This window comes from Paenibacillus sp. YSY-4.3 (assembly GCF_054767475.1).
This window is the reverse complement of record NZ_BAABMC010000001.1, coordinates 806,731-862,429: the sequence shown is the minus strand read 5'-3', so window position 1 is coordinate 862,429 and position 55,699 is coordinate 806,731. Positions and strand designations below refer to the sequence as shown.

At 40.9% G+C, this 55,699-nt stretch carries 72 protein-coding genes and 2 pseudogenes (2 of these 74 running past the window's edge); 14 read left to right on the top strand and 60 right to left on the bottom strand.

Translation table 11 applies throughout. From position 1 onward, the window contains the following. On the bottom strand, positions 1-547 hold the 5' portion of the coding sequence (locus ACYUJT_RS04095) for a MerR family DNA-binding transcriptional regulator (RefSeq protein ID WP_460318996.1). Its footprint begins 161 nt before the window's first position; only the first 547 of its 708 coding nucleotides appear in the window; it begins with the start codon at positions 545-547; the stop codon falls past the left edge of the window. A 152-nt stretch (positions 548-699) separates the two neighbouring features. Here ACYUJT_RS04095 and ACYUJT_RS04090 point away from each other — a divergent pair, with 152 nt between their 5' ends. Continuing rightward, complete coding sequence (locus ACYUJT_RS04090; protein ID WP_460318994.1) at positions 700-1,596, top strand: RCC1 domain-containing protein; 897 nt, start codon at positions 700-702, stop codon at positions 1,594-1,596. 95 nt (positions 1,597-1,691) lie between these two features. Here the strand turns inward: ACYUJT_RS04090 and ACYUJT_RS04085 are convergent, their stop codons facing one another. The 24 genes and pseudogenes from ACYUJT_RS04085 to ACYUJT_RS03970 all read right to left on the bottom strand — a co-directional run bounded on the left by ACYUJT_RS04085 (position 1,692) and on the right by ACYUJT_RS03970 (position 17,047). Beyond that, positions 1,692-2,564, bottom strand: a complete 873-nt coding sequence (locus ACYUJT_RS04085; protein ID WP_460318993.1) for an SDR family oxidoreductase — start codon at positions 2,562-2,564, stop codon at positions 1,692-1,694. A gap of 36 nt (positions 2,565-2,600) precedes the next feature. Then, positions 2,601-3,143, bottom strand: a complete 543-nt coding sequence (locus ACYUJT_RS04080) for an NADPH-dependent FMN reductase (RefSeq protein ID WP_460318991.1) — start codon at positions 3,141-3,143, stop codon at positions 2,601-2,603. Positions 3,144-3,301: 158 nt separating this feature from the next. Continuing rightward, positions 3,302-4,111, bottom strand: coding sequence for a GNAT family N-acetyltransferase (locus tag ACYUJT_RS04075; RefSeq protein ID WP_460318990.1), 810 nt, complete (start codon positions 4,109-4,111; stop codon positions 3,302-3,304). Positions 4,112-4,150: 39 nt separating this feature from the next. Then, positions 4,151-5,023: a phosphotransferase gene (locus ACYUJT_RS04070; RefSeq protein ID WP_460318988.1), complete on the bottom strand. Its 873-nt coding sequence runs from the start codon at positions 5,021-5,023 to the stop codon at positions 4,151-4,153. A gap of 478 nt (positions 5,024-5,501) precedes the next feature. Further along, the gene (locus ACYUJT_RS04065; protein ID WP_460318987.1) at positions 5,502-5,807 is read right to left on the bottom strand and encodes a hypothetical protein; all 306 of its coding nucleotides are present in this window, start codon (positions 5,805-5,807) and stop codon (positions 5,502-5,504) included. 20 nt (positions 5,808-5,827) lie between these two features. Then, entirely contained in the window at positions 5,828-6,328 is a 501-nt protein-coding gene (locus tag ACYUJT_RS04060) for a hypothetical protein (RefSeq protein WP_460318986.1), read from the bottom strand. A 39-nt stretch (positions 6,329-6,367) separates the two neighbouring features. Further along, positions 6,368-6,787, bottom strand: coding sequence for a GNAT family N-acetyltransferase (locus ACYUJT_RS04055; protein WP_460318984.1), 420 nt, complete (start codon positions 6,785-6,787; stop codon positions 6,368-6,370). 246 nt (positions 6,788-7,033) lie between these two features. Then, complete coding sequence (locus ACYUJT_RS04050; RefSeq protein WP_460318983.1) at positions 7,034-7,582, bottom strand: GNAT family N-acetyltransferase; 549 nt, start codon at positions 7,580-7,582, stop codon at positions 7,034-7,036. A 35-nt stretch (positions 7,583-7,617) separates the two neighbouring features. Then, positions 7,618-8,016: an RDD family protein gene (locus ACYUJT_RS04045; protein ID WP_460318982.1), complete on the bottom strand. Its 399-nt coding sequence runs from the start codon at positions 8,014-8,016 to the stop codon at positions 7,618-7,620. Positions 8,017-8,056: 40 nt separating this feature from the next. Beyond that, entirely contained in the window at positions 8,057-8,995 is a 939-nt protein-coding gene (locus ACYUJT_RS04040; protein WP_460318980.1) for a P-loop NTPase family protein, read from the bottom strand. Positions 8,996-9,016: 21 nt separating this feature from the next. Continuing rightward, a complete protein-coding gene (locus ACYUJT_RS04035; protein ID WP_460318979.1) occupies positions 9,017-9,481 on the bottom strand; it encodes a GNAT family N-acetyltransferase in 465 nt (154 codons plus the stop codon). A 15-nt stretch (positions 9,482-9,496) separates the two neighbouring features. Next, positions 9,497-9,727 carry a hypothetical protein gene (locus tag ACYUJT_RS04030; RefSeq protein ID WP_460318978.1) on the bottom strand — a complete coding sequence of 77 codons (231 nt, stop codon included), beginning with the start codon at positions 9,725-9,727 and terminating at the stop codon, positions 9,497-9,499. Positions 9,728-9,949: 222 nt separating this feature from the next. Continuing rightward, on the bottom strand, positions 9,950-11,026 hold the full coding sequence (locus ACYUJT_RS04025) for a glycoside hydrolase family 11 protein (protein ID WP_460318977.1): 1,077 nt from the start codon (positions 11,024-11,026) through the stop codon (positions 9,950-9,952). Positions 11,027-11,340: 314 nt separating this feature from the next. Beyond that, complete coding sequence (locus ACYUJT_RS04020; protein WP_460318975.1) at positions 11,341-12,408, bottom strand: polysaccharide deacetylase family protein; 1,068 nt, start codon at positions 12,406-12,408, stop codon at positions 11,341-11,343. Positions 12,409-12,695: 287 nt separating this feature from the next. Continuing rightward, positions 12,696-12,993 (bottom strand): annotated as a pseudogene (locus tag ACYUJT_RS04015) (VOC family protein). Positions 12,994-13,003: 10 nt separating this feature from the next. Continuing rightward, a complete protein-coding gene (locus ACYUJT_RS04010; protein ID WP_460318974.1) occupies positions 13,004-13,450 on the bottom strand; it encodes a GNAT family N-acetyltransferase in 447 nt (148 codons plus the stop codon). 28 nt (positions 13,451-13,478) lie between these two features. Then, positions 13,479-13,817, bottom strand: coding sequence for an NIPSNAP family protein (locus ACYUJT_RS04005; protein WP_460318973.1), 339 nt, complete (start codon positions 13,815-13,817; stop codon positions 13,479-13,481). 84 nt (positions 13,818-13,901) lie between these two features. Further along, complete coding sequence (locus tag ACYUJT_RS04000; RefSeq protein ID WP_460318972.1) at positions 13,902-14,507, bottom strand: class I SAM-dependent methyltransferase; 606 nt, start codon at positions 14,505-14,507, stop codon at positions 13,902-13,904. A gap of 73 nt (positions 14,508-14,580) precedes the next feature. Then, positions 14,581-15,018: a DUF1801 domain-containing protein gene (locus ACYUJT_RS03995; RefSeq protein WP_460318970.1), complete on the bottom strand. Its 438-nt coding sequence runs from the start codon at positions 15,016-15,018 to the stop codon at positions 14,581-14,583. A gap of 33 nt (positions 15,019-15,051) precedes the next feature. Further along, a complete protein-coding gene (locus ACYUJT_RS03990; RefSeq protein WP_460318968.1) occupies positions 15,052-15,735 on the bottom strand; it encodes a hypothetical protein in 684 nt (227 codons plus the stop codon). A gap of 65 nt (positions 15,736-15,800) precedes the next feature. Continuing rightward, positions 15,801-16,196, bottom strand: coding sequence for a hypothetical protein (locus ACYUJT_RS03985; protein ID WP_460318967.1), 396 nt, complete (start codon positions 16,194-16,196; stop codon positions 15,801-15,803). A gap of 98 nt (positions 16,197-16,294) precedes the next feature. Further along, positions 16,295-16,420: pseudogene (locus ACYUJT_RS03980) on the bottom strand (GNAT family N-acetyltransferase); the annotation flags it as partial. Between the two features lie 116 nt (positions 16,421-16,536). Continuing rightward, positions 16,537-16,833, bottom strand: coding sequence for a histidine phosphatase family protein (locus ACYUJT_RS03975; protein ID WP_460318965.1), 297 nt, complete (start codon positions 16,831-16,833; stop codon positions 16,537-16,539). Next, complete coding sequence (locus ACYUJT_RS03970) at positions 16,814-17,047, bottom strand: hypothetical protein (RefSeq protein WP_460319764.1); 234 nt, start codon at positions 17,045-17,047, stop codon at positions 16,814-16,816. The genes ACYUJT_RS03975 and ACYUJT_RS03970 overlap by 20 nt, the downstream gene beginning before the upstream one ends. A gap of 207 nt (positions 17,048-17,254) precedes the next feature. Here ACYUJT_RS03970 and ACYUJT_RS03965 point away from each other — a divergent pair, with 207 nt between their 5' ends. Both ACYUJT_RS03965 and ACYUJT_RS03960 read left to right on the top strand, forming a co-directional pair. Next, entirely contained in the window at positions 17,255-17,836 is a 582-nt protein-coding gene (locus tag ACYUJT_RS03965; RefSeq protein WP_460318963.1) for a TetR/AcrR family transcriptional regulator, read from the top strand. Positions 17,837-17,889: 53 nt separating this feature from the next. After that, positions 17,890-18,546, top strand: coding sequence for an MBL fold metallo-hydrolase (locus ACYUJT_RS03960; RefSeq protein ID WP_460318962.1), 657 nt, complete (start codon positions 17,890-17,892; stop codon positions 18,544-18,546). A 45-nt stretch (positions 18,547-18,591) separates the two neighbouring features. Here the strand turns inward: ACYUJT_RS03960 and ACYUJT_RS03955 are convergent, their stop codons facing one another. From ACYUJT_RS03955 to ACYUJT_RS03940, 4 genes are read right to left on the bottom strand one after another with little or no spacing between them, the layout of a single operon-like run. Continuing rightward, positions 18,592-19,314, bottom strand: coding sequence for a class I SAM-dependent methyltransferase (locus ACYUJT_RS03955; protein ID WP_460319763.1), 723 nt, complete (start codon positions 19,312-19,314; stop codon positions 18,592-18,594). 57 nt (positions 19,315-19,371) lie between these two features. Then, positions 19,372-19,818 (bottom strand): hypothetical protein, encoded by a 447-nt coding sequence (locus ACYUJT_RS03950; protein ID WP_460318960.1) that lies wholly within the window; start codon positions 19,816-19,818, stop codon positions 19,372-19,374. Between the two features lie 54 nt (positions 19,819-19,872). Further along, complete coding sequence (locus ACYUJT_RS03945) at positions 19,873-20,328, bottom strand: NUDIX hydrolase (protein WP_460318959.1); 456 nt, start codon at positions 20,326-20,328, stop codon at positions 19,873-19,875. Positions 20,329-20,388: 60 nt separating this feature from the next. Next, on the bottom strand, positions 20,389-20,931 hold the full coding sequence (locus ACYUJT_RS03940; protein ID WP_460318957.1) for a histidine phosphatase family protein: 543 nt from the start codon (positions 20,929-20,931) through the stop codon (positions 20,389-20,391). Positions 20,932-21,220: 289 nt separating this feature from the next. Between ACYUJT_RS03940 and ACYUJT_RS03935 the strand changes: the two genes are divergently transcribed. Further along, positions 21,221-22,279, top strand: a complete 1,059-nt coding sequence (locus ACYUJT_RS03935; protein ID WP_460319761.1) for a type I restriction endonuclease — start codon at positions 21,221-21,223, stop codon at positions 22,277-22,279. A gap of 264 nt (positions 22,280-22,543) precedes the next feature. Here ACYUJT_RS03935 and ACYUJT_RS03930 read toward each other — a convergent pair whose 3' ends face one another. Continuing rightward, positions 22,544-23,026: a nucleoside deaminase gene (locus ACYUJT_RS03930; protein WP_460318954.1), complete on the bottom strand. Its 483-nt coding sequence runs from the start codon at positions 23,024-23,026 to the stop codon at positions 22,544-22,546. A gap of 47 nt (positions 23,027-23,073) precedes the next feature. Then, the gene (locus tag ACYUJT_RS03925) at positions 23,074-23,781 is read right to left on the bottom strand and encodes an ankyrin repeat domain-containing protein (protein WP_460318953.1); all 708 of its coding nucleotides are present in this window, start codon (positions 23,779-23,781) and stop codon (positions 23,074-23,076) included. A 120-nt stretch (positions 23,782-23,901) separates the two neighbouring features. Between ACYUJT_RS03925 and ACYUJT_RS03920 the strand changes: the two genes are divergently transcribed. Continuing rightward, positions 23,902-24,822 carry a LysR family transcriptional regulator gene (locus tag ACYUJT_RS03920; protein WP_460319760.1) on the top strand — a complete coding sequence of 307 codons (921 nt, stop codon included), beginning with the start codon at positions 23,902-23,904 and terminating at the stop codon, positions 24,820-24,822. Between the two features lie 108 nt (positions 24,823-24,930). Here ACYUJT_RS03920 and ACYUJT_RS03915 read toward each other — a convergent pair whose 3' ends face one another. The 18 genes from ACYUJT_RS03915 to ACYUJT_RS03830 all read right to left on the bottom strand — a co-directional run bounded on the left by ACYUJT_RS03915 (position 24,931) and on the right by ACYUJT_RS03830 (position 38,760). After that, entirely contained in the window at positions 24,931-25,401 is a 471-nt protein-coding gene (locus ACYUJT_RS03915) for a GNAT family N-acetyltransferase (protein WP_460318952.1), read from the bottom strand. 15 nt (positions 25,402-25,416) lie between these two features. After that, a complete protein-coding gene (locus ACYUJT_RS03910; protein ID WP_460318951.1) occupies positions 25,417-26,466 on the bottom strand; it encodes a leucine-rich repeat domain-containing protein in 1,050 nt (349 codons plus the stop codon). 211 nt (positions 26,467-26,677) lie between these two features. Next, positions 26,678-26,983 (bottom strand): hypothetical protein, encoded by a 306-nt coding sequence (locus tag ACYUJT_RS03905; protein WP_460318949.1) that lies wholly within the window; start codon positions 26,981-26,983, stop codon positions 26,678-26,680. A 150-nt stretch (positions 26,984-27,133) separates the two neighbouring features. Further along, a complete protein-coding gene (locus ACYUJT_RS03900) occupies positions 27,134-27,418 on the bottom strand; it encodes a metallophosphoesterase (RefSeq protein ID WP_460318948.1) in 285 nt (94 codons plus the stop codon). Between the two features lie 169 nt (positions 27,419-27,587). Further along, positions 27,588-28,238: a hypothetical protein gene (locus tag ACYUJT_RS03895; protein WP_460318947.1), complete on the bottom strand. Its 651-nt coding sequence runs from the start codon at positions 28,236-28,238 to the stop codon at positions 27,588-27,590. Positions 28,239-28,619: 381 nt separating this feature from the next. Further along, complete coding sequence (locus ACYUJT_RS03890) at positions 28,620-29,414, bottom strand: aminoglycoside phosphotransferase family protein (RefSeq protein ID WP_460318946.1); 795 nt, start codon at positions 29,412-29,414, stop codon at positions 28,620-28,622. A 120-nt stretch (positions 29,415-29,534) separates the two neighbouring features. Next, positions 29,535-30,356: a DNA alkylation repair protein gene (locus ACYUJT_RS03885; protein ID WP_460318945.1), complete on the bottom strand. Its 822-nt coding sequence runs from the start codon at positions 30,354-30,356 to the stop codon at positions 29,535-29,537. Between the two features lie 150 nt (positions 30,357-30,506). Beyond that, positions 30,507-31,592, bottom strand: a complete 1,086-nt coding sequence (locus tag ACYUJT_RS03880) for a DUF3626 domain-containing protein (protein WP_460318944.1) — start codon at positions 31,590-31,592, stop codon at positions 30,507-30,509. A 32-nt stretch (positions 31,593-31,624) separates the two neighbouring features. Next, positions 31,625-32,431, bottom strand: a complete 807-nt coding sequence (locus ACYUJT_RS03875; RefSeq protein WP_460318943.1) for an inositol monophosphatase family protein — start codon at positions 32,429-32,431, stop codon at positions 31,625-31,627. 3 nt (positions 32,432-32,434) lie between these two features. Next, the gene (locus ACYUJT_RS03870; protein WP_460318940.1) at positions 32,435-33,316 is read right to left on the bottom strand and encodes an HAD-IIB family hydrolase; all 882 of its coding nucleotides are present in this window, start codon (positions 33,314-33,316) and stop codon (positions 32,435-32,437) included. Positions 33,317-33,343: 27 nt separating this feature from the next. Next, complete coding sequence (locus ACYUJT_RS03865; protein WP_460318939.1) at positions 33,344-33,868, bottom strand: DinB family protein; 525 nt, start codon at positions 33,866-33,868, stop codon at positions 33,344-33,346. A gap of 61 nt (positions 33,869-33,929) precedes the next feature. Beyond that, positions 33,930-34,205 carry a hypothetical protein gene (locus ACYUJT_RS03860; protein ID WP_460318938.1) on the bottom strand — a complete coding sequence of 92 codons (276 nt, stop codon included), beginning with the start codon at positions 34,203-34,205 and terminating at the stop codon, positions 33,930-33,932. Between the two features lie 58 nt (positions 34,206-34,263). Beyond that, complete coding sequence (locus ACYUJT_RS03855) at positions 34,264-35,325, bottom strand: phosphotransferase enzyme family protein (RefSeq protein WP_460318936.1); 1,062 nt, start codon at positions 35,323-35,325, stop codon at positions 34,264-34,266. A 254-nt stretch (positions 35,326-35,579) separates the two neighbouring features. Then, a complete protein-coding gene (locus tag ACYUJT_RS03850) occupies positions 35,580-35,984 on the bottom strand; it encodes a DUF1259 domain-containing protein (RefSeq protein WP_460318935.1) in 405 nt (134 codons plus the stop codon). 130 nt (positions 35,985-36,114) lie between these two features. Further along, positions 36,115-36,672 (bottom strand): GNAT family N-acetyltransferase, encoded by a 558-nt coding sequence (locus ACYUJT_RS03845; protein WP_460318933.1) that lies wholly within the window; start codon positions 36,670-36,672, stop codon positions 36,115-36,117. Between the two features lie 250 nt (positions 36,673-36,922). Next, positions 36,923-37,072, bottom strand: coding sequence for a hypothetical protein (locus tag ACYUJT_RS03840; RefSeq protein WP_460318931.1), 150 nt, complete (start codon positions 37,070-37,072; stop codon positions 36,923-36,925). Positions 37,073-37,122: 50 nt separating this feature from the next. Beyond that, positions 37,123-37,512 carry a nuclear transport factor 2 family protein gene (locus ACYUJT_RS03835; RefSeq protein ID WP_460318929.1) on the bottom strand — a complete coding sequence of 130 codons (390 nt, stop codon included), beginning with the start codon at positions 37,510-37,512 and terminating at the stop codon, positions 37,123-37,125. A gap of 186 nt (positions 37,513-37,698) precedes the next feature. Further along, on the bottom strand, positions 37,699-38,760 hold the full coding sequence (locus tag ACYUJT_RS03830) for a suppressor of fused domain protein (RefSeq protein WP_460318928.1): 1,062 nt from the start codon (positions 38,758-38,760) through the stop codon (positions 37,699-37,701). A 158-nt stretch (positions 38,761-38,918) separates the two neighbouring features. Between ACYUJT_RS03830 and ytxJ the strand changes: the two genes are divergently transcribed. From ytxJ to ACYUJT_RS03785, 9 genes are all read left to right on the top strand, one after another. Then, positions 38,919-39,257: a bacillithiol system redox-active protein YtxJ gene (ytxJ, locus tag ACYUJT_RS03825; protein ID WP_155609065.1), complete on the top strand. Its 339-nt coding sequence runs from the start codon at positions 38,919-38,921 to the stop codon at positions 39,255-39,257. Between the two features lie 245 nt (positions 39,258-39,502). Next, complete coding sequence (locus ACYUJT_RS03820; RefSeq protein WP_460318927.1) at positions 39,503-39,805, top strand: urease subunit gamma; 303 nt, start codon at positions 39,503-39,505, stop codon at positions 39,803-39,805. A 17-nt stretch (positions 39,806-39,822) separates the two neighbouring features. Next, complete coding sequence (locus ACYUJT_RS03815) at positions 39,823-40,146, top strand: urease subunit beta (protein WP_460318926.1); 324 nt, start codon at positions 39,823-39,825, stop codon at positions 40,144-40,146. Then, positions 40,143-41,855: an urease subunit alpha gene (ureC, locus tag ACYUJT_RS03810; RefSeq protein ID WP_460318925.1), complete on the top strand. Its 1,713-nt coding sequence runs from the start codon at positions 40,143-40,145 to the stop codon at positions 41,853-41,855. The genes ACYUJT_RS03815 and ureC overlap by 4 nt, the downstream gene beginning before the upstream one ends. 12 nt (positions 41,856-41,867) lie before the next feature. Next, positions 41,868-42,323 carry an urease accessory protein UreE gene (gene ureE / locus ACYUJT_RS03805; RefSeq protein WP_460318923.1) on the top strand — a complete coding sequence of 152 codons (456 nt, stop codon included), beginning with the start codon at positions 41,868-41,870 and terminating at the stop codon, positions 42,321-42,323. Continuing rightward, the gene (locus tag ACYUJT_RS03800; RefSeq protein ID WP_460318922.1) at positions 42,316-43,002 is read left to right on the top strand and encodes an urease accessory protein UreF; all 687 of its coding nucleotides are present in this window, start codon (positions 42,316-42,318) and stop codon (positions 43,000-43,002) included. The genes ureE and ACYUJT_RS03800 overlap by 8 nt, the downstream gene beginning before the upstream one ends. Positions 43,003-43,033: 31 nt before the next feature. Then, on the top strand, positions 43,034-43,645 hold the full coding sequence (gene ureG, locus ACYUJT_RS03795) for an urease accessory protein UreG (protein WP_460318921.1): 612 nt from the start codon (positions 43,034-43,036) through the stop codon (positions 43,643-43,645). Position 43,646: 1 nt separating this feature from the next. Then, positions 43,647-44,471, top strand: a complete 825-nt coding sequence (locus ACYUJT_RS03790; RefSeq protein WP_460318919.1) for an urease accessory protein UreD — start codon at positions 43,647-43,649, stop codon at positions 44,469-44,471. Between the two features lie 27 nt (positions 44,472-44,498). Then, positions 44,499-44,978: a hypothetical protein gene (locus ACYUJT_RS03785; RefSeq protein WP_460318917.1), complete on the top strand. Its 480-nt coding sequence runs from the start codon at positions 44,499-44,501 to the stop codon at positions 44,976-44,978. 52 nt (positions 44,979-45,030) lie between these two features. On the opposite strand, the gene ACYUJT_RS03780 is transcribed toward ACYUJT_RS03785, so the two are convergent. The 11 genes from ACYUJT_RS03780 to ACYUJT_RS03730 all read right to left on the bottom strand — a co-directional run. Then, positions 45,031-45,624 carry an ABC transporter ATP-binding protein gene (locus tag ACYUJT_RS03780; RefSeq protein WP_460318916.1) on the bottom strand — a complete coding sequence of 198 codons (594 nt, stop codon included), beginning with the start codon at positions 45,622-45,624 and terminating at the stop codon, positions 45,031-45,033. Then, positions 45,614-46,537: an ABC transporter ATP-binding protein gene (locus ACYUJT_RS03775; protein WP_460318914.1), complete on the bottom strand. Its 924-nt coding sequence runs from the start codon at positions 46,535-46,537 to the stop codon at positions 45,614-45,616. The genes ACYUJT_RS03780 and ACYUJT_RS03775 overlap by 11 nt, the downstream gene beginning before the upstream one ends. Positions 46,538-46,575: 38 nt before the next feature. Further along, positions 46,576-47,418 (bottom strand): ABC transporter permease, encoded by an 843-nt coding sequence (locus ACYUJT_RS03770; protein WP_460318913.1) that lies wholly within the window; start codon positions 47,416-47,418, stop codon positions 46,576-46,578. Next, the gene (locus tag ACYUJT_RS03765) at positions 47,415-48,416 is read right to left on the bottom strand and encodes an ABC transporter permease (RefSeq protein WP_460318911.1); all 1,002 of its coding nucleotides are present in this window, start codon (positions 48,414-48,416) and stop codon (positions 47,415-47,417) included. Before ACYUJT_RS03765 ends, ACYUJT_RS03770 begins: the two co-directional genes overlap by 4 nt. Continuing rightward, entirely contained in the window at positions 48,404-50,026 is a 1,623-nt protein-coding gene (locus ACYUJT_RS03760) for an ABC transporter substrate-binding protein (RefSeq protein WP_460318910.1), read from the bottom strand. Before ACYUJT_RS03760 ends, ACYUJT_RS03765 begins: the two co-directional genes overlap by 13 nt. A gap of 417 nt (positions 50,027-50,443) precedes the next feature. Beyond that, positions 50,444-51,451, bottom strand: coding sequence for a hypothetical protein (locus ACYUJT_RS03755; protein ID WP_460318909.1), 1,008 nt, complete (start codon positions 51,449-51,451; stop codon positions 50,444-50,446). Between the two features lie 45 nt (positions 51,452-51,496). Continuing rightward, entirely contained in the window at positions 51,497-52,723 is a 1,227-nt protein-coding gene (locus tag ACYUJT_RS03750) for a type III PLP-dependent enzyme domain-containing protein (protein ID WP_460318908.1), read from the bottom strand. A gap of 34 nt (positions 52,724-52,757) precedes the next feature. After that, on the bottom strand, positions 52,758-54,239 hold the full coding sequence (locus ACYUJT_RS03745) for a class I adenylate-forming enzyme family protein (protein ID WP_460318906.1): 1,482 nt from the start codon (positions 54,237-54,239) through the stop codon (positions 52,758-52,760). A gap of 37 nt (positions 54,240-54,276) precedes the next feature. After that, on the bottom strand, positions 54,277-54,546 hold the full coding sequence (locus ACYUJT_RS03740) for an acyl carrier protein (protein WP_460318905.1): 270 nt from the start codon (positions 54,544-54,546) through the stop codon (positions 54,277-54,279). Between the two features lie 2 nt (positions 54,547-54,548). Further along, positions 54,549-55,385, bottom strand: a complete 837-nt coding sequence (hisJ, locus tag ACYUJT_RS03735; protein ID WP_460318904.1) for a histidinol-phosphatase HisJ — start codon at positions 55,383-55,385, stop codon at positions 54,549-54,551. Then, on the bottom strand, positions 55,382-55,699 hold the end of the coding sequence (locus ACYUJT_RS03730) for an LLM class flavin-dependent oxidoreductase (RefSeq protein WP_460318903.1). Its footprint extends 699 nt past the window's final position; the window shows 318 of its 1,017 coding nt (coding positions 700-1,017); its start codon lies off the right edge, out of view; the stop codon is at positions 55,382-55,384. Before ACYUJT_RS03730 ends, hisJ begins: the two co-directional genes overlap by 4 nt.

The following is a 55,699-nucleotide window of genomic DNA, read 5'->3' as shown; positions in this document are numbered from 1 at the left end:
CAATGAAAAAGACAGTTTTCCTTAAACTGCTAAGCACAATAATCTTTTTTAATTCCCGCGATGTAAAGATTCTATATCCGTTTTCCGGATTCCGATGAGCGCGAATAAGGCCCTCCTTTTCCCAATGTCGAATAGCGGATGGGTTTACACCAGCGATAACAGCGACCTCCCCGATTTTCATTTCATCCGTGACCTGAATATTCCTATACATGGAGAAATCAGTTTGATGAATGAGGCTCATAACCTCCTCAACTCGTTGCTTCTCTACCTGAATGTTGTACTGTTGTAAATTGATCATCCAAAGTGCTTGTTCAACGTGACCTTTTTTTATTAAATTCATGACATCGTAGGCGATAGGCAGATCGAATCCTTTGATCAAGAATCGTAAAGTAAGGAAAGCTTGAACATGGAGCGTTGTATAATATCTTCTATTACTGGCTGTCCGAGGTACGTCAGGCACCAAATCAAGACTTTCATATCTTCGCAAGGTTGTGGTGCTGACATGAAGCTTCTTGGCCATCTGTTTCGGAGTAAAGGTTTTGGCCACTGCGACACCTTCCTTAAAGTTAAACTCTAAAGTACGGCAACAATATTATAAGAAACAATGTTCATCCACACAAGGGTTCTTGGTATGTCAAACGAGATCTTGCATGAATGTTATATGATCGAAGTTGGAATGAAAAATCGAGGAGGAAAGACATGGATTACATTTCGCCGAATGAAGCGGCGCTAAAGGTGAAACGGTGGCCCAGAGATCCCATAGCGGCGGGTCGTCGTCATACCGTTGGGCTTAAATCTGACGGCACGGTGACGGCTGTGGGTGATAATAAATATGGCCAATGCGATGTAAGTAGCTGGTGCGATATGGTGGCGGTTGCGGCTGGTAATGTTCATATGGCTATGAACACGGGTAATGCTCATACCATCGGTCTTAAATCGGACGGTACGGTGGAGGCTAAGGGCTGGAATAAGCATGACCAATGCAATGTAAACGACTGGCGCAATATTGTAGCCGTTGCGGCAGGTTGGTGTCGCACCATTGGGCTTAAATCGGATGGCACGGTGACGGCTGTAGGCCGAAATAATGAAGGTGAATGCAATGTAAGCAGCTGGCATGATATTATGGCGGTCGCGGCGGGTGACTGGCATACCATCGGGCTTAAATTAGACGGCACGGTAACAGCTGTGGGTAATAATCGGTATAGCCAATGCAATGTAAGCAGTTGGTGCGAGATTGTGGTGGTCGCGGCGGGTTATCTTCATACCGTCGGGCTTAAATTAGACGGCACGGTAACAGCTGTGGGTTTGAATAAGCATCACCAATGCGATGTAAGTGGCTGGCACGGTATTTTGGCGATAGCCGCGGGCAGTTATCATACTGTCGGCCTTAAATCGGACGGTACTGTGGCCGCTGTGGGTTTGAATGAACATGGTCAATGCAATGTAAGTGGCTGGCGCGATATTGTAGCGGTAGCAGCAGGTTGTGCTCATACACTCGGCCTTAAATCGGACGGCACGATGGTGGCTGTGGGTAATAATGAACATGGTCAATGTGAGGTAAGCGACTGGCGCGGCATCCAACTGCCCGGCAATTAATTATCAATAGCTATATCGACAACCTAGCGTGAATACGAAGTTAACAAAAACACCGACCATTCTAGAATGGCCGGTGTTTAAATTCGGGTTCTGTGTTATTTGTCGCTCGATATGCCGCTAACGATTTGAGTCAATGCTTCACGGACTGGCGTAGCCGGGCGACCGAGCAACTTCTCGAAATCATTGCTTTCGACCTCTAACCCGCCTTCTCGAATGCCTTGTTGAATGCCTACGAGAAACGGAATAAGGAAATCTGGAACGCCTGCATTTTTCATGATGTCAGCGTATGCTTCGTCGTCAACCAGGTGTACAGGTATTTCCTTGCCTAATACGTCGCCAAGAGCGGAGGCAAATTGCTCCTGCGTCAAGAGCTTGCCTGAAAGTTCGTAGATCGTATTCTCGTGACCGTCTCCAGCTAGTACGGCTGCCGCCGCCTCCGCGTATTCCTGCTGCAGAGCCCAGCCGACTTTGCCGGATCCGGCGGACGTTACCCAAGGTGCTTCAGCCATGACGCCTTGAATGCTTGAAATTTCATTTTCCAAGTACCAGTTGTTGCGCAAGAAGGAGTATGGAATTCCTGTACTCAAAATCGCTTCTTCTGTTGCCTTATGTGGCGGAGACAGGAACATATTGCTATCTTTCGCGTTAACCAAGCTAGTATATGCAATAAATTTAACTCCAGCGCGTTCAGCTGCTGCAACCGCATCAGTGTGCTGCCGAATCCGTGTTTCATTGTCTCCGTCCGCAGATATGATTAATAAGCGATCGATTCCTGCAAAAGCAGTATCCAATGTTTCCGGGCGGTCAAAATCACCTTGGCGCACTTCCACACCGCGAGCCCGGTATCCTTCTGCTTTCTCCGGATTGCGGACACTTACAGCCAATTGATCCGCAGGCACCGATTTCAATAAGGTCTCAACAATTTTTGTCCCTAATTTTCCTGTCGCACCTGTAACCAATAACTTCATAGTTCGTGTCCTCTCAGGATAAATATTTTAAAGTTCTTATCTTAATACTTTTAACGCACCGCTCCATGCTACAACTTGATCCAGCATGGCATTCACGTTATCAAGATGCAAATCCTGTGGTTTGAAAACAGAGAAGTTTTCGAAATCTGTAAACAAAGACAATGTCGGATGTACGCGAACGTCTGCAACCAATAATTCGCCCAAGATTCCCCGCAGATGTTCAGCCGCACGAGCACCGCCTGTTGAACCGTAGCTTACGATTCCTGCCGCCTTGTTGTTCCATGCTTCGCGCGCGAAATCAATGGCGTTTTTCAATGCACCTGTGATGCTGTGATTGTATTCTTGAACGATGAACACGAACCCGTCTAGGTTCGCAAGCTTTTCATTCCAAGCTGCAATCCCTGGCTCTGTACCATCGGTTGTGCCCAAAAACGGCAATTTGAAATCAGCAATATCTACGATTTCGTAATTCGCATCCCCGCGTTTGTCAGCTATTCCTTTTACCCATTCTCCAACTTGCGGGCTAACGCGCCCTTCGCGTGTGCTTCCTAAAATAATACCGATGTTTAGTTTTTCCATTGTTTTTTCCTCCTAATTTGTACTTTCAAGTATTTTGCCCAAAAACCCAAACGAATAATTCAACCAACCAGATAATAGTTAATTACTTTATGTAAGTAATTATATTTATTTTATTTATATACGTCAAGTATGTATTTGTATCTAGGCATCATTCGACGTTATGGTTGCTCTGTCCAAGTTGTTCTCACATAGCCAATTTTCAGGCCAACGCTCTCCATATTTCTATGGCTTTGGGTTAAGTAGCCAGCCTGACCTACTACCATGCTGCAATTATTCATACTTGCTTCATAGATTCGTCTTCGTATTAATGCATGGTGAAGTCCAGAATTACGAAATTCGGGCAGTGTTCCAGCAAAAGTTAATGACGCAACTTTATGATAAATATGCATGACACCTGCGGCGGACGGGATGTCATCCTTCATGGCTAAGAAAAACTTCCAGCCTGGCCTGCCATGTAATATTTGATTATTTCGCGCAACATGGGGAATACCATCATCTGAAAGGCCAGTACTTCGGCAATGAATAGCCGCATATATTTGAAATTCTTCTTCTGTAATTTCCTTAATGCAAATATTACTTAACTCAATTTTGGAATTATCCTCTATAGGGTAATATAGCGAAGTATGAAACCCGGACTGATACAATCCTCTTTGGGCAAGTCCTTGCAGCAGACCTTGATTGACCCGTGATGGCACAATTTCAAACTGCATCTTTCGCTTTCTTGATCTATAGAAATCAATAATATCATCGAGCAATTCCATGTCATCAGCACTTATGCTTTTAACTGTATTAAATGCTGGCCAAGGCATCGTCTCGCTATACAGCGCAATTGCGCTGCCAAAATGTTTGATCTCTACACCTTCAGGATTGCCAGGTCTTTCTTTAATCGCTTTCATTCTATCTAACATGTAATCTGATTCGGACTTTTCGATTAATTCAACTTTGTCTTGAGTTAGTGTATGTTGCATAAATGAAATACCTCCTGTTCTAAACATATACAAATTGGATCAATTCAATTCACATTTCTGTTTCCAATAGGCCCAAGCTTTTTTGTATTCAGTCAAATCATTTGGATGATGCTTGATGCTTAACCCTAAGCGACAATATAGTTGTATTAGCGTTTCCTCTATCAACCTTGATTTTTCGATTGATCCTTGCTCAAGAAAATGATAGGCCGTAAATAATGTATCCAAATTAATATCATCCGGCGAAGAACAAAATGCATACAGAAAATCATATACTATAGGACCAATCATAGGCGATGGATCAATTACACCAATTAGAGTTGAATCATGATATACAAAGTTGTGCACCCCAGTATCCCCATGCAAATAAAATTTTTCTCCTTGTTCCAAGTCATTAGCATATAATTTATCTGCTATGGATCTAACAAGACTGTAGTCATCGATGGATAATTCACTTCCAATATTTATTTTAGCTTCTTCAATGCTAATTTCATTAAATTCCTTCCACGTTTGCCGCGGGTATCCTATTCTTCCCCACATGTCTTCACCCTGCAAGCTAACATATTTATTGAATAAATTTTGAGTTAGTATTCTTAGCCAGTTCTGCTTTATTCCTCGATTAATATGAGTCGTACCTTCTATAAAGTTATAAACAAGGTATGTGCTGTCTGGCGAAGCAATTAAAATTCTCGGCAATAATAGAGAGTCTCTATAAGTATTCAAAAATTGGGCTGCCAGCTGATTTTGATCCGGGTCATCGTATTTGAGAATATACTTTTCTCCTTGCATGGAGTCCAGTCTTAGAACAAGGCCCGAAGTCGTGCCCGACAATCTTAGAACCCGAGTAATTTCATCATTGATATCGTTTAATTGAAATAATTTGTTAATATCCTTTATCGCAGACTCAAGTATCATTAAATCTTCTCCTTATACTGTTCGGCATTAACCTTACATACTGCTTATATTAAGCCGATTTCCATCCGGATCTTTATTACCTAACGTCTACTCCATTTCTTAATAATAAAGTTCAATAATAATCCGATAAAAAACCAAATCGAAATCCCTAAAATTGCAGTATTCAATCTAAAGTTATAATTCACAATGTCATCGTATTTAAATAATTGTTTGATAATAAACTCAATATTAGATAATAGATTTGCGATGATTTGATTGTTCCCTTCGCCATGTCCTTTATCAATACTTTGATCAATTAATATGGATGTAATCACAAGACATAATTGAAAAATCGGAAATAGGATGTAATATCTGTACTTCATTGTTTACCCCTCGTCCTTAATGTTAGTCTCTAACTATATTATTTGCGTTTATGGGTAACAATGAGTTCAGTATTAGTATAAAAGCTTCACGCTTACAATTATAAGTTTCTACGATCTCATTTAAATTCATGATAGAGTCCTCCATATTGAAGCAGCTTTTCATTCAGCCGATGTCTGAGCTTGCCCAAAGCAACCGGATATTCATCGATATAAAGCCAGAATATCGTTTGAGGAACACGGCCTTCCTCTATTCCACTCCCTTTTGCTTCCTCAACATAATGCAATAAACTCTTAGAAAATGTCTTGTAGTTTTCTAACGGAAAGGAATTTGTAAAGCCATTTTCTCCAAGACCGATTTCCTTGAGCATGTTGTAGACATCATAAGCGTCATTAACAGTAAGCTCTTTTAGTTCAACCTTCATTGGACCACTTCCTACCTATCTCAATCTATTTCTAAAAAATCTTCCTGGTGATCTATAATCCATTCATTCATCCGATTTATTGTTTTTCCAGATAATTCGTTATACGTAGCAAGATATGCTTGTACAGCATTGAATAACCCCTTATCTGTTTCTAAATCCTTCGGGCTCACCTGTTGCCCTTTGTTCATGTCTTTACTTCGCTTTATAATTAGCTCTTCCATTTGTTCTAACAAATCAACCATTTCAATATCCTTAAAATACTGAACTCCGCTTATTATTCCGCCCCAAGATTGAACTTCCAATATGTAGTAGCTTGAAAACCAGTAAAACTCTTCGATGGTCTTAGCATGATTATGAAACGAATAAAACAAATATAGACCTTTCTGCCCTTCATTTAACTGCTGATACATTTCTGTTTTTGTGGTGAGATCCTTTCCACGGACAGCTAGCAGCATAGGTTGGATACATAACCAGCTTAATTGCGTGTTCTGAAAATCTTGTTTAGTTAACTTTACTTTCATTGATTTCTCCATTCTCATGATTTTGAATTGTAGCCAAATTTAAATTAAGTCCTTCTTGAGATAGTAATGTCTATTTCCCCATGGAGCATCCTCGATAATGGTCATTTCTTTATACCCATACTTCTTATAGAATTCAGGCGCTTGAAAACTAAAGGTATTTAATTTAATAAATGCACAATGCTTAGCTCTTGCAATTTGTTCAGCTTCTTCCAACAATCCTTGTCCGAGACCCTGCCCCCGATAAAACTCGTCTACCCATAAAATCTCTATCTCCATCCAATTCCAACAGATTGCACCATTGAGCCCAGCTATAATTTCGCCCCTATCATCCTGTGAACATAAGATAATTTCTTCGTAGATACCGTTTGGTACATGTTTGGAGTTATATTCAATTAGTTTGTTTCTAACATAATTTGCTTCTTCACTTGTCCCTATTAGGATCTTTGGGGTTCTAGACATATAATCCTCCTTCGCCGCAACAGTCAGCCTGAACTAAATAAAACGCCCCAGCCTTAGATAGCTCAGATCTTAGGCTGGGGCGTTTTGTTATGCGTGAGCTTCTTCCATGATTATACATCCGACATTAGAGTAGCGGTAGCGTTATTTTACGTTTTGACCCTCATAAGATAATTATCCGGCGAGGCCCTCATGGGGAAACCGTCTTCTGCAAGCCATGATGTCTTTTCGTTACTTCACTGTATCAACCTACTGCTCGGCGACGTCATCGATGTTAACTTTCCAAATCATGTGGTCATTTGCCTTGCCCCAATAATCTTTTAATAAATATTGAGATTCTCCAAACTTTTTTGCCCAGATTTGTTGCGCAGTCTTATATCCGCTATCTAACATAAATTCCTTTATCCCTTTTTGACGCATTGCGGAATACATTGCTTTCAAAAGTACATTGCCAACCCCGTTCCTTTGGTAATGAGGGTGTACAAAAACCGTACCTAATTCAATACTGTCTTGAGATGCCATATTCGTAGCGTTTCGGATAATTTCGTTTGCTGGCCCGATTTCAATCGAACCGATTATTTCCCTCTTGTGTACCGCAATTAGAAAGTAATGCTGCGTTCCGCCGCTTTCGAAGTCATTTTCTAAGTGAATTATTTTCGAATTGATTTCGTCTTCAATATCATCCAGCAGCTCTTCAATGCCTTCCTTCATAAATGTATCTGTAATGACGATTCTAAAAAACTCACATAGTTCTTCAGTATCTCTACTGCTTGGTCTTCTTATCTCCAGGTGCAACAATGGATTACCACTCCTATTAATGTAGAGAATACGATTCAATCATTATATACGACTTCTGTTCCCGCGATGAAATCATGAATCGCTCTTTTATCTTCTCTAAGCCCAACCATTAATGCACTGATTAATGCACCGATCCCAAAGGTCAAACCATAAACAATTCCCGCAACTAAGTTACGTAATAACATCGTTCCAATTCCCGGTGGTGAATGATCACTTACTTTTCTAATTTTGATCCCGCAAATACGCTTTCCACAAGTATATCCGCCCCAAAACACTGGCAGTAATAATGAATACAGGAAGGACAGTGAATTAGTTACGTATTCTTTATTTATTTCGCTACCACTAATGATGAGAGTGATTATTGCTAATGAAATACTGACAATGATCGCATCTAATAGTAATGCTCCTAATCTAGCCCAAAAGCTCGCAGCCATACTTCGCCCCCTACTTTCTCCTTTGAGGTTACTCTTTGCTTCAAGAAGTTCTCTTGAATATCGTTCCTTCATCTTTCTGATTTCCAAATATGTCTTTCTCAGTAATGATGAATGAGGAGAAGCCTCCAGCATCATCCGATTTGAATTCCAATGACATGCTTATATTGTCCAAATAAAATTTATGAACGTCTCTTGATTTTAACCGCTGATTTCCAAAAATAATTAACTGATCTTCTTTTAATTCAACGTGAACGCTCAGCCCTAATTCATCATTCTGAAAAATCCCCGTATATTGCACTAATTCTTGCGAACTCAGAATTGGATCAGGCACGTAAGTCAGGTTTAGAAAACCCAATAAGTCATTGTAATAACGAGGCCATTCCCACGCCGTATTATCAATAGCTAAAGTATTCAGCTTACACTTTGCATATGCATCATGAGCTAATGCAGAATATTCGTGCAAAAAATCCAGGTGCAAACCCTCGTTTTGTTGGCCGCGATTCACGTAATAAGGCTCCTGTTTATATTTCTCGTAAGTATGCTTAAGCCAACTTTCGCCGCCCCGTGCTGCCATCATTCTATGAATTCCAACAGCGGGATCTTCTTGATAAAGATAAATCAAGGTGCAATTTATTTCTGCCAATCGTAAGTATATTTCTTCTATAAAACGGATGATATCGTCTCTATCTGTATCCAAATGAAGTTGTTCAATAATTGGATTCTGGAACAAGACTGACTCCATGACAATGACGGAATGATCCTCAGGTAGAGCAGCCAGAAAGCGGTCCAAGTTAGTAAGATAAATCTTTCTCCAATGTATAGGATCAGTAACTTCATGATCAAGAAAGATGGGATGCTGAAAAGCAGATTCATGAAAAAGCTTTGTTTCTATTCCATTCCTTTCAGCTTGTAAAGATATGAATCTTGCCGTTGTTGACTTGCCTGATCCAGGTATCCCTTCGACAATGATTAGGTGCAATATAGTTCCCCCTCTTGTTAATTATTCTTTAGTACTTAAAAAATAATGATAAAAATCCTGGTCTTTCATATATCCGTTTCGTTCATATAGTCGCTGAGCTTGTAAGTTATTAATCGCTGTCGACAGTTCTATTCCTTTAGCTTTTATTTGTACGGCGTACCTTCTTGCTTCTTCTAACAGCTGTTGCCCTAATCCCTGCTTCCTATATTCTCTGAGCACAAATAAGTCGTTTAATATTAGAGATCTTTCCAATGAAATAGACGAAAAAACAGGATATAATTGTGCAAATCCACTTATCATATCTTTGCTTATATCTTTTACTACAAAAATGATAGATTCCCGATGTTCAAAACGTTCGAATAAAAATTTATGTGCGCACTCCAAATTGGACTGCTGTCCGTAAAATATGCGATATTCATTAAACAGATTTGATAATTCATCTAAATCTATGATCGTTGCTTGATAGACATCGTACTTTGAACTCATAGTTCCCATCCTCACTTACTTTTTATCATCATTAAATAATTTCACACCAGAAATAATGCATAAGAGAAACAATAATAATAATCTTAGCCAATCCATTAAAAGCCAAAAGTCGCCGCCATTCACAATACTAAAACTCAACCCGTACTCATCCACAAAAATGCCCATATTCCAAAATAACTTTAATGAAATAATTAGCGAAAGAAAACTTAAGGAAAATAATGCAATGGATAGTACTTTTCTTTTCATTAAAATGATCTCCTTGCTATTAGCCATAATTTTTCATATACGCTCCAACTGCCAACTTTGAATTGATAGTTTTAGCAACACTGGAATTATTTTCACTATATTTACTTTACCAGACGATTTGATATTTTTCTATGTAAAAGAAATTAGGGAAACCCCAAAAATCCCGGCAGGGAAAACCCACCGGGATTTTATTGAGAGTCGGTCATTTACAGCTTCCCATATTTAATTGATTTCCAAATAATCGAGGAAAGCATCCCATGTTCCGTTATCGGCTGTAACTACAAGCTCAACCTCTTGATTTCCGGTTCCATGGCTGACATTATTCAAGGTATATACCGCAGGACTGCTTCCGCCGAAGTAGAAGGTTCCCTTCGTTTGTCCGCCGATTTTCAAATCAACTCTAGCCATGTTGGAATTGTTCGAAGCACCGCGGAGTGAGAAATTATGCGTGCCAGTCGTGAAATTGTGATTAAATTTCACCGAATCACCATTGGCGTATAGAGCCACTCCGTTGAACGGTGAGCTGATATTCCCGGCGTACGGACCGCTTTTGGTCATACTCTCGGCTTCTACTTTCGTACCTGTACCTGGCTGAGGCGTTGGCGTTGTTCCCCCGCCGCCAATGTTCAATGTGTGGCTGTACACATTAGCGCTTCCACTACTTTGATAGCCCTCTACTGTAAGAGCAACTTCATACATCTTACCCATTGTCATGCCTAATCTTTCCCAAGCTTTAAAGTGCTCGCTTACCGAGATGGTCCCGCTTGTGCGCTTAGACGTCCGTACACTCCAATACTGCTTGAAAGTAGCCGTGCCTTTAATGGATGGTTGGTTAACTCGAGTCGTCTCATATATGTCATAAGTTCCCCCGTCAACAGTAACGGTGCCCTTTGGCGAAGCTCCAGGCGGACGCCAGCTGCCCCAGCTATCAACGATATAATATTCTACCAGCGGATCAACCGTCCAGCCATAGACCGTTAAATATGAGTTACCGTTTGGCTGATAAGTTGCCCCATAGGTTATCGAGATATTTCCAATCTGCTGATGCGTTTGCGTTTCATTAAACCTCTTGCCTTTTCGGAATAAAATATTATTGATATTGCTCCACTCAGCACTGAACGTACCTCCACTACCGAGAACCATCGTTCCGTTTCCGCTATCCTTCCAGTATTCATAGTCGTAACCGTCATGAGTTCCAACCGAATTGCTGGTGACCGTTTGCGCACTTACTGCCCCAGGTAATATAAGCGTAAAACAGAGTAAAAAAGCGGTAATTAACTTCGTCCGTTGTGATTTCATCGAATATTCCTCCCTTTTGGTTTAAACTGCATCTCGTCATACTATGATGCTGTGCAGCCTTTGGCAGGCCTGTTCCATCACTTCCTTCCAATAGTGTATTGAAAGCGCCTGCAATTATTATTCTATCAGAGAATTCCTTCCTATTTCTTGTAATAAAATAAAGCTCCTACCGTCAAAAGTTTAGTTTTTGCCCATAATTTACCTTTTTTGGATGCACATAAAATCCCGGCGGGAAGAATCCCACCAGGATTTTACTTGCGGAACAGTCAGTATTCAACACATCCACTACACAGGATCAGTTGCCCATCCGAGTTTTATTGGATCTCCAGGTAATCAAGGAAAGCATCCCATGTTCCGTTATCGGCGGTTACCACAAGCTCAACCACTTGATTTCCCGTTCCATGGCTGACATTGTTTAAGGTATAGACCGCAGGGCTGCTACCGCCGAAATAAAAGGTCCCCTTCGTTTGCCCGCCGATTTTCAAATCGACCCTGGCCATGTTGGAGTTATTCGAAGCACCACGGAGTGAAAAATTATGAGTACCAGTCGTGAAATTCTGCGTGAATTTCACCGAATCGTTGTTGGCATATAAAGCTACTCCATTGAATGGTGAGCTGATATTCCCCGTGTACTGACCGCTCTTGGTCATACTCTCGGCTTCTATCTTCGTACCTGTAACAGGAGGAGTTGTGCCCCCGCCGTCAGGCGCAACTGCCCGGCCGGTGCTTGGCGAGATCATCCCGGAGCAAAGGCCACGGTTCTTGAGATTTTGCGCAATCTGCGGGATCGCCTGGAGCGTTGCTTGGTACTGGTCATGCATCAGAATCACATCACCGTTTTGCAGTCTGCCTGCTGCGGCTACGATTTGGGCGGTGCTGGCGCCGTTCCAATCCTGGGAGTCAACATTCCAGAGCACTTCAGTAAGACCGTTCTGGGACAAGATAGACTTCAAAGTGGCATTCGTCTCGCCGTACGGCGGACGGAACAGCTTCGGTGCAGACCCGGTAGCCGACTGGATCGCCTGCTGTGTTCGTGTAATTTCCGAAGACATCTGCGAACTGCTCAGAGTAGTCATATGCGGATGTGTATAAGAGTGGTTGCCAACCCACATGCCTGCGCTCACCTGGTCCCGCACCAAAGACGGGTAATTCTGTGCATTTTGTCCCGTATTGAACATCGTTGCACGCAGGCCAGACTGCTTCAGTGCATTAAGCAGGTTTGTCGTGTTACCGGGATTAGGACCATCGTCGAACGTCAGGCCAACGTAGCCATTCGGGCAGTTGGCATCGGCAGCACTGGCGGCGGGCATCATCGGAAGAGAGAACAATGAACCGAAGAGCGCAAGAGCCAGCGCTCCTTTAGCTAGTTTTGCTTTGAACATAATAGTACCTCCTCGTCATTAAATACGAGTATAGTTACTCCCTTCACTCCTGGTCGCTGCAACTCTCTCTATGAAATTAGAGATTTGGCCTCATCTCCTTGTGATTTCAGTATCCCAACAAAAAAGCGCTTTCAAATAAAAAGATTGCTGCTGCTACCTTTTCATAATGAAAGCCGCTTTTTGCCAGGTGTCTCTAGTATAAATGATCAGAATGCCAAATAATATATTACAATTAAACCATTTTACCCCAATTATCTTAGGAATATTTGTGCTCCAGCTGAAATTTTCTATTTTACTGGCTTTATACATTCTACTCTGTTTCCAAATGGATCTCTAAATTCAAATCTTTCAAACCCTGGAATAGGTATAGGCGAGATGAGCTTTTGTTAATAAACGATCAACTCCAGCTTCAGTTCCAATATGCAACTGTTGATCGCCAACTTCAACCCAAAATCCACCTCTGCCAAGTAAACTTTCAGGCTTTTGTATTTCTTTCAGTTGTAATACCCCACAATAGAACTTCCTTGCCTCTTCTTCTTGGCCCTTTGGAATTGTAATTTGTGCATGATGAAATCTGAGTATCATAATTTGCCTCCTATTCATGAACCATTTCCAACCTCTTAACGAATCTATATCCATTGATATCAAAACCATGTTTCTTATAAAATTCATGTGCTTTTATTCGTTCTGGTTTTATACCGCTTGTTAAATAAAGACTATTTGCACCCTTCTCCTTAGCCCAATTCTCTATAAATCCAAGTAGCTCCTTTCCTATTCCTTTACCCTGAAAATCCTCTCTAACAACTACGATTGAAATTTGTACTGTAACTCCATCGCCTTCGTAATAGTGTACTAAGCGAGTACCAATCATTCCAACTACTTCATGATCTTGAGTTGCCACGAATGTAAAATAATCCGGGTTATTCTCTATCAGCTTCATTCTCTGCTTCATGCTATGCACTTCCGTTGGATACCCTAAATCAGTCATTAAATCAGTTACAGCTTCTAGATCACTTGAATTATATTTACGTATTAAAACCAACGAACAATCACCTACTCTCTTAAAATGGTTAAAATATCGGCTTTAAAATAGTTTTGTCTCTATCTACGGTTGAGGTGATAAATTCCTGTTTGATCTCTTGTTTTAGTACTTCTTTAAAACGCTCTCTGCCAATCTGATCAAATCGCTCTTGGACTCTTGTTACATGTTCTTCATCTGCTTTTATCTTAGTTTCAATCTCCTCGTACTGTTCAAATGTATCATATTCCCAGAGGGCAAAAATCTCACTCGTGTTCTGATCCACTTCAAGATGCCATCTGCCGATTAGTCTAGCTCCATACTTCAATTGAGATGGTAAGAGAATGTCGTTAAATAAAGCATTAAACTCCTCCACAAATGAAGATTCCACGATATATGTCTTTCTCCGATAGATCATTTTTTCACCAACCTTATTAAAATTTCCGATGATAATATTACTGGTAACGTACTTGCATTATTTTCGTACGGTAGCTCGAATAAGAAACACTGAATTTACCATCATTCGTTCCAAGTGTTCAATTTCAATTCCAACATCATATACCATCTTCAGAATGTCCCTATTCTGATGGCAGCCGACTAATTTTACAGATAATCCATCAAATCGATTCTGGAACCATGCGTAGGTCGGATTCGTACTGATACCGTGTTCGAACAACAGGATATTCCCTTTGTCTTTTACCCATGCCTTCATTTTGCCTAAAACCTCTTCTGGCTTCCTGTACGCGCATAAAGACAAAGTGGATACGACGGTATCAAATGAGTTCTCTGGGAATTCCAGGCTCTCCACATCGGAAACCAACAACTCGCAATCTACGCCGCATTCCGCTGCGGCCTCCTTCGCTTTTTCAATCATCTTTGGGCTGAAATCGACCGCCGTCACATGAACACCCTTCGGGTAGAACGGAAAATTATTTCCAGCCCCAACCGATACTTCCAATACCTTACCCGCGGCATGTCTCAATAAACGGCTTCGTTCGCCAGCCATTTGGAGTTTTTTTCGTCGCCTTGCATACGTTTTGGCCTGTCGATCGAAAATACGCACTCCATTTTGATTGGTCACTTCACAATCACCTCGCTCTTTTCCTAGTATGTTCCCACTTAAGTTTTGTCATTTTGCCTTCAATGGAAACTTGCTAAATATCCTTCGTCACTTCGATCCATTTCGATACAACTTCAATTAGTTTACTTTTCTTATCCTCCACATCACTTGCCGATGCAAAAGTTACAGTGGCTCTATCACCGGTCACCCAATCTAATAGCCCTGTATCATCTTTTAGAAGGGGACCTTTATCCGCATAATCTGTTTTCTTTGATCCACAGTGAAAAACTAGGCGAAATCCTTCTTTCCCATGAAAATTGAAAGTGATTCTATCTTGATTATTAACACAAAAGCTAGGCGCATTCCATTTAATGTGCTCTGATAATTGGTCATGTGAATTCAAGATGATTTTTCGAATTTCGTCGATTTCCGGTTTTAATGGATGATCAAGCTTCTCCAGAAACTCTAATACTTGCTCATGGCCTGAAGGTTTATTAGATTTATTAATTTTATTTTTATGATTTAGTTCCATGTTATCCCCCAAGAAAGTGGAGTTTTGCCTATGCTAGTTACTCACCCATCTTACCGAGTCCATGGTTTCATTTACAATTCGAACCATGGCGTCGACGCCAGCGATGGGACAGTGATACTCAATCCGGAGCACATGTCGATCGAACTCGTAGAAAAGAACACCGGAAAAGAACGAATCCTCTTTATATTGATTATGCTTGCCCTTCAGTCCGCCATTTGAGGTAGTCTCGATAAACTCACCGGAGAAGGAACCATCGTGATCTTGCAGTTCCTTGGCCACCGCTTCATTTAATGATGTATTCTCCATCACTTCATACGAGATCGTTGCTACTCCAGACAATTCACTTGAAAAAACGATTCTCTCGCCCTCTACAACAGGATCGCCCATAGTCGTTCGCAACGCGAAGGTCACTGCATAGGGTTCGATCGTATACTCCGTTCCATCGAATATCGCCGTTTCATGCTCCAATGAGGTTTCCAACTTGACGTCGCTACCGACCATAACCGATATCTTCGCTGCGTCGGTTGCTGTGTCCGGCTCAAGCGCATCTTTTTCTTCCGCTTCGTTAACCCCGTCAGGCGCTTCCTTGTACGCATGCTGATTCGTTGGAGATCCATTCTCCAGCGATTGTTCGGCTGGATTGTGTTGCCCCGTACACCCTGCTACCATCAATATGAGTACGGCAACAAGTAGCGTTGATATCCATTCTTTACGCATCGACCTTATCCCCTCTCCGTCACCCATTAATCAAGGCAACAATCCTAATAGTTAGAAGTTTTATCTCATTCATTATTATCATCAGTTTCATAAATATTTGTACTGCAACAAATTGATTTATTATATTTAACTTGGACAAGAACCTCATCATCATTGGAACCTTTAATAAATTTTTGTTTTAATTTTCCCTCATTATTTGCATAAATATAAGAAACATCGACATCTTTGTATCCTTTAACATAGCTGTACTTATATCCATCGTTGGTTTCATATGAATGTATTTTTACTTCTGGGTCATTTTTAGCTGCTTGTAACCATGGGTCTATCTCTTTTCCATGTTTAGGTTCGACTTTATTTAATTCATACGAAAATAGGAATGGCTTCTCATTTTGATAGCTTTTGTTGTTGGAACAGCCTGTCATTAGCAAGATTAATGAAATAATTACTATCGGAAATCTCAACCTACCTCACCTCCGTTTTACAAGATGTCCTGTCACATAACTACTCCGAACATTCCCGTCATGCCCTTATGCTTGTTTAACCCATAGCGATTACGTTATAGTGATTCCATTATCAACCTTCCGATACCTTGACCTTGGTGAATAGGGTCAACAGCTACATCTTGAATGTAAAAATATATCTGTCCATCCCCTACAATCCTTCCCATTCCAATCACTTCATCAGAAAGCTAAGGCATACTCCAATCTAAGTCATTGTTTATTTTTGTTTTCGAAGTAAATCCAACCATAGTATGTTATCCAGAATACGATGATTACAAGAAAAGTGTACGGTTTTGAGTTTCTAGGTAAGTAAATGGCAGAAATTATTGCAGCTATCAAAAAAAAGGGTAAAAGAGTAAAGTATTTTTTCATGAGTGCCAATAACCATATTCTTTCCTTCATAGGTTTTAAGCAGTTCCATAAACGTCTTGATTGCTCTTTGTTGAGCAATTACTGAAGATTCACCTTCTAGAAAAGAAAATTCGAATTCCTGATACACCTTAAATTTTGCCTCTTTAAATTTATGATCAGGTATTATTCCAATTTGTCTTTCCCTCAGGTCTTTCGCGTTTCTACACTTATTTACCGTCCTTCTCATTTCCGCGTTTAAAATTTCCGGTCAATTTAGCCAGGACTAACTGGGTTTCCAGATGGCTCTTACCTTCTATCGCTTTGAAAAATTTATCGCTCGCCTTGCCAGAAAGTATAGTAACTTGCTTCCCCATCCAATAAATAAAAACTTTATTATCTTTAGTTCTCTTATAGGTGAACACATCTTCACTAAGTCTATTTCGTTTATCAATGTTACCCATACTATCATTCCAATCTGTCATTATATTGTTTTGTGATGTATGCTCTTACCTTAAACTTGGCGTTTGTTAGCTGAGCTTTCTTCCATTATTATACACTACCCATTTCATTTATTAGCAGAGCCACAAAATAAGTTCGATGATATTGACAATGGGATATCCGTGCGTTAATCTCATTATGTACCAAGTTGTATAAAATGAGGTGAAGAAATGGCACGCCCCCGTGAGTTTGATGAAAAAAAAGCATTGAACGACGCTTTGGAGCTGTTTTGGGAGAATGGTTACGAAGCAACGACTATTTCAGATTTAGCCAGTAAAATGGGAATCAATCGCCCAAGTCTGTACGCTGCATTTGGAGATAAGCGCGAGCTGTTTGATATGGCGCTAAATGCGTATCAACATAATTATTTAAACAAACTCCATGATATCTTGGAATATAACAAGTCGGGTTATCGGGGTATTGAGGCCGTATTTACTCGCTTTGTGGAATCAATAAGGAACCCGGCTGCTCAACGTGGCTGCTTCTTTGTTAATTCTATAGCCGAATTGGCTGCCCAAGATGAGGATATTGCCGCCAAAGGACGCGAATTTCAAGAAAAGGTAATCGACCTGTTTGCAAATGCCCTATTGAATGGAAAAAAAAATGGCGATATTCCACTAGATTTAGACATTGAAGCTACCTCGCATTTTTTAACAATGTCATTGGTGGGATTAAATGTTGTAATCAAAACTATGCCTGATGAAAACTATATAAAAAATAACGTGCATATCATCCTGAGCACGATTAAATAAATTTTTTTGATTATTATGTACCAATGTGTACAAAATCAAAGGGGTTGAAACGAATGAAATTGAAGCAATTGACTCGTCATGTATGGGCAGGCTGCGCTTATTGGCCGGTGCCTGTAATGGTTTGGATCGTTGAGGATCGCAATGGATTGACTCTTGTCGATGGAGGCCTTCCTTCCATGTGGAATCCGGTACAAGAAGCTCTGCACACCACATTCCCCAATCGGTCCCTAAACCGGATTCTATTGACGCATGGCCATGGCGACCATGTCGGAATGCTTTATGCGTTAACGGAACACCTGCAATTGCCAATTACGGCACACGAGATTGAGATTCCATTTCTTACTGGAGAAAGATCTTACACCACTTTAAGACCAGGAAGCAAAAATAAAGACATCCAACCCTTTCCTCAAAACATTCTACAACCACTTAACATGGACAACAATTACGGCGGACTTATTCCTTTTCATACGCCCGGTCACAGCCCAGGGCATGTTGCGTATTATCATCCTGAAGATCATATTTTGCTTGCCGGCGATTTATTCACCACATTTTTCGGTAAACTCCGTAGACCGATAGAAAAGTTCACTGCAAATATGGAGGAATCACTTCAAAGCGGAGCCATTGTCGCTAGATTGCAACCAAAGTTAACCGCCTGCGCTCATTTCGGAGTAGTTAAAGATGCCTCGATCCAATACACTAATTTGGTTTAGCGGATTTAGGTTCCCGACAGACACTCACTTTAGATAACTTTTATCTTAATTGGGTGTCTGTGTTGGTGAACACTCAAACACATGAAAATAGGTTCCTTCTCCATATCCATCCTTCACTTCATGCAAATGAATATGTTGAAAGCCATTTGCCTTAAGTACATTTTCAAACTCCTTAATATCATAAAGACGAAGAGGAAAATCCATCATTTCTGTCTTTTCGACTTTGTTCTCTTTAACTAACTGATACTTCAACTTAGTGACGAGCATGGATTGTTCTTTGAAATATTGAACTTTTTTATATTTAAAAATCAGTTCATCGTTAATATATTTCTTTTCTGATTCAATCCAATCTGAAATCTCTTCTATATCATTACTTTTTAACATAATCGTCAAAAGAAGCTTCCCATTCATCGTCAGTACAGATTTCATCTTGGCTAGACTTTTATTAACCAGTTCACTTGGCAAAAGTGAAAAAGATCCAAACGGAATTATAATCAAATCGTATCTATTGGGGCTAACGAATTCTTCGATTTTTTGATAGTACACATTAGGCTTCAGGTTTAATCTATCACCTTTTTCTCTACAGACCTTAAGCATCTCTTCTGAAATATCGAATCCCTCTATATTAATTCCACGTTGCATAAAGGGTATCAACATTCGTCCATTTCCACACATGGGCTCAAGTACACTAATATCTTTTCTATCTACAAAAGAAAGATAAAAATCAAGTTCCTTACCTTCTGCTAACGATTTATCACTTTCATACATTTTCGTGCAAAGTTCTCCATAATAACTTATCACTAGTTATCCCCCTTGATTTTAGGATTAAAACCTGTCGTCAATCTTCCATTCATTATTTTCAAGCAGAATTGAATAGTTAGTTCCATCTGTCTCACCATTTTCCCATGTTCTAATCACTGAAATTATCACATCGTTATTTTCACTAAATTCTATATCCTTTATGTCAATAGACTTTAGCTGTAACGAATGCCTATTTAATTCATAATAGGTTTTTACCATCTCATTTATTGTCTCTTCCTCTGAATAATCTCCTGTACACCATGAATAAACACTCTTCACATATGAATCCGTTGCATATTTCCTCCAGCTTCTAATATCATCAAAATTGTGAAAGTAACCATTGACAGTTTCTGTAAAGTTCCCTCCTGGAACTTTTTCAATGCTATACTTTACTTCTACGAATTGTCCTTTCCCACATCCAGCACTAATCATTATTAAAATTAAGAAAATAAAAATAGACTTAAAATTCATGTTGTTCCCCTTATTTAAATTCATTTATACTTCTGATTGTAAACAAACAATCCCTTACCATTTCGTTATGTATCCTGCTTTTCTAAGATAATGTTCTGTAAATGGATTTAAATTCGCGATTGGCTCTCTCAAAGAAAAATAATCCAGTTCATGACTCTCATTGTCGTTTACTTTCGGACTCCCTTCAATCTCTTGAGCCTCAAAAATTGCCATTACATTATAGATTTCATCACCATGAGGGTATTTGAAATACATATCTTTACCAGATAAAATCGTTATGAATTTGAACGATTTTGCTGTTAAACTTGTTTCTTCAAAAAGCTCTCGAGCTGCAGTTTCTTCCAACGATTCTCCAAGCTCTAGTGCACCGCCTATGGTCCCCCAATCATTTGTATCTGTTCTCCTTTGAAGAAGCAACTCTCTATTCTCATTGAATATTAACACGCAAGAACCTACCATAATTAAAGGTCTAGATCCTACAAATGCCCTTAAATCCATAATATATCCCATTGCTACGACCTCCATGATTTTATGACTTCTTTCCGTGAAGAACTTATATTTGCAGCAAAGTTACGTCCAAATTCGAGTGATACGTCTTGTCTCTTCCCGATTTAGGTCAAGTTCAAATACATCCGGATTGCTTAGCCTGCTCCAATCATTGAATCCAATGTCATTATCATAATACTTCAATATTAATGACAAGAGATTTCCGTGCGTTACTACTACGATGTTCATCTCAGGACGATCAATTATTTCCTCAATTACGGAAATCCCACGCATCATTGCCTCGCGTGATGATTCTCCGCCTGATAACTTCATATCCAAGTCTTCAAATGATTCTTTTAATTTCTCCATCCAATCGTCAATTTCTTCTGCAGACAGAACCCTCTCGCACAGCCGATTATCCATGTGGATTGTCATATTTAAAGCCTCAGCCAACGGACGTATGGTAGATACAGCTCTTTCATATGAACTGGATATGATATAGTCAATCTGTTTAGCAATGAACAGCGCAGCTAGTTGATCAGCCTGGAGCTGACCCTCGCTAGTTAATTGTGCATCTGGTTCTTGACCATCAGCTTTGCAATGTCTAATAAGGTATATACGCTTCAAGCAAGATCACCTCGATATATGATTTTTTTATCAGTAATTAACTATCCGATTTCATTTTTGAACTCTATTGTGGATATATGTTAACAGAAAAATATAATTTCTTGTATAATTTGTTTATTATACTTATTTTTATAGTACAATTTAGTTGTACTTAGTTATTTAGTAGGACTCTACTTGTTCGTTCAAAAAGGCTTGCCAGTTTATGAAAGAGAACAAAGCAAATGTCAGGACGACAAGGCGGCTGAAGCAACTCCCCCAGCCGATGGGGAATTTTTTAGGGGATGTACATATGGAATTTACAGATCAAATTAAATCACTTGCAAAAAGAGTTCAAAAGATGAAAGAGAGTATTTTGACAGAAGAAGCCACTAAAACCTCGATAATCATGCCTTTCTTCCAAGCATTGCAATATGATGTATTTAACCCAGAGGAATTTTTACCGGAATTCGTGGCTGATGTTGGAATTAAAAAGGGAGAAAAAGTCGACTATGCCATTATGCAAGATAAAAAACCGGTCATTCTCATTGAAGCAAAGTCGATTCAAGAACAACTAGGTAAACATGACTCTCAACTGTTTAGATATTTTGGCACTACCGAGGCTAAGTTTGCCATCTTGACCAATGGAATTATTTACAGGTTTTATACCGATCTTGAAGAACAAAACAAAATGGATGCCACCCCTTTTTTTGAATTTAATCTTTTTGATATCAGAGAACATCAAATTGTTGAGCTTAGTAAGTTTAAAAAAGATAATTTCGACATAGAAAGTATCAACACAACTGCAGCAGAATTAAAATACACTAATGAAATTAAAAAATTTTTAAAAGTTCAGTGGGACAATCCAAGTGATGACTTTGTTTTATCAATTCTGACTGACGTATACCCCGGAAAAAAAACAAGACAAGTGATTGATAAATTTAGCGGAATCGTTAAACGATCATTTAAAGAATTCGTAAATGATATCCTGAACGACAAGCTTCAGTCAGCGCTGGCAAATACCAACGCAGAACAAACTTCTCTAGAAGTTGTCTCAACTATAGAAGAGGTTCGTGAGAGTTCTCCAGAAATTGTAACAACACAGGAAGAACTTGAAGGATATTTAACAACACGAATACTTTTGATGGATATTATCCCTCCAGATCGTATCACTTATAGAGATAACTTAAGTTATTTCAATATTTTGATTGATAACAATATTCGGAAATGGATCTGTCGACTTTTTTGCAATACTTCAAATAAGAGTGTGCAGTTTAATGATGATGACAAGACAACGATCCCTTTAAACTCGATTTCCGATCTCATCTTACATCGGGAAAAGATAATTCAAACTGCAGAACGTTTTATCTAGTATTTAAATAAAAGCCGGTTTCGGCTTTTATTTTTTACCTAATACAAGAACATACATTTCTTTTAACAATGATTTTGTCTAACTTTCCTGTATTCACAAAACGACCCAGCCCTAGATAGCTTTTATCTTAGGCTGAGTCGTATGTTGTCCGAGCTTTCTTCTCTAATTATACATCTGGTAGTCGAGAAGTGATACCCCGCAACATGAATCATGGGAAAGAAAAACGGGTATAACATGATAAAAAATCAAATTATACCCGTATTCTCACCGTCGCATCTTGTGAAACTGACGATGGAGCTGGTGAACTTGCCCTGAGAGTTCAGGAACCGGGCCGTCGACGACGGTATCACGAATCACATCTTCAATCGGAAGATTACGAACGCGAGACGCGGCTATTCCCATTTCCTCCAACCATTGTGCCAATTGTTTGGAGGAACTTGCATAAACGATCCGCCCCAATCCAACCCAGCCATGTGCCGCAGCACACATCGGGCAATGTTCACCGGAGGTATATACGGTCGCCTTGCTTCTCTCTTCAACTGTCATATTCCCGGCTGCCCACCGGGCCAACGCAAATTCGGGGTGCTGGGTATGGTCACCGCCAGCTACATGATTATGGTCTTCCGCTAGAACCTCCCCATCGGCGGAAACCAGAATTGAACCGAACGGCTCATCACCAGCTTCCAAAGCTGCCCTCGCCAGTTCAATACAACGTCTCAGGTGCTTCAAATCGATCTCTCTTATCATTACATCTTCAATCCTTTCATCAGAACTACAGAAAAATCTTAGATTGATTATGCCCCTGCTTCGAGTAATATATCGGCAATTTCATTGAACCCTTTTTGCCGAGCATGTTCCAAAGGAGTGACCCCATTTCCGTCACCTATATTCACATCGGCTCCATGAGTGATCAACAGTTGGACGATCCTCTGATGTCTCTCGCCTCCGTTACCTAATATGATGGCTTCCAATAGTGCCGTCCAGTTCAAGTTGTTGATATGATCAACATCGACATCAGAACGTTCGAGTAATTCTTGAACAACTTCAACATGACCGCGTTCCGAAGCCGGGATCAAAGCCGTTCCACCGAAACGGTTCGTCAGCTTCGTATCGGCATCGGCGTCAATTGCCAGTTTTACAATCTCGAGATACCCCGACGCTCCGGCATATAAGAAAACATTATTTAAACTGTTGTCACGAATGTTAATGTCCGCGCAATGTTGGATCAGTACCTTTACCATATCTGCTTTGTTGCTATACGTTGCTGCCATGACAGCCGTTCTTCCACTTTCATCCCTCGCATTGATGTCTGCTCCATCTTGGAGCAGCTTCAGAACGTGAACAGTATCTCCTTTCTCTGCCGAAACAATCAATTGTTGATTCATGTTCTCCACCTTCTTTTCTTCGGACTGAGATGCGTTCGATAGTTGCTTTATAGAGCCGGAATCGGCCTGGCACGCAGCCAGTAAAGTAACAAATACAACTAGCAAGAGACGATACACCGATATGCCTCCTTTATCGTTCTTGACCATTATGCTAACATGAAAATATCTAAATGAAAAATATATAATAAATAAGTTTTCTATATGTTTATCATATACAAAAAAGGAGTGTGCTTAATGATGGACATCAGACAACTGCGATATTTTATTGCAATTGTAGAGGAAGGGAGCATATCAGCCGCGGCAAGAAGACTACATATTTCTCAGCCTCCTTTAAGCCAACAATTGAGGGGCATGGAAGAGGAGCTCGGTGCAATCCTGGTGGAGAGAAACGGAAAATATATGGAAGTAACGGAGGCAGGAAAAACGTTATATACCTATGCGTTGCAAATGAATCAGTTAATGCAAGAGGCCGAATTGGAAGTGAAGGAAGTTGGAAACGGAGTGAACGGCAGTTTGACAATTGGCGTGAATACGTTTTCGGTTACCGGTTTGCCCGAAATCCTTCATCAATTTCAGCAGCATTACCCAAAGGTGACGTATAAAATTCAACAAAATGAGTCCGCCCATCTTTGTCAGTTAGTGCGGGATCGGACTATTGAACTGGCATTCATTCGATTGCCGCTTGAATTGGATGATTTTTCTGTTCTACACCTATATACTGAGCCTTTTTATTTGATTACATCCCGGAAACAGAAACGATTTGAACATGAAGTATTGCTAGAGGACATAACCGACGAGCGGCTCTTATTGCCAAGTACGCAGGGACTAGGTGTGCACTATTTAATTCTGGAAGCATATTCCCGGCACCGTCTGCAAGCCCCTGTTATCGGCGAATGCTCCGATATTGCGCTGTTGATGGATTTGGTTTCTACTGACTTTTGTTCATCCATCGTTCCGGAAACATTGCTTAAACGCCATAAAGGGTATCCGATTCATGCGTACAAAATTTCTGCCACCGTTGGATTGTCTTCTCCAATTGGGTTAGTATGGATGAAAAATCATCGTTTATCCAACACGGCCCAAAATTTTATCGAGTTATTTAAAAGGCATCTACAGCATCATGCGCTCACGACCAATACACATGCACCGAACAGGTAAGGCAAGTTAATCTCGATTTCAAACAAAATACCCGCTAAAATGGATTATATTTTGCGAATACATTTATATCATACCTCCCTTGATTTCGTGATCTTGAAATAACGGAAGTTACAATAATATTTCCCACTTCTCTTCGAAAATTTCCTGATTTGATAGATATGATTTCTTGACTTCAGAGACCTCAAAGCCGTTTTTTTCATATAATTTTCTTGCAGCATGTAATGATTTATTCGTCCATAAAATAATTATCTTGTAATGATTATCTTTACAAAATCTTACAGCTTCATGTATCAATTGATTCCCTAAACCTTTTCCTCTTTGATCTGGTTCTATAAGAAACCAGCGTAATTGCGCAATGTCGTCACTAACTTTAACTATTCCTATTGAGCCTTTAAGTATCCCCTCTTGATCAACAACCCAAATATTTTCTTTTTTATCATCCTTGTTCTTTAGAAAATGGTTTAGTGAATCCATTATGAACTCATTAAATGAATCATCAAATTTATATTCTTGCTGATAGATTCGACAGTGTGATTCCACAATATAGTTAAGATCTGTTTCCATATAAGACCGGATCAAATGATCACCACCTGGTTACTGTTCTATTAAACTTTCCCATAAGGAATCCTGTGATATATTAATGTATTTCAGCTGCTTCATACCCTTGAGGAAATCAGGCTTCCGATGGATCATGCACACTCCCAAGTCCAGAATTCGCAAGTGCTTCAGTTTCTCTAACTCGAGCGGTAAATCAGTGATTGAGGTGTATTGAATCGTAAGCTGCTCAAGTTGTTCTAGCTCTCCAACCTCCGGTGGGATGCGATTTAGACTGATTGCTTCTTTTGGCTTAACCCGATACCCGGGAATCGGTCGATCCGAGCTCCCACATTGAATGCAAAGCTCTCTCAGATTCTTTAGTCTGGATATAGATGCGGGAATACTCTCCAAATCAGCCGTCAGAATTTTTAACCTTTCAAGCTTGCTTAACTCGAACAGCTCTTCGGGTAGACGATAAAGATCCTGTTCAAAAATTTCTAGATCACGCAGTTCTGTAAGGTATTGGATTTTCTCAGGCAGCTCTGTTAGCCTATGTCCACTTATATACAGCCGATCAGTTTTATGCTTTATGGCATCATTTAACAGACAGTCCAGGTCCCGGTGCGCTTTTAATTCCAAAAAAAGCCCCGAAATTTGATCCATCAGTTCAATTGCTTCTTCCTCGGCTACATTTATACCATACATTTGTTCATGCACAACGGAGTAAAGGTAGTCTCCCCCACCTTCTTTCAAAAAACACAGGTCTTCTGGCAGGTTCGGATAAATCCAATCCGACAGCCGGTTTGCCCTTTGCTTCAGTACATTTCCGCTTTCTTCGCAGCATCTATAAAAATAGTAGGTTCCTGCAGTATAAAAGGCATTACTGCGATAAATATCTCTTATTCGTGTAACTTCATCCATATTATCGCCTTGAATTACGATTGTTTTCACCAGATAAGGTTCCAGCGCTTTTATGACGCTAGTATATTGATCCCGTACTACATCAACCGAAACTTTTTCCCCTAATACAAAAAACTCCGAATTCCGTATAGCCAAATCTATTACCTGCTCATAAGCTTCACCTTTAGGGTCTGTATATAATCTCATCCCAATAAGTCTCCATTCCCATATGTTCTGCTGTTCACGAAATTTATCCGCCTGAATTTACTTCAATTGCAAATACATAACTTGAATCTCCTTCGCCTATTCTATTCTCTTTATCAATTAGCCAATTAGCTGAAAGAGTATAGTAATATATTCCCTCCGTGTTTGGAACCTTAAACTCGTTGTCTGTTATCGTTTCTTGAGTAATCTTATCTTAATTATATTTTGTAAGTACTAATTCGGTTGGCTGCTTTCCTTCAAACTGAATTCTAATCGTCGCATTTTTTACAATCCTGTCTGTATCTTTGTCCTTTAACATTTCGTTTGAACTTATATAATCGACGCATTTCGTACTCCAGCAGTATGAACTTTGATATATTTTAATCTGTTTCCCGTTTGCTGTTAACTTAGGCTGAGGAGGCTCATTCCCTAAATTTTGATTGGAGTCTTTTCCATTTGTTGTACATGCATTTAGAATAAAAAGCATCAGCAATATTATAATCCATAATTTCTTATTCATTAAATCACTCCCTTTTTAAGGAAGACGAATCATGATGTTGAAATGTTCCTGTTCCAGAAAAAAAGCAGAAGCAGTCCTATATAAGGGCTGCTCCTTTTAAATGTATGCCAGCATTTCAATACTTGAAAATACTCATCTTGTTTTGATTTGTTAGTAATCCCTTAAATGATATTCAAAAAGCTCTACATCCATATTGTCACTAACAAAATGACAAAAACTTTGCGGCGTTTGAATACCACCATGTTCCAAAAATTTACCTTGGACTATCTCACTGTCCGTCCTAATAAGGTCAACCAATCTTTGGTCATGATTTCCCCTTAATGCAATAACATTGTGGTTGTTTACTAACTCTTTAACTCGCTCAATTGTTTCTTTACTTCGTGGTCCTCTATCAACGTAATCACCAAGCAATATTAAATTGTTTAATACATCCATGGATATCACTGATCATTAATATTCTACTCATCTTAACTCCTTTGATTTAAATAAAGTTTCATATTCTCTTCAGTGTTCATATGATTTCTTGTATGAAATAATACCGGTCTTAACGAACACCTCTTTCATAATTCCATCTAAGGGCAGAGGCTGCAGCGTAGATATGGTATTAGGTGATGGTGCCACTTTTTCGAATAGCCCCAGTCCACATATCTCCTGTAGAAATAAAATATGATTTCTCCAGCTTCCCATCAATTAAACATTCATGTATTTTATTGGCTTTTTTTCGTATTTCATTAATCTCTTCTAATGTCTCTAGATCGCTTTCCCACATGTAATATCCGTTCATACATCTTTCCCATTCGAAAAGATCCAACAATGGATGTTTTGTATTGAATGGAAATTCTTTAGATTCTTTATTTTTATCAAAAATATTATTATAGTACTCAATCTCACTTCCCACAGCCGCAACTACTTGTGAATCCATAAATTCAGGGTCAGCCAACCATATTTTTAAATAATATGGTTCCTCCATTTGTTTTAGCTTATCTTCCCACGCAAGATAGATTTCTATTAAATGATTGAACACCTGCTTTCTGAATTTGTAAGAAGGATTTTTTCTACCGATTGTTTTGGAATTAATCTGATATAGATTATAAAATGGATTGATCCATATCTTTACATATTCTTTTTCATATTTTATTAATGCTTCAGTATCAAGTTGTTTATAGTATTCTGTCCAAGCAGAAAGCTTTCGTGCTTTCTTCTTCATTCCTCTTATCTTTTTCTTTATTGATGTTAGTTTCATAATTTCCCCCATAATAACCTCTTCGACTATATCAACTATCGTTTTCGTATTCTTCCATGATTATACTTCTGGGCAACCAAAGGGTGATAGTGCAAGCGTGAATCTGATGCCATTACAAAAAGAACGAATGAATTAGATATGAACAATAGCTTTAACATCAACAGCGTTACAATAATATAACTTGCCACTTGAATATAGATTGACACGGGTAACTTAATTTCATATTTCTTGTTCATTTTTGTTTTAAGCACCCTCTCACTGTTTCAGATAACCTTTTTGTTTCTACGAACCCAAGAGGCTTAAAGTCAAACCAGTGACCGGGTGGCTCGCCACCTAGCCTTGCAGGGTTGTCTGACTGAATTCCGTCAAAATCGCTTCGAACAAACCAACTAATTAACTCCAATCCTCAAAATGTTTCTCAAGAAAGTTTAACTCCTTCTTATAGTGAGCCAAATGCCCTTCTTGAACTAGTCTTATAAAGGCAGGGTCTCCGGATGCGGCGCGATCCGACAGTGTGGTACACATAAAATTTATGCGAGAAATAACCCAGCCCTTGAGATCGATCGGCACATTCATGCCATAGGAATCAAAAAATAGTTTTATTCGTTCTTTCCGTAAGGATGCATGATCTACTTTGTTATATTCAACAACCGCATAATCATCCCCACTCGGCGAGAATCCTGCAAGAGGAACTGAAGTGTACAAAGTGTAAGCAATATCCCATATTCGTGGTGCTGGACCTGCCATATCAAAATCAATAATCCCTACTGGAAGCTTGTCTTTGAACACAACGTTATAAAGTGCAACATCGTTATGACAGACTACTTCATGCAGGGATTTTTCGGGATAATTATTCGAAGACATTTCAGATGTTGTAAATCCTATAGTCGCATCATGGAAGTTTCTTAAAAGCTTTGCCAATTCAACTAGCACCAAATCCGACCACATATAGCCTTCAATTTCAGGGTAATCGTTTCCAGGGACCACACCATCAATGTAAGATAAGACTTCTCTACCCTTCTCATCTACCCCTAAAAATCTAGGGACATATGGGCAACTAGCCTTCTCAAGGTATTTAAGCAAATCACTTACATATGAGTTTGGTTTAGATTCACGACGTACTGTCTCTCCTACCTTTACGACTTTATTAATATTCCCGCCGGTCAAGATTTCCTCGCGATCTGTCAATGTCCATACCTCCTTTAAATCACCTATATGTCTTTGCGCTGAATTCCCATGTTATTCACGAAACGCCCCAACCTTTGCAAAATATTAGACAACGTCCTCCCCATTCAAGGTCCCCGTCTTTCATACCATGATCATAGAGGAAAAGTCTTCTTTATGTCTTTTCGTAAGATTTTTCACCGCGGCTTTTACGGCACCTTGCACATATTTCCTATCATCACGAGCTAGATTTTTTAGAATTTTCAATGCAAAATCTTTATCCTTGGCCCCTTCTGAGCTTGTGAAAATCATGGCCACATTCCATAGCACTTGTTCGTTATCCGATAAGTGCCAACTCTTAATCCGCTCCTTAAGCTTCTCGGGATAGTATCGCAGTAGGGCTCCTCCTATAGCAAATGGCCCTAAGTTTTTTCTTACATACGTGTCGCGATCCGGAAGCAACTGCTCAACTAACGAGATTAATTGTTCACTATATCGTTCCGGCAACTCCTTGGCCGCATACATGACTGCAAGCGCTGCAGCCCTTCTTATATTAGGGGAGGAATCACACACCCAATTCAAAAGAATTGGGTAGGCTATTTGGAAATGGCGGCTTAATATATTACCGCCTGCACTTGCTGCCCACTCCCTAACTTCCCAATTTTCACTATCTGCTGTTCGATATACTTCGCTGATTACTTCTTGCGGGTTGAGCTCGAATAAATCGGATAAAATCATGACGCCTAATTCGTTCGCCGTAAAATTATCCATTCGCACAAAATATAAGCCAAGCTCATACAAAAGCCTAGTGTCTTTTATATTCCTCCTTATTAATTTAAGCGCTTTCGTTTTATCCGCCGATTTTGCCGTATAAGCATGCGATGTTTTTTGAGTATCCAGGATACTAATAAGTTCTACAGCCCTAGCTTTCTCGGTTAATTCATGTTCAAAGGCTTGATCCCACATCATTGTATACTCCTTATGAATTAGAATGGCGTAGCGAGTGCCCCGCCATCAATATATGCTGGTTCCTGTGATATAACTAGCACGATTGACACCAAAAATGCGATAACGTCCGCGACCTCAACCCTTTAATTTAATAAAGTTTCGCGAATTTCACATTGGATTCCCATATCGAACTAGTATGTGCCACAGATATTTTAATTCCTGAAGAACTTCCTCATAACTTCCTCTGTCTTTCCACAATTCCGGATTACGTTTCAAATCGAAGGTAGCAGCCCCGATTACATTTGCATCAATATAACCATTTTGGGCTATCCGTTTAGCTAAGGAGGGCATAGTTGGTCCCCTAAAATCTAAAGGTATTTCGTCTGCTTTCATAGCAAATCCCATATGCCAATATAGTTCAATGGAATATTTCATACACATTTGTTCAAATATTTCCCCTATAAAGGAACCTTTGAACGAAGGATCGGCCACAAGAATTTCTACGTCCTCCTCTAAAATAATATTACCGTGTACCTGGGATTCGATATAGTGATTAAGATTTCGATTAGGCTTTCGCTTTGAAGGGTCCTTAAATGGCTGTTCAAGATTTATTAATAAATGATCGATTAATTTCTTAGGTGTTAGATTCTTTTCACCGATAGCATCATTCCGAAAAAACGCATCTTTAAAAACAGCTGCTAATATATCATCAAACTCTTCATACGTGCCTTTTTCTACTGGATCTTGATGAGAGTCCATATAAGTATATGTACAGCGACTAGAGACATTTGGCGATAGGAGGAAGTAACATGAACCAAACCGAGGAGCGGGTCCATCCGGGTGCATCATTAAATCAAGCGCCCCATATTTGGGCCGCTGACTATTAGCCACATCATCTAACTGGTAAGCGCCGCCAAACAGCCGTTTTTCCCATAGATCTCTTGCGCCACCCGGATAAGCCGATACGCTGCCATTAGATATACGTGTTTCAAACTGACTTTTGTAGATCCCCTGTTCCAGCAATGACTGAGCCACACATTTCATATCCGCTGTTGGCCGATCAGGATGAAAATGCAGTGCGACCCTTGCATTCGGAAATATTTTTGTACAAGCATTTTCAAAAGTACGCCAAGGGATATTCGACATCAGTAGAATTTCCAGAAGTGATTGTTGAGCAGCGTATTTTCGTGTTCGGGCATACTGAGTAATACAATCGATAGCTTGACACTGTGAATTTGATAATTTCCCCGACATAAGAACACCTTCCTGTTGAGGTACAACTCAGCTTATATTAATCCCATGCCTTCCTTAACAACCTTGATCAATTCATCTTTATTGTCAGGATGACATGCGATTAAGTATGGTTCTTCATTCATTCCCGTAAACGGATTGCCATCAAAATCAGTAACTATTCCTCCTGCTTCTTGTACCATTAGAATTCCAGAGTAAAGATCGTCCCCTTCGGAATTGTAAAGGACAATCCCATCAATATCGCCTTTAGCAAGCATGCACCATTGTAATGCCGGCGCCCATAACCTCATCATTCTCTTAAAATTAAAATCAATATGTTGCCTTAATTGGACTGCTTTAAGGTCGTTTTGGACTTGATGTCCCTGGACCCAGCCGATATTCCCTCTTTTAAAATTGTTACTTTTGTTCACTTTCATTTCTTTTCCGTTGCAATAAGCACCTTTATTGACGCAAGATTCAAATAGTCTATCCGTCATTGGCTCGTATACTACACCAAGAACCGGTTCCCTCTTATACATCAGTGTGATTGAGGTAGTGAACACTGGTAGACCAATTGCGAAGTTATTTGTTCCATCCAATGGATCGATTAGCCATAGCCAGTCTGAGCTTTTCCCATTGTCCCCTGCTTCCTCGCTATGTATTTGATGATCTGGGAAAGTACTACCTATACCTTTAAGTATGATGGCTTCAGCCATGTGATCTACTTCAGTTACAACATCACCAAAGCTATCCTTTGACCTAATATGTTCAAAATTATCAAATCTTTCTTTGGCAATAAATCCAGCTTGTTTAATTAATTTCACTGCAAGTTCTTGAGCTGAATGAATAATATCCGCGTTCATGACTCACCTCTTAACTTCAAAGTTATTTCCACCCAGAGTTACTTTATATATGTCTTTTATGCATGTCTTAATGTATTTGGCTACACCATCTTCGTTATTACTCTCGATAACCGTATCTGCAATTCCTAAAATGTCTACATGCGAGTTAGACACCGCTATTTTCTTGCCACCAACCTCAAATAATCCTAGGTCATTCAGATTATCGCCAAATATACAAATATCCTTAGTTTCTACGTTCATATGCTTTGCCCACATTTTTAAACCTTCGCATTTTGCAGCAAGCGGATGACTGAACTCAAGGAAATATTGATTTTCTATATAATAGTCTTTCATGATATGGAGGTTAACCTTATCCCCTAATACAGCGCTCACTTCTTCTTTAAGTGGTAATAAATCATCCAGCTCTCCAATAAACGTCAAAGCTAATGTCTTTTCATCATCGGACGGTTCAAGTGTATTCACTTCAATGAACCTTGGATCATTGGCGCGACTCTTTAGGAATTCTATCATACCGAAAGAAGCTAATTTCTCGTGATATACACGTTCTTTATTCGTAGAGTCCAATAAAAAGTAAAAAGGTGAACAACCATGTTTCTTGCCTCTATGTATGATCTCACTTGTCAAATCAGGGTCCAAAAAGTATCCATCGATCACCCTATTATTAATAACATCAAATAGTAGTGCACCATTATATAAAATGACTGGATGCTTCCACGCGATGTCAGAAACTACACTATAAGCGCTTATTAATCCTCTGGCGGTAGCAAAACTAACAATGTATCCTTCTTGAATAGCAGAATTTAGAACATTAACGGTAAAGTCAGACATCGTTTGATCGGATCTTAATAAAGTTCCATCTAGATCAGTTATAAATATTCTACTCAAATTCATACCTCCTTACGGATCATTAATTTAGTAATAGATTTCTTTATAGCATGTTCTAAGCTGATTTATCTGAGCTTGATGATAACGACTATGGTCAGCAATATGCCATATTCCCCATCGGATGGTTGCTCGCTTTTCATTCTCATGTCCGAATGTGACAATTTCATCTAAATCGGCATCTTTTAATTCATTACATGCATCTTTTAACATGGATAAAATGCCTTGATAATCAGACAATAGTGTGATTAAAGGCGTCCCTTGGATCATTGGAAGCCTTCCTTTTTCATCTATCATAGGTCCATATTGTTCCATTAATGACTGAGGAAGTGGTTCTCCCTTTATTCTATAAACCCAATTCAGATCAACATACATAAGGTGTGTTATTAATTGAGCGGTACTATTGAATTTGTTATTGGGACCCTTGTAATCTACTTCCTCTTGTGGCATGCCATCAGTAATTAGTTGTAGTCGTTGGTTATTCTCTTTTACAGCGGAGTACAACATTCCCACAATGGGTGACATGGTTGTTTCACCTTGTAAATCGTATAGCATGTAGCACTTCCTCCTCGTTTTTTGTAATGCCATCGCCTACCTTAAATAACTTTTAGGATTTTTATGTTCTGATCGATATTAGAATTTCGACATCTTCTTCTTCCACATTATCTTCAAAGTAATAAATCTCTATTGGGCAAGTGTTTTCCAGAAACCTTTCGTATGGTTTTTGACATTGCGCTGATTTCTGATTTCGACGGATGGTTTCAGCCACCTCCTCTCGGTAATTTACCCCAGTATAATTATTTAACGTTCTTCTCCAAAAGGTTTGTGCTCTTCTATTGTTTTCTTCAGGGTTGGTTTGTAACTCCCAAGACCCTTGGTGACGCTTAAACACCTGAATCGCTGCAGCTTCTGCAGATGAATAGTAACCTGCAATATTCCACTCCGTTCTATCAGATAACGTTTAATGTATTCACGACGTCCATATATATTTTTTCAGTATCTACAGGGGCTATCATTTCAAATAAGAATGACCTGTCATTAATGTATTCATTGATGTAAGCCAAAGCGTATTTTTGCTCATCAATTAAACTAGGAATTTCTTTCATATTAGACGAGTGATGACAATAATTTTCAATCATAACCATGATGAAAAAACACTCCAGGTCACGGATATAGTCCTCCTTATTTAGTTCAACAACACTCTCATATCCTTGAATTAGTAACCTTCGATGTTGAGGGTTAAGCTCCAATAGTGCTCCTGCTAAATCATACAAATAGTATCCATAACCGAATCTGCCAAAATCAATGGGGCATGGAAGCCCGTTGTTAAACACAACGTTTCCAGAGTGTAAATCTGCATGGATTAACCCAAAGTTTCGAGAGTCTCGCTGCATACGGTCAAATTGATGAATGATCATATCTATAGCTTCTTGATAACGCTCCCATGACTCGTCCGATAGAAATCGTGGATAATAACGTTCCAGTTTAGCTACTTCTTGCCTAAAGCTAGCACTCCCCCAATAAGGTCGGACAAAATTAACGGGTGTATTCAAACTAGCAGAAGCTTTATGAAGTCTACCTATCATGGCACCTATGTTATATACATGGCTATCCGTGAACTCACTACTCCAGTGCTCCCCCTCAACCCACCTCATTAACGTGACGTATGGTTTCCGATACCCCTCTTCTGTTTCACACTCTAAAATATAAGAGCCACAGCGGCTTTGAATCCCTTCTGGTACTACCAGATCCTTCACTTTCCTTAATTCATTCAGGAAAGCAAGTTCAGACAAAATTTCTTCTTTGTTGACTCTCTCCGAATGAATCCGAAGCAGGTAACTTCCCATCGTGTCGGTTTCTATTTTGTATGTAACGGTATCTGACAATTGAATAAAACGAATACAGTTCCATTCCATTTCATAATGTTGAATCGCACTCCATGCAACATTCCTTGCTCTCGAAAGTAAACTTTGTCGTGTTTCTTCTGTATCAAAGTCAAAAAAAGACTTCATGCCCCCACCTACTCTGTTTTATTTTTGTCCTAATTTCAGATCATGTTTCTTATATACACGAAACGACCCAGCCCTAGATAGCTCTTATCTTGGCTGGGTCGTTTGTTGTCTGGTATCTTCCATCATTATACATCTGATAACCGGTAGGCGATAGCCCCCATGTATGAATACAGTGTTATAACCTTATACTATTCGTCCAACAATAAAGTCATGATTTGGCACTTCATATGTCCTTCGCTTCAGTTAGTAAGAAATTAAGCTACTGGATAGCTGCTTAAAGTTGAAAAAGCATACGCCATTTTCTTAGCAAAATATAATGGTGGCTCAACAGACTGGATGTGAATATACATGATTTGGGGCCTTGTATATAACCAGTGATTATGTAAGGCGCTAACAATCATTCCTTGTTGGATAATTGATTGCATAAAGCGAGGAATCTCTTCTTCTAGAATTGCAATTTCAGCCAAACATAACGCATTACCGTTTTGATCCAGGGATTCAAATAAGACGTCTGCTGGTACAACAGAACTGCTCATGCGCCCTTGCACATTTACCTTAAAATTGCGATGCAGCGATACAGAACAAATATCTTGGTTCATGTTGCTTTTTCCTTTAAGAATATTAGCAAATTGTTCGCAAACCGAATGAAAGTGATCCATATCATTAAACCTCCTTGTACAAGAAAAGTTCTGTAATATATATTCAATGGAAGCCTTGAACATGTAAAACTTCTTGCAACTAGGCTGGTTTAATCATATTTTGATCAAGAACCTCACTACCTTAAACTGACTACAAATCGTCTCTAACTAATGAATATAATTTCTGATCCGTATAATTCTCCTTGATCTTCAGCTGTTTCCGTAGTATTCCTTCAAATTTCATCCCTAATTTCTCCATGACACGTCTTGATCCTACGTTATCATGATTACATCTTCCCTCAACTCGGTTTATCCCAATCGTATCGAATGCGTAGCACAGGATTTCTTGAGTAGCTTCGACAACAATCCCTTGACCCCAATATTTTTTAGAGATTACAAAACCAATCTCAGTTCTATCATGATTTACATCAAAACTAATAAATCCTGTTCTTCCAATGAGTTTTCCACTCTCGCGTTCGATAATACCCCAATGATATGCTTCCTTGTTGTTATACTTTCTGAGCACGGAATCAACGTATGTTTGACTTTCGTTAAGAACGCGATGAGTATTCCACATTGTGTATGCTGTTACATCCGGGTCAGAGGCAAGATCATAGTAATCAGAAATGTCTTTCAAGATAAAACGCCTTAAATATATCCGATTTGTTAAAAATTCAGGAGATTCCCTGAATAATTTATCTATATCCATGAATAATCCTCCATGTGCTTTCACACCACATCCCTGTGAATCCACCTCATTCCAGGCGCATCTTGTGGTCGCTCCTCAAATCAACTATTCCATTCCAACCGGTGCTCTCTACTAGCCGAATATAATCTTCTCCTGAAGGGATAAACTCACAAATATTAATTTCAGTACTTGTGTTCATTTGGATTCACCTTCTTCTATTCATTTATTTCATTCAGAAATTTTCATATAAATAACATCTACTAAATTGCTTTCAAACTCCTTGAAGGACTTTCTTCATGTAATAATGCGTATGTCTTTCTGCTTTTTCTATCATGCCGTAAATCTCAAATCCTTCTTTTTTATAAAAATCTAAAGCTTGGAAACTTAACCGTCGATTTTCCACTTGCCATTTTTCCGGCAATCAATATTATGCTTGGTCTTTCCGGTAACATATGATCACCACTCTTTTACTTATATTTTCCTATGGGGGAAAAATTTCTCCTGTTTCATTTCATATTCATTCAGCTCTACAATGAAAGAATCTCTAAAATTCACAACACTAGAACCATCCCACTCATATTCTTTACCTTCATAAAGACATTTGAAATTCCACTCCACAAATGCCGACATACGTTCTTTATCGAATCCAAAATTATGAATTGCCCATTGTATAACCGTGTTTCCACTTTCATTCCATTCAGTAAACCATCGTCTTAATTCATCTATACCTGCAATAACTGCGCCTGTGCATTCTCTTACGATGGCTTCATCATGCATAACCGTAGTAAATTTGTTAAAATCCTTCTCCAGCCATGACTCGAAATACAAATTGATAATTTCTAGAGCTTTATCGCGATTCATGAATAACCTCCTTGCTTTAATGCTTGATTTCCGATACGTTCCTGCAATCACGAAACGACCCAGCCCTAGATAGCTCTTATCTTAGGCTGGGTCGTTTGTTGTCTGGGCTTCTTCCACGATTATACATCTGACTACCAACTCATACAAAGCTTAATAATGAAAAAAGTTTACATCACCATATCCATATCAGCCAATCGTTTCGACGACATTCCCTTCCTGGTCTTTAATGTGAGTTTGTACGATTTGGACCACAAGCCCTGGCAAAGCAGTTAATTCAAATGCCCCAGCCTCCGGCACCAGGCCTTGGCTGAGTTCGGCGGCAGCGGCCTCATTCAAGACGATGCTGATTTTGTCATCCTCGGCACTACAACCGGGCTGTTCCCCAGGCTCGAACACAATGCGGATCTCTTGGCCGGCAAGGACAAGGCTTTTGTCTTTGAGAATCCGTCCGCGCAGCAGCTTCCCGACAATTTCAGCTTGCTTCGCACCTAGTTTTACTATGTCCGGACGTTTGCTGAACCATCCTTTTTTGCCCGGCTCCCAGGCCAATTGATCGACATATAAAAAGCCGGTATTAGAGCCTTCCTGCTCCATCCCTTGTTCAACTGCCTCCATGATCGATGGAATCTGCAAAAGAGAATCCCGGGATAAATCGGTAACATAACCCGGAATTTGCGCCGCACCTTCCCTTAGTAACCCTAATGTATTCCAAGTCTGCATCGCCTCAAGCTCATCTCTCGTGATCCCTACCATTTGAATAAACTCCACCTGTCCATTGGGCGTATCCATCGGCGGCAGCTCAGGATCCAATGTGAAAGCAAGAGCTGTCAATAGCGTGTCTTCGCCCAGGCAGATCGGGCCATTCGCATCTAAATAATCGCCGGGTTTGAACACATTCCCGCTATTAAACACGTATCTTCCCATGTTTTGCAGCAAATTCAGCGCCCAAGCAGGCGGCTCCTCCTCGCCATCATTCCGCGTCAGCCGTAATGTCAATTCAAACCCGAACCCGCTGTACTCGTCATTCTCCGATTCTTTTTCATACAATTCAGAAAATCCATAAGTTACAAAATGCCAGTGCCGAACCGGCGTCTCGCTCTTGTAAGCGCTAATCCCATCCAGCGGATCCTGACCTCCTAGCGCATAGGATATAAGGGTTCCATAATGCTTGGGCTCCTGCTCCCCGTATATTTTGGACAACGCCTGGTCAATCGCATCCCAGCCGGATGGTTTTGCTTCCTCGCTCATCATTTGTGCCTCCTATGTATTGTACTGGCTTTCAGCAATGCCTCGCTTTTATTCTACTCGTTTCTACACCAACTTGACTACGGGCAGGATCATGTTAAAATTCAATCAATCGATGAATACTTATGGTTAAACTACAACTAATTAGGAGAGTGTGCTGTATGAACTGGAGAGAAATTACGACACTTGAAGAGTGGAATGAAATGTTGGCTAAATCAACAGAGCGCGGCCAGGTTATTCTAAAACATAGTACGACATGTCCTGTAAGCTCCAACGCGCTTCAAGAATATGAACAATATTTGCAGGATGCTCCTAATCAGGATTTGGATTATACGCTAGTGAAAGTAATTGAATCACGTCCGGTGTCCAACCAAATAGCTGAGGATTTGAATGTTAAACACGAATCGCCGCAAATTATATTTATCAAGGATAAGTCCAAATACTGGACCACTTCCCACTGGTCAGTTACAAAGGCGCATATAACTGCAGTTTTGGACTAATTAGGGATTCACTAACAGCCCGGTCGATGCATTTTATCAATCGGGCTCCTCTTTATTTCGGGATTCATTTATGATACATTATATTAGTTGGGCTAAAAATCTGACTTCAGAGGAAAGAAGAACATTTATCAGACTTTAGGAAAAATTATATTTAAATAATCTTATAATTTTTCTTATCAAGAACCATCCTTTCTCTCTGAACGGATGGTTCTTGTCGTTTTCATCATCATGAGGAGGTTGTTGCTATGCATTTATTACCGCGAGAAATTGACAAGCTTATGATCGTAGTCGCAGCCGATCTAGCCAAGCGCAGAAAAGACAGAGGATTAAAACTAAATCACCCCGAAGCAGTCGCTCTGATCACTTATGAAGTCATAGAAGGAGCGAGAGACGGAAAAACCGTTGCTCAACTGATGGAGTACGGTGCCTCCATTCTGACCAGAGACGATGTCATGGAAGGGATTCCCGAAATGATTGATGATATTCAAGTTGAAGCAACTTTTCCAGATGGAACAAAATTAGTGACCGTTCACAGCCCGATACGCTAACTAGAAAGGAGCCTCATATGATACCGGGAGAATATATTTTAAAAGACGAAGACATCATTTGTAACGAAGGTAGCGAAGTCTTTACGATTTCCGTTACGAATACCGGAGATCGTCCGGTTCAAGTCGGGTCACACTTTCATTTCTATGAAGTCAATGAAGCCCTGTCGTTCAATCGGCAAGAGGCTTACGGCAGACGGCTGAATCTCCCTGCCGGAGCAGCCGTACGTTTTGAACCCGGAGACGCAAAGGAAATACAGCTTATTAATTTTTCAGGGGAACGCCGTGTGTATGGGTTCAATAACAAGGTAGATGGAAAATTAGAAAGCGAGGGTTCAAAATGAGTTTTAGAATGTCCCGAAGGCAATATGCTGAAATGTATGGTCCAACTACAGGCGATTCCATTCGCCTTGCGGATACAGATTTATTTATACAAATTGAGAAAGATTACACTTCGTATGGAGAAGAAGTTGTGTTTGGCGGAGGCAAAGTTATCCGGGACGGCATGGGTCAGCACCCTCTTGCAACTCGTAAAGATGGTGTAGCGGATACCGTCATAACCAATGTCATCATTTTGGATTACACCGGAATTTATAAAGCAGATCTAGCCATTCGAGATGGGAGAATTTTCGGAATCGGCAAAAGCGGCAATCCGCTTATCACAGATCATATTGATATTATCATCGGTGCTGCTACTGAAATCATCGCCGGCGAAGGTTTAATTGTAACCGCTGGGGCCATCGATACTCACGTTCATTTTATTAATCCTAGACAAGTCGAAGTGGCGCTGACATCCGGTACCACAACGTTAATCGGGGGCGGGACAGGCCCTGCTGCCGGATCTGGGGCTACAACGGTTACACCGGGTGAGTGGAACATACACCGCATGCTTGCAGCCGCTGAAGGCCTCCCAATTAATATTGGGTTCACGGGCAAAGGACATGCTGCATCCGTCGAACCTTTGGCCGAGCAAGTGCGAGCTGGAGTCATCGGACTCAAGGTCCATGAGGACTGGGGTGCTACCGGTTCATCCCTGGACTACGCGCTGCGGGTAGCAGAAGAGTACGACATCCAAGTTGCCCTGCACGCAGATACATTAAATGAAAGCGGATTTATGGAGACGACGATGGCTGCTGTAAAAGATCGGGTTCTTCACATGTACCATACGGAAGGCGCAGGCGGCGGCCATGCTCCTGATTTAATCAAATCAGCAGGTTACCTGAACATTTTGCCTTCTTCAACGAATCCCACTCTCCCTTATACCGTGAATACGATCGACGAACACCTAGATATGGTTATGGTTTGTCATCATTTAAATCCTTCTGTACCAGAAGACATCGCTTTTGCAGACTCTAGAATTAGAAGAGAAACTATTGCAGCCGAAGATATCCTGCACGACATGGGCGTCTTTAGCATGGTAAGCTCGGATTCCCAAGCGATGGGGCGTGTCGGGGAGGTCGTTCTCCGCACATGGCAAGTTGCTGACAAAATGAAGAAACAACGCGGGCTCCTGCCAGGCGATAGCAAATATGCAGATAACAACCGGGCGAAGCGTTATATTGCCAAATATACGATTAACCCGGCCATTACCCACGGAATAGCAGAACATGTAGGTTCTATTGAAGTAGGCAAAATGGCCGATCTAGTTTTATGGAATCCTAGATTTTTTGGCGTGAAGCCAGAGATGGTGCTGAAGAACGGCCTTGCCGTTACGGGACTAATGGGAGACGCCAATGCTTCAATTCCGACACCGCAGCCCTATATTTATCGCCCGATGTATGCTCAGTTCGGAAAGGCTTTAGCCAAAAGCTCGGCAACCTTCATCTCCCAAGCAGCTTATGATGATGGGGTCCACGAACAACTTGGACTTGAGAAAATCATCCTGCCTGTGGGTGGAATTCGTACGCTAACGAAGAAAAATATGAAGCTGAATTCGGAAACGCCTGATATTACGGTAGATCCGCAAACCTATGAAGTGAGAGTAAACGGTGAATTGCTGACCTGCGATCCGGTCGATATTGTGCCGATGGGCCAGCGCTATTTCTTATTCTGAGGTGAAAAGACATTGATCATAGAAAAAATCGTAACCAATTTAGAACAAATGGATCAAAGCGAAATTGAAAAACGCCATATCGAAAAAGTGTACCTGGAGAGCGCACATTTAATGAAGCGCATTCAACGTGTAACAACAGATCACGGTACAGAGCTGGGTATTCGCCTCAGTGAGCCTCGGGACCTGGTAGCCGGCGATGTACTCTACATGGACGAGAACAACATGATCGTCATTGATGTACTGTCGGATGATCTTCTTGTCATCAAGCCCAGAGGCATCATGGAGATGGGGAGCATCGCTCACCAGCTTGGCAACCGCCATCTTCCCGCTCAATTTGAAGCCGATGAAATGTTAGTGCAATATGACTATTTAGTGGAGGAATTGCTTCAACAGCTCGGCATTCCTTATGCGCGAGAGGATCGTAAAGTTAAACAGGCATTCCGTCATATAGGCCATAGTCATGAATAACCAGCTTCTCTCTTTGTTTCAGCTATGCGACTCTAATTTTCCTACAGGAGCCTTCAGCCATTCCTTTGGCTTGGAGAGCTATATCCAGGAAGATAAAGTGCATAACCAGGAAACATTTTTCGAATGGTTGAAAGTGTATTTGCATGAGCAGCTCGTCTATTCTGACGGGCTTGCCTCACGCCTCGTTTATGAAGCTCTTATGGACGGTGATTTACAGCAAATATGGCAGCTGGATCACCTATTAACGGTCCAAAACCTGCCAAGGGAAACGCGAGAAGGAACACAAATGATTGGCAGCCGGATGCTAAAACTGACGGAGTCCATCTACGGCCTCCCCATCCTATCTCAGTACAAAGAAGAGATAAAAAATAAGAACGCATTCGGCCACCCTGCTATCGTTTTTTCGATGGTAGCCTATGGGCTTAGCGTAACCAAACAAGACACCATCCTCTACTATTTGTACTCTGCGATTTCCAGTCAAGTCCAAAATGCGGTAAGAGCCATTCCTCTTGGACAAACAGCAGGTCAAATGATTTCTCATCAGTTTATACCCGAAATAACTCAGGCTGTAGATCGAATCATGGAGCTGACGAAAGATGACTTTGGCATCGTGTCTCCAGGGATTGAACTATCTCAAATGAAACACGAGCGTGTAAATATCAGAATATTTATGTCCTAACTGGCAAATAATCTTAAAGGAAGTGTATGAAATGAATCCAATTAGAATCGGTGTTGGAGGACCTGTTGGAGCAGGCAAAACCATGCTTGTAGAAAAATTGACCCGGCATCTTGCGGATGAAATAAAAATGGCTGTCGTCACAAACGATATCTACACAAAAGAGGATGCCAAATTTTTAATTCAAAATGGGGTTCTTCCCGAGGATCGGATCATCGGCGTAGAAACCGGCGGCTGTCCTCACACGGCGATTCGTGAGGATGCGTCCATGAACTTCGCGGCCATTGATCAGCTCATGGAGCGTCATCCCGATGTGGAGCTGATTTTTGTCGAAAGCGGCGGAGACAATCTTGCCGCGACATTCAGCCCTGAACTTGTTGACTTCTCCATTTACATTATCGACGTTGCACAAGGAGAGAAGATCCCTCGTAAAGGTGGACAAGGCATGATTAAATCTGACTTGTTCATCATTAATAAAATCGACCTTGCTCCATATGTCGGTGCCAGTCTTGAAGTTATGGCCAAGGACACCAAGGTATTTCGCGGCGACAAGCCCTTCTTTTTTACAAACTTAAAAAACAATGAGGGCCTTCCTGAAGTCATGGACTGGATTAGGAAACATGCTTTATTGCAAGGGTTAGAGTAATATGACAGATTGGACTGGCTCATTATCTTTAGAATTGGAAGACCGCAATGGGAAAACTGTTGCCAAGAGGGTGTATTTCCAAGGCGCATTTAAAGTCATGCGACCGATATACGCTGATGATTCAGGTCAGGTCTGCTATTACCTTCTTAATCCTGGCGGTGGTTATTTAGACGGCGATCGATATATGATGGACATTTCAGCGCATGAAGGGTCTAAAGTTACTTTAACCACCCAATCAGCAACAAAAGTATATAAAACACCAAAAAATTATGCTTATCAGGAAACAACGATCCATTTGAAGAAGGGCAGTTATTTGGAATACCTTCCCGATCCGCTGATTGCTTATCAAAATGCCCGCTATAAACAGAAAACGGTAGTTCATATGGAACGTGGAGCAACGTTTCTATATACGGATATCCTCACCCCCGGCTGGTCACCGGGCGGAGAGAAGTTCAGCTACGATACCGTTCAGCTAATGACCGAGATTTATTGGGACGGTAAACTCGGCGTATTTGACCATATCAAATTAACGCCGCAGCAGCACGCGATATCCGGCCTCGGATTTATGGAAGGTTATACGCATCTAGGCTCTATGATCGCGGTAAGCGGACAAATGGACTCCGAACTCCTTGATGAATTGTACGAAGCGATTCGGGGCGTAGAATCAGATTTCTCATTTGGGATCTCACAGTTAGCAATACCAGGATTTTGCCTGCGAATTCAAGCCAATACAACCCAAATCATCGAGCGGATCTTTAACCAATGCCATACCCTCATTAGCGAGAAGTGGAATCATCGTCCTCCAAGCTCTTTGCGTAAATATTAATACATCTTCTTGAAGGGAGAACATAAAATGACTGAAGAAATGAATATGCATCCTGAACTTGAGGATTTTCATGTTGAAGCGATGTTTGAAAACCATACGCATGAGCTGCTTGAATTTACTTTTAAGGTAGAGGGCGAAGAATTCAAGGGACATTTCCATGGCGATGAGATTATCTGGTTTAATCCTCACCCCAAACAAACGATGGACGAGAGTAGAGTAGAGCGTATTGAATCTGCCATACACTCGTTAATAAAACATCATGGAGTTTCGAAAGAAATTCAAGACTTTGAAAAAATAAAACCTTTATTTGAAGATACCGCTCATGAGCGCAAGCAATTTTCATTGCAAATGCAGGGAGATGAATATAAAGGATTTGTTCATAGAGGAGAGGTCCACTGGTTCCATCCCCAACCTCATCAAAAGCTTGAAGATGGCGCTATACGGGTATTAGAGTCCGAAATTCATGAGAAAGTACAGCAGGAAATAGATAAAGGGATTCAACATTAGTGAATAAAGAAATCGCCCTTGTTAGGGCGATTTCTGTTTGTCTATAGCGGCTTTAAAAGCCAATAACACGATGGCATAGCCTTTGCATGAGCTTCGCTTCATGGGTAACAATGATAATTCCCATCTTCCGCTTCCGAGCAATCTCAGTGACAGCATGCCAGATTTGGGCTTGTGTAACCGCATCAAGCATAGTAGTCATCTCATCTGCAATTAAAAAACGGGTAGCCGGCCCCAAAGCCCGGGCAATGCAAAATCGCTGCAGCTCTCCCCCGGATAGTTCATGGGGCCAACGGGTTAGCCACTTGCGCTCAATCCCAAGTAACTCCAACAATTCTTCATCAGGGTGATATCCTTCATTCAGAATTTGATGCATCTTCCACCTTGCATTAACCGCTTTCTCCGGATGCTGAAGGACCATCTGTACAGGATGATATCCCTTCTTCGGCAGCGGGGCGCCGTTCAAGGTGACCTCCCCCTCCAAGGGCGACTCATATCCAGCGAGTATTCGGCATAATGTTGTTTTCCCGCGCCCGCTTGGACCGAGAATACCAACGACTTCCCCAGGGTCTATCGATACAGTAACGCCTCGAAACAGCCACGGGCCATCTTCATAACGAAATCCGATCCTGTCCGCTTTAAGTTGCATGGATACACCTCACCATTCCATCCCTGAGCTCTCGCATTTTCGGTTGCGCTTGAAGGCATTCGGGGGTAGCCATTCCGCAGCGCGGTGCGAACAAGCAGCCAGCCGGCAATGCGCTTGGATGAGGCTGGGAGCCGGGGATTGGCATGAAATCATTTTGAGGCAATGCTCGCCATAGCGCTCTACTGTAAGGATGCCTTATCGCTTCACCCTGGCCCGCAAAGTCTTCCGCCCTCGCGATCTCGACCGTCGTTCCTGCATAAAACACCGCAATTTTATCTGCAATCTGCAGTGCCGATTCAATATCATGCGTGATCAACATGACTGCACAACCTTGGTTTGCGAACTCTTTAAAATGGTCCAGCGCTTCCTTGATGACAACGGGATCAAGTCCGGGCGTCGGCTCATCCGCAATAATGACCTTCGCTCCACTGACCATGGCTGTCGATAGCAGCGTCCTTCTCGCCATGCCTCCAGACAGCTGAAATGGATACATTCGCTCAACTTCCCGTCCCAGGCGGAGACGTTCAAATACCGCTCGCTGCGCTTCAACAGCATCTCCCGTTCGCACCGACGTACGGACTTGCCTGCCCACCTTCATCAGCGGATCCAGAAAATTCACGGATTGAGGGACAAGCGCGATTTCCTTTCCTCTCAGCGCCTTTTGCCGGGCAGGAGTAAGCTCTTCTCCCTTATATGTCATCAGCCCGCTGACACTCGCATTGCTCGGGAGTATTCCTAGGATGGCATGCGCGAGCAGGCTTTTTCCAGAACCGCTTGCACCGACAACGGCAAGAATTTTACCCGCTTCAAGGGTTACATTCAAATTGGATATGACCTTATGATGGATCTGTTTAAGTCCAGCTGTATATTGCTTAAAAGAGACGGATAAATGGTTTACTTCAAGAATAGACATTCGTTAACTCCTCTTTCTATTACTCGCAGTCTATCTCCTTAATCGCGATCTCCATTAGAATCTGTAAGCAATCGGAGATTTTCGCCAATCTGGTCAAACAATCTCACGATCATTAGCAAGCACAATCCTGGGAAGAAAGCGAGCCACCACATGCCTGCAGATAAATACTTCATCGATTCGGATAGAATGATTCCGATGGCGGGCTCATGCGGAGACAGACCTAGACCTATAAAAGTCACTGCTGCCTCATGCAAAATAACATGCGGAAACAATAACATAAAACCAATGAGAAATTGCGGGATAATGTGAGGGATAATATGGTGAACCGCAATCCACCAGCCGGATTTCCCCATCCGCCGGGACACCTGTACAAATTCAGCAGAGCGGATTTGCAGCACTTCTGCCCGAATGACCCTGGCAAGACTTGGCCAGTGGGTTAGAGCTAATCCCACGACGATCCCTTTAAATCCTCCCCCGAATATAAAAGCAATAAGAATCAGGGTTACCAGATGGGGTACGCTCAGAAACAGATCAATCAACCAGGAAATAAGACGATCTGCCCGCTTTCCCATCGTTGCAGCCGTCATTCCTAGGATTAGAGCAATTAAAGCACTGCTAATGGCTCCAATTAACCCAACACCTACACTTAAAATGAGCCCCTTTGCCGTGCGTGTGAACATATCACGCCCTAACCAATCCGTACCGAAGAGATGGTCTAAGGAAGGTGGGGAATTTCGATTGGTAAGATTCGTTACAATTTTCCCCTCATCGAGGAATAAACCGCCTAATATGACGATGACTATGATAACAACGGAAATGATGACTTTCGTGAGCGCCCATTGCTTTCGATTCAGAGGGAAGTTCTTCGAGAGTGGAATCATATCTTCCTTCCCTCCCTCGTTCTCGGATCTAATACACGATAGCTTATATCAGCAAGTAAATTACCTATAAAAACAAACATGGCAGTGAAGATGACAATGCCTAATAAAAGAGGTACATCCCCCCGCAGTCCTGCTTCTACCGTAGCTTGCCCTATACCGGGATACGAAAAAACCTGCTCGGCCAACACTGCTCCTCCAAACAACTCACTAAACGCTGCAAATTGCAGCGTAATGGCCGGCAAGGCCACATGGCGCAAGCCATGCCTCCAAAACAACATAAATCCTTGTTCCCCTCTAGCCCTAGCGAATAAAACATAGTCGCTGGCAAGAACATCGATCAGCTTTTGCCGCGTATGAAGAGCCACATTAGCAATACCAACAATGCTAAGTGTCAGAACAGGCAGAATAAGATGCTGAATCCGATCCAGCAGCGTGACATTTTCCGCGAGGACTCCTGCTGGAACCCCCATCCCTACAGGAAACCATCTTAGCCATACCGCAAAAACAATAAGAATCAGGAGTCCTAGCCAAAAGGTAGGGGTAGAGGCTAAGGTATAGCAATACCATTTGATTAATCGGTCGATCCAGGTCCCTTTTTTCATGGCTGCTGCAATACCCGCCACAAAGCCAATCACGCCTGATAATACCCAGGCAGATAGCATCAGAGCCAGAGAATTCAAAAATCGTTCACCAATCACATCGATGACCGGGCGGCGATAGATCATGGAGCTTCCTAAATCACCGGACAGAACAGCAGACCCCCAATGGAGGAACTGCACCAAAACAGGCTGGTCCAATCCCCAATACTCCGCGATTTTGGCCCGCTGTTCCGGACTTACCTTTAACATATCCGCACCGATGTAGGCTTGAATGGGATCAATCGGAGAATTTTTCACTAACAAAAAAGAAATAAAACAGATGGCCACTAACAAGGTAACCATCCGGAATCCCTTCCGCAATATCCAAAATCCCAGCTTGTACACCGTTATTTCGCCCATTTCCAATCCACGATATTATCGGTTGCTGGCCAACCATGCCCGTGAACATGGATTCTTTGATCTCCGATATCAAGTCCATCTTTCACTAGGTACAGATGATTAATATTGACTAACCAAGCCCACGCGGCATCGCCTTTCGCGCTGAGACCCGTTGTTCCATCCCACTGGGATTTTTTCCAGAACTCAATCGCTTCTTCTTCCGTCTTGGCGCGAAGGGCTTGTTCAAAATATTCATCTACCGTCTTATTCGAATAATATCCCGTATTATAGTAATCGATCCCGGCCGTTTCACTACTATAAATGCTGTACATTTCGTGAGGGTCATGGCTTCCCCAGCCCATAAGCACGGGGTTTGAGTACATATTCTTAGAAATGATGTCCCAGCTTCCCCCTGCTAACTTGATATTTATTCCCAATGGTTTCATCATATCCGCAACAGAAATCGCGAGAGACTGTCTTATCGCATCGCTCGCTAAATAATACAGCGTGAACTCCGCTTTCAAGGAGCCTTTCTCCAGGATGCCATCCCTATCGGTATCCTTCCATCCGGCTGCTTCCAGCAGCTTCCTAGCACCTTCCAAATCATCGTCATGAATTACGGTGTCTGGATTCCACCAAGGCAAGCCGTCCACCGAAGTATAGGCTGGCGTTCCCTGTCCTTCTAAGACTCCGTCTACAAGTGCTTGGCGGTCTACGCCCATATTAATCGCATGGCGAATCGCTGGATCTGCGGTTACATCATTGCCAATAGGCAAGCCATCTTTCGTAACACCGCCCGAATTCACATATGGAAACACAATTCCTCGATTATCTACGGTTCCAATGGATTCCAGCCTCATGCCGGTTACTTTCTGATGGCTGAATGCAGCTGGTATATAAGCAAGATCAACAGTTCCCGCTCGTGCTGCCGCTAATGAGGCATCCTCATTTAAGAATAGAAAGGTTAACTTTTTGAAATACGGCTGTCTATCATAATAATGTGGATTCGCTTGAACAATCAGCTGCTGCCCCTTATCCCATTGCACAAGCTGATACGGTCCTGAACCTATGGGATTCACTGCGTAGTCTTTATCGTAGGCATGTTTGGGGACAATTCCTGTTCCTATAAGTGTATTCACAAACGTAGATTGGGGCTCTTGTAGCGTAAATCTAACGGTGTAATCATCCAAGACCTCTACTTTACGCAGACTATTAAGGTCTACAATAGATCCATTGCTGGCAGCTGTTTCAAATGTAAACACAACGTCAGCAGCCGTTAATGGCTGCCCGTCCGAAAACTTAACATCATCACGGATTTTCACAGTCCAAACGTTGCCCTCTGGGCTCACTTCATAACTAGCGGCAAGATCATTTACAATGTTAAACTGGTCATCTCTTTTTAGTAGAGTACTTTGAAACAGGGGTGAACCGTAACGTCCCCAGCCTGTTGTTGGGTCAAAACCAGCTTCAGGTTCAGAACCTAGAGCTAACACCAATTCGTCCTTTTTCACCTGACTCCCCAAGCTATTCCGAACCTCGGGCGCACCCGGCCGGGATGAATTGCAGCCTGTTAACATAAAAGTAGTAATCAATACAACCAATGCAATCAATCCAAGAAATCTCTTTCTCATCTGTCTCTCCTGCCTCTCCTCATCTGTAAAAATCCCAATCAAAAAACCCTACTTAAACGCAAAGTAAGGAATAAACGACTACATATAACAAGAATGTCCCTAATCTCTTTCAGAAGGAATTGTTATAGAAGGTGTTACAATTTTTCCTGCCAGGAAGGTAAATGATTTCACGGAGTGAAAGGGCGGATGTAGGTAAAACATGCATAGATATTAAATGCGTAGGGATGTGGCCTACACCTATATTAATAGCTTATCTATGAATAGGCAACATTATTCCTAAGGTTGGAACGTTCCCAAACTACAGTCAGGTGCATTGAATGCTGCCAATAACAAGATAAAAACCAGCTTCACACATTGGGCTCATAGGTGATAGGAATTGGTCAATCTCACTAATAACACTCCTCTAGATAATCATCATTAAGATAAACTATCGATTAACTTGGTTAACATGTTATGCTCTTTTTGTCCCGTCTCTTCGATGCTGCGAACCATTCTATTGAGGATTTCTTTATTTCCGGTTGCCTCAAATTTCTGCGTTAGATTTCTTAGCTTCTCGAACGTTGTTTTCAACAACATCATATCGTCTATAGACTGTTTGAGATTGATATCGGGGTAACGCTTTTCAATAAATTTCAATCGTTCGACCATCAAATACTTATGCTCCATGATAACATGCAACGGTATGGTTAATTTCGTCCTTAATTGTTCCGTATTCCCGTTCATAAACTGCCTAAGATTTTCAAGTACACTATTGTAGACCTCTAGACCGTAGCGATATTGAAAGTCCGTATGGTAATCTAAAACATTATGGATCACTCTTTTAGAATCTCTGAACGAAATCAGCTGATCAATAATATGACTGATGTCCAAATCCAGTTTAAACCCTTCGTCTTCTCGCACTTTCAGCAGAAATATCCGATTCTCATACCGTTCATAGTCATATTTATTGTTAAAATATGCCGTCTTCAGTTGATCAATATGAATTGTTCTTGCTGTAAACTGCCGCCTCGAATCGTAGCCTTGAAAGTATACTTCTTCAGTAGCTGCATCATATCCATGCAATAAAATATGGTGATTGTTATCTGTCTGGCTTATTGCTGCAGGTGTATTGGGTATATATTTATTATTTACATATAAAAATACATAATGCTTCGTATTAAAGGCATCTTTAATAAGTTTATGAAAGTCCAAATTGTGCTCTACTACGAAATCTCTAGTAATAACTTGGTAATCGAACCAAGGGGTTAATATGCTCCAGTTATAGCCTATATAATCAGGTAAATAATAGGTAACTGGAAACTGGCTATTGCCGATTTCCGACACCAATTGGATATAGTTCATGTAAATCCATACTTTTGCTTCTTCTATATGTTCTAGAATGGATAGTTGATAAGCATGATTAAGGTAGCCTCTAACCGTCGGCATGCAAATAGGTAATTTTACTGAATCCAAAGTCGCCTTCACTCCTTTTTATTTGTCAATGGTCTGTCGATTCAGAATAATTTGAGTCGCATCACAAACAGTATGATGCTCATAAATGACCTCAACCGGAGTTTCTCTACTTAAAAAGCCCATTAAACTTGCCGTCAATCCGTAAGCGCCAACGTTAGGAACGATAATGATATCTTGAACGAATAAGCTTTGAGTTTCTTGACTTCGTCTCATTAAATCTAATGGGGTACACAAGGGACCTACCATGGATGCGGAAAACGTATCAGTGGCAGCATGATCATTCTCGCAAGTATAATCCATATCAAACTTCTGCATTCTTCCCAAACCTGACATCCCGCCTAAGTGGTTAATTCCACCGTCAAGGATAATAAATTTCTCACCTTTACTCTCCTTGATTTCTTCAACCGTACAAACATATTGGCCACACGCTGCAACCAAGTTTCTTCCAGACTCGAAGGAGATTTCCGGCATTTGCTGCCTCCAATCTGCAAGCTCTAGGTCGAGAACAGCACTGATCTCTGTCTTGATGGAAGAAAAATCTGTAGAATTCCCTTTTTGGGCGTAAGGATGACCAAATCCCCCGCCAAGATCCAAAAACTTAAGGCTGATTTTAAGTTGCTCCGACAATCGTTTAGCCATATGTATGGAATAAGTGAAGGACGAGATCATGCTGTCAACATCATTCGAATTGGTGCCATTAAACACATGAAACCCAACAATATCCATATAAGGAGAAGTGATGAACTCAGGCGGAATTTCCGCGATCTTGTCTTCATCGATACCGAACTGAGACGCTACACCAGTCATGGACAAACTAGAGCGAAGATATTTATGATTGGGGTTCACACGCAAGATGACTTGAACCTTCTTCCGGTGCTTTTCGGCCAAAAGTGAAAGTTTGTTCAGTTCATTCGTTGATTCACATGAATACTTGATTACGCCGAGTTTGAGTGCTTCTTCCAGTTCATCATACGTTTTGACCGGTCCGGTATATAATATTTGTTCCGCTATACCTCCTGCTTGCAAGGCTACTCTTAATTCTGCTAATGAAGAGACCTCACAGCGGCAACCCTGCTTTACTAATTCTTTGACTAAATAAGGATGCGGATTTGCTTTTAATGAATAAAATAGTATGGAACCGTCGGGTAATGAATTGAATAATCTCTTAGAGGCCGACTTTAATTCAGCCAAATCGTATATATATAACGGACTACCGTACCTACTAACTAAGTGTTGTAAGTCCATAATTACGCTCCCTCTCTATCATGACATCTTGCCTCTAAACTTCGCTAAAGAAGGTTTTAAGCTTCTTCTTATCTACCTTGCTATGTGATGTTAAAGGTAATGAAGGCACGATATTGATTTTGTTAGGCATTGCATATTTATCAATTCGCTCACTCAGCTCTTTACGGAGATCATTCTCAGAAAGATCGGTTACGACGAATAAACAAGTGACTTCTTCAGCTACGACTAAAGCGGCTTGGACGACATTCGGGATTTCCATTACCGCCGTCTCGACGTCAATTGAACTGATTCGATAACCGTTCTTTTTGAAAATATCATCCTCTCTGCCATGAAAATAGAGGTAACCGTGTTCATCCATACTACACATATCGCCTGTATACAAAACATTTTCATCGTTCCATGTGCCAAAGCTAATTCTTGTGTTTGTATTGCTATTGTTCCAGTAGCCTTTCATCACATGCGGTCCCTTCACGACTAATTCACCAATTTCGTTTGGAGGCAGCTTCTCCCCGTCCCCATTAATAATGATGCACTCGGTTCCGGGCAGAGGTTTTCCGATAGAATCGATTTTTCCGATGATCTCTTCGGACGGCAATATTGATACTCTCTTGCATTCTGTAAGACCGTACATGGAATATAAGATTAACTGGGGAAACATGGTAAGCAATTGATGAATATTTGCTCTCTTGAGCTTCTCGCCGGTGCTTGTAATGAACCTCAAGCTGTTAACCGGCCGATTTTCCCTATTGAATTGAGCCGATATAGATTGGACCATCGATGGAACGATAGGCAAGCCCGTGATACCAGATTCATGAATCGATTTAATCATCTTCAAACCGGCAGTTTCTATTGGAAATAACACAAGCTTGGCGCCTACTTGAAACGTCAGAAAAATCTGGTACATTCCATAATCGAAGGAAAAAGGCAAAAATAGCCCGATGACATCTTGTTCTTTCACATGTATGCAATTTTGAATCGCATTAGCGGCAAAGGTAACATTGGCATGCGATGACATGACTGCCTTAGGCTTGCCTGTACTTCCCGATGTGTAGATTAGGCAAACCAAGTCTCCCTCTTCGATATGAGTCGTGACTACGGAGCTTATTTGATTCGCTTGTACAGTGGAGTCATATAACTTTTCTTCAACTACGATGAATTGGTGCCACGGAAGAGAGTGCTTTGCTTTATTTTTTGCATTCGTAATGATCACTTTCGGTTCGCAATCATCGATAATGTGCTTTAAGTTCTGAGTGACAATCTCTTCATTGAGATGAACGAATACGGCTCCTAACTTAGATGCCGCGAATATGGAAATAACCGATAGGAAACTATTAGGGAGCAAGATGACAATTCGATCTCCCTTTGTAACTCCTTGATTACGCAAGTAAGTTTCAAAGCGAATGACTTCGGAATTTACATCTTGATAGGTATAATGATTTGAACCCGCTTGAAGCGCACACTTTGTAGGAAATTGTTGACTCGACCGCTCTAGAATATCATGCACAAATTTGACCATTTAGCGTGATCCCCCATTACTCTATTTCATAGATCGCCTAGATCGCGTTGTTTTCTTCTACGAGTTTGCTTTTTACTACGTCTACAATTTTAGGTATGGTATTGAAATTTTCGTACAACAGTTCATCGTCATCGATCGACATACCAAAGGCATCTTCTAATTGAACAATAAGTTGAATCGCATTTAACGAATCCAAACCAATATCATCAAGATCGGTTTCATTGGTTATATCATCCGGGTTGCTATTGCTAAAAAGGTTGAATAAAATCGACTTCACTTGGCTCTCAATATCTTGGACTTGATTCATGGTTAATGTAAACCTCCTATAAATTTTTCATATAGATCATAGGACCTACCTACATCTGCAACACTGTGACTATCTGAACCGTATACTAATGGAATACCTAGTGTTAATGCTTCTTCAATAATCCACTGGGTAGGATACGTGTCCCCGCAATGAGGCTTGTATAAACCTGCTATATTAACATCCAGCTCGTAATTTTTGGTCTTGATTTTTTTCAATAATTTTACTATCTTGTCCCGGCAGGCATCTTGATTTTGTAGCGGATATACTCTCTTGAATTTTTCTACTAAGGTAAGATGCGAGATTCGTTTTGGTTTATAAGGACCTAAGTCCGCATCAATACTTTCTTCCACTGCATCAAAATACGCATGATATACGTTCTCGACACTCCCGTAATAGTCGATCAATCCATCCTTAAAATCGATGGGGTTTGAATCGACACATCTCCAACCGTTCTTCCCTATTAGAAAATGTACGGACAGGATACTATCCTGCATTCTATGACCATACTGATCCAATAACTCTCGGGTGAATGATTCCATTCCTTGTATGAAATCAAGCTCAAGCCCAATCATTAAATCAATAGATGAGCTATACTTTTGTTGCAGCGACACACACATTTCCAAATAGTTGTCAATATCACCATATTTCATAGCCAGGGCATTCACATAATCGCGGTCGTTTGGCAATGACTTCACCAGCTTCTCGGGCAACGGGGAGTGTTCTGTGAAACTGTACTGGTTAAACCCCTTTTGAATTGCCTGTTGAACAAACCGTTCTGCATGCTCACCGGAACCATGTAAGCAGAAGTGAGTGTGCGTATGACCATCCCTGCGAATCAACTAATCGCCTCTTTTCGTAATGTTTCGAGCATTCTCAACGTTTTATTAATATGAATAAAATCTTGCTCGGTATTCAAATCACCGAAGAGGAACGTTGTTACCCCGCAGTTAACATATTTTTGCAAATACGCTGCAACTTCTTCATAGCTCCCTACGAGGAAGGGATCCTCCGTTAACCCATTAAGATATGCCCCCATCCAATAAATATTGTCGTAAACTTCTCCTGATAGAGCTAGATCTGCCATTAACTTTGTATTGTGGGATAACATATTTTTTCTTATTTTAGCCTTTACAACTCCTGATCGATTAGCTGG

What these genes read in the sequence shown, in the direction of transcription:
- ACYUJT_RS04090 (WP_460318994.1), top strand. Translation starts at nt 700, where the DNA reads ATGGATTACATTTCGCCGAATGAAGCGGCGCTAAAGGTGAAACGGTGG.
- ACYUJT_RS04085 (WP_460318993.1), bottom strand. Translation starts at nt 2,564, where the DNA reads ATGAAGTTATTGGTTACAGGTGCGACAGGAAAATTAGGGACAAAAATT.
- ACYUJT_RS04080 (WP_460318991.1), bottom strand. Translation starts at nt 3,143, where the DNA reads ATGGAAAAACTAAACATCGGTATTATTTTAGGAAGCACACGCGAAGGG.
- ACYUJT_RS04075 (WP_460318990.1), bottom strand. Translation starts at nt 4,111, where the DNA reads ATGCAACATACACTAACTCAAGACAAAGTTGAATTAATCGAAAAGTCC.
- ACYUJT_RS04070 (WP_460318988.1), bottom strand. Translation starts at nt 5,023, where the DNA reads ATGATACTTGAGTCTGCGATAAAGGATATTAACAAATTATTTCAATTA.
- ACYUJT_RS04065 (WP_460318987.1), bottom strand. Translation starts at nt 5,807, where the DNA reads ATGAAGGTTGAACTAAAAGAGCTTACTGTTAATGACGCTTATGATGTC.
- ACYUJT_RS04060 (WP_460318986.1), bottom strand. Translation starts at nt 6,328, where the DNA reads ATGAAAGTAAAGTTAACTAAACAAGATTTTCAGAACACGCAATTAAGC.
- ACYUJT_RS04055 (WP_460318984.1), bottom strand. Translation starts at nt 6,787, where the DNA reads ATGTCTAGAACCCCAAAGATCCTAATAGGGACAAGTGAAGAAGCAAAT.
- ACYUJT_RS04045 (WP_460318982.1), bottom strand. Translation starts at nt 8,016, where the DNA reads ATGGCTGCGAGCTTTTGGGCTAGATTAGGAGCATTACTATTAGATGCG.
- ACYUJT_RS04035 (WP_460318979.1), bottom strand. Translation starts at nt 9,481, where the DNA reads ATGAGTTCAAAGTACGATGTCTATCAAGCAACGATCATAGATTTAGAT.
- ACYUJT_RS04030 (WP_460318978.1), bottom strand. Translation starts at nt 9,727, where the DNA reads ATGAAAAGAAAAGTACTATCCATTGCATTATTTTCCTTAAGTTTTCTT.
- ACYUJT_RS04025 (WP_460318977.1), bottom strand. Translation starts at nt 11,026, where the DNA reads ATGAAATCACAACGGACGAAGTTAATTACCGCTTTTTTACTCTGTTTT.
- ACYUJT_RS04020 (WP_460318975.1), bottom strand. Translation starts at nt 12,408, where the DNA reads ATGTTCAAAGCAAAACTAGCTAAAGGAGCGCTGGCTCTTGCGCTCTTC.
- ACYUJT_RS03995 (WP_460318970.1), bottom strand. Translation starts at nt 15,018, where the DNA reads ATGGAACTAAATCATAAAAATAAAATTAATAAATCTAATAAACCTTCA.
- ACYUJT_RS03990 (WP_460318968.1), bottom strand. Translation starts at nt 15,735, where the DNA reads ATGCGTAAAGAATGGATATCAACGCTACTTGTTGCCGTACTCATATTG.
- ACYUJT_RS03975 (WP_460318965.1), bottom strand. Translation starts at nt 16,833, where the DNA reads ATGAGAAGGACGGTAAATAAGTGTAGAAACGCGAAAGACCTGAGGGAA.
- ACYUJT_RS03970 (WP_460319764.1), bottom strand. Translation starts at nt 17,047, where the DNA reads ATGGGTAACATTGATAAACGAAATAGACTTAGTGAAGATGTGTTCACC.
- ACYUJT_RS03965 (WP_460318963.1), top strand. Translation starts at nt 17,255, where the DNA reads ATGGCACGCCCCCGTGAGTTTGATGAAAAAAAAGCATTGAACGACGCT.
- ACYUJT_RS03960 (WP_460318962.1), top strand. Translation starts at nt 17,890, where the DNA reads ATGAAATTGAAGCAATTGACTCGTCATGTATGGGCAGGCTGCGCTTAT.
- ACYUJT_RS03955 (WP_460319763.1), bottom strand. Translation starts at nt 19,314, where the DNA reads ATGTATGAAAGTGATAAATCGTTAGCAGAAGGTAAGGAACTTGATTTT.
- ACYUJT_RS03950 (WP_460318960.1), bottom strand. Translation starts at nt 19,818, where the DNA reads ATGAATTTTAAGTCTATTTTTATTTTCTTAATTTTAATAATGATTAGT.
- ACYUJT_RS03945 (WP_460318959.1), bottom strand. Translation starts at nt 20,328, where the DNA reads ATGGGATATATTATGGATTTAAGGGCATTTGTAGGATCTAGACCTTTA.
- ACYUJT_RS03935 (WP_460319761.1), top strand. Translation starts at nt 21,221, where the DNA reads ATGGAATTTACAGATCAAATTAAATCACTTGCAAAAAGAGTTCAAAAG.
- ACYUJT_RS03930 (WP_460318954.1), bottom strand. Translation starts at nt 23,026, where the DNA reads ATGATAAGAGAGATCGATTTGAAGCACCTGAGACGTTGTATTGAACTG.
- ACYUJT_RS03920 (WP_460319760.1), top strand. Translation starts at nt 23,902, where the DNA reads ATGGACATCAGACAACTGCGATATTTTATTGCAATTGTAGAGGAAGGG.
- ACYUJT_RS03910 (WP_460318951.1), bottom strand. Translation starts at nt 26,466, where the DNA reads ATGAGATTATATACAGACCCTAAAGGTGAAGCTTATGAGCAGGTAATA.
- ACYUJT_RS03905 (WP_460318949.1), bottom strand. Translation starts at nt 26,983, where the DNA reads ATGAATAAGAAATTATGGATTATAATATTGCTGATGCTTTTTATTCTA.
- ACYUJT_RS03900 (WP_460318948.1), bottom strand. Translation starts at nt 27,418, where the DNA reads ATGGATGTATTAAACAATTTAATATTGCTTGGTGATTACGTTGATAGA.
- ACYUJT_RS03895 (WP_460318947.1), bottom strand. Translation starts at nt 28,238, where the DNA reads ATGGGGGAAATTATGAAACTAACATCAATAAAGAAAAAGATAAGAGGA.
- ACYUJT_RS03885 (WP_460318945.1), bottom strand. Translation starts at nt 30,356, where the DNA reads ATGTGGGATCAAGCCTTTGAACATGAATTAACCGAGAAAGCTAGGGCT.
- ACYUJT_RS03880 (WP_460318944.1), bottom strand. Translation starts at nt 31,592, where the DNA reads ATGTCGGGGAAATTATCAAATTCACAGTGTCAAGCTATCGATTGTATT.
- ACYUJT_RS03875 (WP_460318943.1), bottom strand. Translation starts at nt 32,431, where the DNA reads ATGAACGCGGATATTATTCATTCAGCTCAAGAACTTGCAGTGAAATTA.
- ACYUJT_RS03865 (WP_460318939.1), bottom strand. Translation starts at nt 33,868, where the DNA reads ATGCTATACGATTTACAAGGTGAAACAACCATGTCACCCATTGTGGGA.
- ACYUJT_RS03855 (WP_460318936.1), bottom strand. Translation starts at nt 35,325, where the DNA reads ATGAAGTCTTTTTTTGACTTTGATACAGAAGAAACACGACAAAGTTTA.
- ACYUJT_RS03850 (WP_460318935.1), bottom strand. Translation starts at nt 35,984, where the DNA reads ATGGATCACTTTCATTCGGTTTGCGAACAATTTGCTAATATTCTTAAA.
- ACYUJT_RS03845 (WP_460318933.1), bottom strand. Translation starts at nt 36,672, where the DNA reads ATGGATATAGATAAATTATTCAGGGAATCTCCTGAATTTTTAACAAAT.
- ACYUJT_RS03835 (WP_460318929.1), bottom strand. Translation starts at nt 37,512, where the DNA reads ATGAATCGCGATAAAGCTCTAGAAATTATCAATTTGTATTTCGAGTCA.
- ACYUJT_RS03830 (WP_460318928.1), bottom strand. Translation starts at nt 38,760, where the DNA reads ATGAGCGAGGAAGCAAAACCATCCGGCTGGGATGCGATTGACCAGGCG.
- ytxJ (WP_155609065.1), top strand. Translation starts at nt 38,919, where the DNA reads ATGAACTGGAGAGAAATTACGACACTTGAAGAGTGGAATGAAATGTTG.
- ACYUJT_RS03820 (WP_460318927.1), top strand. Translation starts at nt 39,503, where the DNA reads ATGCATTTATTACCGCGAGAAATTGACAAGCTTATGATCGTAGTCGCA.
- ACYUJT_RS03815 (WP_460318926.1), top strand. Translation starts at nt 39,823, where the DNA reads ATGATACCGGGAGAATATATTTTAAAAGACGAAGACATCATTTGTAAC.
- ureC (WP_460318925.1), top strand. Translation starts at nt 40,143, where the DNA reads ATGAGTTTTAGAATGTCCCGAAGGCAATATGCTGAAATGTATGGTCCA.
- ACYUJT_RS03800 (WP_460318922.1), top strand. Translation starts at nt 42,316, where the DNA reads ATGAATAACCAGCTTCTCTCTTTGTTTCAGCTATGCGACTCTAATTTT.
- ureG (WP_460318921.1), top strand. Translation starts at nt 43,034, where the DNA reads ATGAATCCAATTAGAATCGGTGTTGGAGGACCTGTTGGAGCAGGCAAA.
- ACYUJT_RS03790 (WP_460318919.1), top strand. Translation starts at nt 43,647, where the DNA reads ATGACAGATTGGACTGGCTCATTATCTTTAGAATTGGAAGACCGCAAT.
- ACYUJT_RS03785 (WP_460318917.1), top strand. Translation starts at nt 44,499, where the DNA reads ATGACTGAAGAAATGAATATGCATCCTGAACTTGAGGATTTTCATGTT.
- ACYUJT_RS03780 (WP_460318916.1), bottom strand. Translation starts at nt 45,624, where the DNA reads ATGCAACTTAAAGCGGACAGGATCGGATTTCGTTATGAAGATGGCCCG.
- ACYUJT_RS03775 (WP_460318914.1), bottom strand. Translation starts at nt 46,537, where the DNA reads ATGTCTATTCTTGAAGTAAACCATTTATCCGTCTCTTTTAAGCAATAT.
- ACYUJT_RS03770 (WP_460318913.1), bottom strand. Translation starts at nt 47,418, where the DNA reads ATGATTCCACTCTCGAAGAACTTCCCTCTGAATCGAAAGCAATGGGCG.
- ACYUJT_RS03765 (WP_460318911.1), bottom strand. Translation starts at nt 48,416, where the DNA reads ATGGGCGAAATAACGGTGTACAAGCTGGGATTTTGGATATTGCGGAAG.
- ACYUJT_RS03760 (WP_460318910.1), bottom strand. Translation starts at nt 50,026, where the DNA reads ATGAGAAAGAGATTTCTTGGATTGATTGCATTGGTTGTATTGATTACT.
- ACYUJT_RS03755 (WP_460318909.1), bottom strand. Translation starts at nt 51,451, where the DNA reads ATGCCGACGGTTAGAGGCTACCTTAATCATGCTTATCAACTATCCATT.
- ACYUJT_RS03750 (WP_460318908.1), bottom strand. Translation starts at nt 52,723, where the DNA reads ATGGACTTACAACACTTAGTTAGTAGGTACGGTAGTCCGTTATATATA.
- ACYUJT_RS03745 (WP_460318906.1), bottom strand. Translation starts at nt 54,239, where the DNA reads ATGGTCAAATTTGTGCATGATATTCTAGAGCGGTCGAGTCAACAATTT.
- ACYUJT_RS03740 (WP_460318905.1), bottom strand. Translation starts at nt 54,546, where the DNA reads ATGAATCAAGTCCAAGATATTGAGAGCCAAGTGAAGTCGATTTTATTC.